Raw genomic sequence first — 57,671 nt, 5'->3', positions numbered from 1 at the left:
ACCGGGTGGGTGGACCTTCTCGCCGTGCTGAAGGGGCGCTGACCGGTCATCGCTGCTTCGGGCAGGAGAAGTGCGGTGACGGGCCGGCGCGCCGCCGCCGCGTGGGTCCGCTCCGGTCAGTAGGAGCCGCTGCCCTGCCAGTAGGACCAGGCCGCGCAGGGGGTTCCATGGGCCTCACTGATGTGCTGCAGACCCCACTCGATCTGCGCCTGGGCGCTGTCGCGGAACCCCGATGGCAGGCTTCCGTGCATCCCTGGCACGAAACCCGGGATACCGACGGCTCCGGTGTCCGGATCGGTGACCGTGTGGTCCCAGTGCGACATCGCTCCCCAGAGGTTGCTCAGGCACTGCCACTCGGTGTCGCGCCAGCTGTAGCCCTCGGCGAGGCTCCGGGCGATGTTCTGGTTGTCGAGCCGGTTGGGGTTGCCCTGTCCCCACTCGTACGCCTCGGGCTCCTCCGGCCGATCGGCCTCCACCCAGGTCTCCCCGCACGAAGGCCCGCGCACGAGGCACACCATCTGCCGCACACCCTCGTTGAAGGTCTTGCTCAGCTCCAGCTGATACACCGCGACCATCACGGCCGCGACGAGGATCAGGACGGCAGCGGTCTCGGTCAGCGCGGCCCCTCGGTCTCCGCCGTGGGAGTCCGAAGGCCACAGCCAACGCCAGATTCTCGGAGGCCCATTGCGTTCCCCCGCACGTCCCGCAGGCCGCGAAGGCGTGGGCCTCCGAGACTCCCCGAAGCGCGTGTATCGGGAGGCGAACAAAACAATCTCCAGTGGTAGTCGGGGGCGATCAGGAGATGGGAATATCTTCGATCGGCTCGAACCCAGGAACTTCTACAGTTATCGTCTGGGCTTCGCTTGCCACAGAATAAGTGGACCAATAAGCGACTTGGCCTCCTGGGTCCAGTCCGGTTTGGATATTATTTGATGTGTTTCCGGAGCAAAGGCACATGCCGTGACTGTCCATCACTGGGTAATACTTTTCTCCAGATTCTGGGCTCGTTATTGTAACGCCAGAGAAGCTGGAGCCAGAGTAGATATAGGTGGATCCGGAAAGCCAGGTCAGGACTTTTCTTTCGCTGCTGTCGTTCTCGATGCTCCAGGTAACGAACAAAAAGGAGCTGCTCTCATCTCTCCGGGCTTCGTGTACGGCAGCAGAAAGGCCGGAGGATCTTGTCTCGCTGCTCTCTGCTGATCCCAGGGTCTCAAGGTTTTCTGTGCCGGAGTGCATCGTTGCGCTGGCGGCAGAGGTTGTCATGAGTGAAACTGAAATCAGCGCTATGCTGATTCCTGGAAGCCGAAAGTTTTTCATTTTGTCTTACTTCTCAAACGTGACACTGACTCTTCGGTTGCGTTCCCGGCCTTCTTCGGTGCTGTTGGTTGCTATGGGGTCACTGGAGCCATGGCCCTTTACTTCGAAATTTATCCCTTCCCGCGTGATGAGCTCTTCGAGCTTTTCCTTGACTGCTTCTGCTCGCTCTTCCGAGAGTGGAATGTTGGTAACATCGCTCCCTGTATTGTCGGCGTGTCCGTCAATGTTAACAGTTGTAGCGGACGCGTCATCTACTTCCAGTGCAACCTGTTCGAGAATTTCCTCGGCCTCGTCGTTTAGATTGGAGCTGTTGGTTTCGAAGAGCACGTCAGAGGATAGAAGGATGCTGACTTCTTCCTCGCTTTCTGTGCGACCGGTGCTGCCCTCGATGTTTTCTGAGATGTTTGTCAGGGGGAGAATCTCGGCTTCGCCGAGGCCAGAGTTCTCTAATTTTTCTGTTGAATCGGTAATGGGGATATCTGGAAGGGGTGGGGTGAGTGGTGTAGTGACGGTCATGGAAGCCGTGTCGCTTTCCGGCTCAGGAAATATGACCCACATCTCCTCGGTTGCGCCAGCTTCCAAGGGCCCTTCGAGGGCGGAGCAAAAACAGGAGCCGTCGGACTGTCGATAGCTCAGATGGCGGGAGCGAGCCTGTGGGTCAAGAAGGGATACGCCAGCAGCTGTATATTTGTCTTCTGCGCTGGCGAGACCATCGTAAAGCGTGAAATTCTCCGCTGAGTTGTTAGTTATTCCAAGTCGAAGCCTAAGGAGATCTCCACCTACCCTTTCCAGGGCATAAATATCTACTTGAAGGTCGCTACCGATCGCTGCCGCGGATGTTGTGCTGCTTGCTATCACCTCAGGATGTTCTCCTGGGGTGATCGGCGTAGACGGGGAATTTCCTGGGGGGTGGGGTGTCTCTATTCCTCCGCTAGATGTCTCTTCTGGAGATATAACGCATCCTGAAGTGAGAATCAATGCGACATGAAGCGGTGTTATTCTTGCCGCTAGTAGCTTCCTTGTTTTCTGTTGCTTTCTTTTGTTTTTTTGTGAACTTCTGCTCTGGTTTCTTGGTGTTTGCTTCATTTTGTTGTGGTCTCTATTTACCCGGGATCGGTGTTAAGAACCGCATCGATGTTTTCGCCGATGGACCCGGAGATGTTGGAGACCAGTCCGAGGCTATAGATGGCCACGGCGATAGCGGCTACCAGAATGACGATGGCGACGTATTCGACGAATCCGGCACCGTCATCGTTCTTCTGCGAGGGCGGGACGATCAGGGCGTTCAGGGTCGCCCACAAATTTTTCATCGGCTTTTTCATGGGGGTCAGCTCCTTGGGGGAGGAGAACGGGGGCGGTCGGCTACTTCTCCGTAGCCCACAGCCATGTATCTCTATGGCCTGGCGGCCTTTGTCAAGCGAGCCAAGGGCCAGGGCCCACCGGCATCGGCAACGCGGCTACAGCACGGGGCTCCTGCGCACACAGTCGCCCCGGGACTCCCACTATCCGGCACGGACCCCGGCCATAGGCCCTGATCTGACCGGAAACGGTCACCCTCCTTCACGATGCCCGTCGAGCCCGACCGCCACACGTTTTCCACAGGCGCTTCCCGTCGCCGGGGAAAGCCCAGGTGGGAGCCCTGTCCCCGGCTCCCCGCCCGCTTCCGGACGTGGAGTCACTCTCGGTCGGAACGCCCGTGAACTCGTATAACGGTCGGTGTTCGACAGGTCACCATCATCCCAGCCGCCCCTCGATAAGTCATCACCAGGCGGGCATTTCGCGATCGGAGCACCCTCTGAACAGGACTGATGCTCCTTCGCGGTAGTCGCCGCGAATCCCGTGGCCCCGAGCTCTTCACCTGTTCCTCCGTGTACAGCTGCCCGGTGTTCACAACTGTCGGAATCGGCTCTCCCGCCGGCGAACGCCCGAAAAGGTGTTCTGGTGTGACTTCAAGGGGCTGGTGTGTCCCATGGGCACGTTCGGCCAGTGGCTCGGGCCGTGCGCGGCCCGCCCCGGCGCCTGTGGCCGGTGGGGTCCCCCACCTCTCCCGCCTCTCCCTCGGCCCGCGACGCGGACAGGCGGACACCGGATCCCCGGGTCTTCGAACCCGGGGCGCGGTCCACGGGTGGCCGGTGCCGGCTCCTCGGCGGCGCTCCGGGACGGGACGCCCCCTGACCGCAGGAGCCCCCGCCCCGTTCGCGCCACAGCCCCCGCCCCGGACGCCGAAGGGCCGGGCACCCCCTACCCGGGGTGCCCGGCCCTCCACCTTCCCCACCCGGGAGGGGCGACCGGCGCCGCCTGCCAACAGCGCCCTTCGGCCGCCACCCTTGCCCGGTGTCCCCCCGGACGGGGACGGGACTCATCCCAGACCGGCGACCTCCGACAGCAGCTCGAAGGAGCGCAGACGGGCCTGCTTGTCGTAGATCATCGACGACACCATCAGCTCGTCCACACCGGTGTCGGTGACGAACAGCTCGAGCTTGCGGCGCACCGTTTCCGGGGAACCCACGAACGAGTAACGAAGCATGTGGTCCAAGCGTTCCCGCTCCCCGGGCCGCCACACGGTGTCCAGCGAGTCCACCGGCGGGCGCAGCAGGCCGCGCGCCCCGCGCACCGTCCCGAGGAAGGCCTGCTGCATGGTGGTGAACAGGCGCGCGGCCTCCGCGTCGGTGTCGGCGACGAACGCGTTCACCCCCGCCATCGCGTACGGGGTCTCCTGCTGGCGCGAGGGCGTGAAGTTCTCCCGGTACGCCTTCAGTGCCTCGTACAGCGCGTCGGGTGCGAAGTGCGAGGCGAACGCGTACGGCAGCCCCAGCTGCGCGGCCAGCTGGGCGCCGAACAGGCTCGACCCGAGGATCCACAGCGGCACCCGCAGGCCCTCGCCGGGGACGGCGCGCACCGGCTGCCCCGGCTCGGCGGGCTCGAAGTAGGACTGGAGCTCCTGCACGTCGTGCGGGAACGCGGAGGCGGCGGTGTGGTCGCGGCGCAGCGCCATCATGGTGCGCGGGTCGGTGCCGGGGGCCCGGCCCAGGCCCAGGTCCACCCGCCCCGGGTAGAGGGACTCCAGGGTTCCGAACTGCTCGGCGATGACCAGCGGGGAGTGGTTGGGCAGCATGACGCCGCCCGCGCCGACCCGGATGGTCGAGGTGCCCTCGGCGATGAAGCCGAGCGAGACGGAGGTGGCGGCGCTGGCGATCGCCTGCATGTTGTGGTGCTCGGACAGCCAGAAGCGGCGGTAGCCGAGCGTTTCGGCGTGCCGGGCCAGGTCGCGGGCGTCGCGCAGGGCCTGTCCCGGGGTGGATCCCTCGGTGATGCTCGCGTGGTCGAGCACGGACAGGGTGATGGGCATACTGGTCCCCCGGGTGTTCGATGATCGTCGAATATCGAAGATACACCCGTCCCACTATGCTGGTGCGGGCAATCGGTGTGAGGAGGTTCGCGTGGCGGCGAGGGAGCAACACCATCCACCGCTCGACGGGGTCGAGCTGGTGACGGTGCTGGCCGCACTGGCCGAACCCACCCGGTTGAAGATCGTGCGGATGCTGGCGGCCAGGGGCGGTGAGCGCGCCTGGAAGGACATCGACCTGCCGATCGCGCAGTCGACGCTGAGCCACCACCTGAAGATCCTGCGCAACGCGGGCCTGGTGCAGAGCCGCACGGAGGGCACCCGCTGCTTCATCTCGCTGCGCGAGGGGGACGTGTCCGAGCGGTTCCCGGGGCTGCTGGAGACGGTGCTCTCCTGCGAGGGGGGCGTGTTCTCCTGCGGGAAGGGCGCCGCGGACGAGGGCGGGAACGCGGTGCCGTCCCCGGGCGGTGGGCGGGCGCTCACATAGCGGGCCGGTGGGGCCGGCCCTCCGGCGGGGACCGAACACGGCGCCGTACGGTGGCCGACGGGGCGTCGGTGCCGGGTTCTCGGTGCCCGGTCCCCGTTTCCGTTCCCCGGAGCCCGGACGCCCGTCCCGATCCGGACCGCCCCGGCTCCGGCCTCTGTCCTGCGCGGGCGAGGAACGAAGGGGCGAGCGGAACCCGGCACTCCCGGGAGTAGGAGTGAACGGGAGCGCGGGGTGCCGCCCGCCTCCGGGGCGGATGGGCCCCGGACACCCACTTTAGAGGAAAGGGCGAAGGCCCGGACGTATTCGAGAAAACATCTGCACCCTCACGAAAAAATGGCAGGTGGTCCCGCTTTCTCCCCCAGAGCGGGCCCACCTGCCATCCCCCGTTGCATTCTGGCATGTGGGGGGCCGGGTTCGGAAAAACGAGTTTCTTTCCTCGGCCCCTGGCCCTGTTCTATACCTTCACTCGAACCCTGTGCAAATGAAGTGTTCGAACGCGTTCGTTCACGGCTCCCGGCGGGTGCCCGGCATGCGAACACGGGGGCGCACCCCTCTCGACGGGGGCGCCCTGACCGGTCGCCTCCCCTTCCCGGAGTCGCTGCTCCGAGTATGCACGAGAACGCGTGACCGCGGTGCCGTTCCGGAGAACACGCCCATGGGGATCGGCGCACCGCCGGGCGGACGGATGCCGCGGCGACGGGATTACCACTGAGGGCGGGGGAGCGGGCTTCGGGTGCGGATGGGATGTTCGTCCGGGGTGAATCGGTACGGAACGCCCGCGTTGTCGGTGGCGCGCACCACACGCTCTCGGAGATGGTTTTCTTTGCCGTTCTTCTGCACTGGAATTCCTGCCGGGCGGGTTCTCCTTTTTGTCGCCCGCTCCACCGTCCAGGGCACCGCCGGTCCGTCGCGGGTCCCGCCCGCGGCGTCCGCCCGCCCACCGCCCCGCCGGCCGCTTGCGGGCATCGGCTGACGGCACCGGCACCCGGCAGCCGAGCCGGGGCCTGTCCGCTCCCGTCCCCATCGGCCGCGACAGGACGGTGCGGCCGGTCTCCCGGCCCGGTCGCCGGGGCACCGAGCCGAGCCGGGGCGGGAACGCGAGCGGGGAGCAGGGGGGAGGGGAGTGTGCGGACCGGGAGCGGGCCGAGAGCCTGCGGCGGACACCGTCCTCCTGAGCGGGGACGGGGCCGCTGCCGCCGCTGACCGCCTTCGTCGGCCGGTGTCGGACCGGCCCGGGGCGCGTGTGCGGGCGCGGGCGGCGGCCCGGCCCGGTGTTCTCCGGGGCGCAGGCCTCGGGTCCCCTTCGGGACAGGGTGGCCTCGGCCACGCTGACCGTTTCCGGTCAGCCATTGCCGCTGGGCCCCCGGGTCCGAAAGAGTGTTGCGGAAAAATGTTCCACCAAGCCGTGTGCCCCCGCCGCCTCCCGGCCTTTGCGAGACCTCCGGCCCCGGCGGGGAGAGGACGACAAGGGGTGCCCCGTGGTCCACATCGGTTCCGAGGTCGGCGGTCACCGCTTGACCCGCCTCCTCGGCGCGGGCGGTTTCGGCACCGTCTACCTGGGCGAGCACCGCGACGGGCACCGGGCCGCCGTCAAGGTCCTGCACCGCCACCACCTCGGCGACCCGCGGGTGCTGGAGCGGTTCGAGCGCGAGGTCCGGTCCGCCCGGAAGGTGCGGCAGTTCTGCACCGCGCGGGTGCTGGACGCCGACCCCGGCGCGAGTCCGCCGTGGATCGCCACCGAGTACGTGGACGGGCCGCCGCTGTCCTCCGTGGTCCGGGAGAGGGGCCGCCGCGCGGAAGGGGATCTGCACCGGCTGGCGGTCTCCACCGCCACCGCGTTGGTGGCGATCCACGAGGCGGGAGTGGTGCACCGCGACTTCAAGCCGGACAACATCATGCTGGGCAGGGACGGGGTCCGGGTCATCGACTTCGGGATCTCCCGGATCCTGAACCCGGAGGACTCCGCTGACCTGGCGAGCTCCATCATGGGCACCCCGCGGTACATGGCCCCCGAGCAGTTGCGGGGCCGGGCGGTGACGCCCGCCATCGACCTGTTCGCCTGGGGAGCGGTCATGGTGTTCGCGGCCACGGGCCGGCCCGCGTTCGGGGCGTCGGAGCCCGCCGCGGTCATGCAGCAGGTCCTGCACGGGCGACCCGACGTGGAGGGGCTCCCGGACGATCTGCTCCCCCTGGTCCGGCGCTGCCTCGAGAAGGACCCCGAGAACCGCCCGACCTCCTGGGACGTGCTGGTGGCGCTGCTGGGCCGCGCGGGCGGGGCGCCCGGGCCGCGGGCCCCGAGGGGAGGGGCCGCCGGAACGCGGGCCACCGGGGCACGGGCCGCCGCGACGGTCACGGCGGGGCTCCCCGACACCGTCGTCCTGACCGGGGAGGAACTCCGGGGGATCCTCGGAGAGGAGGAAGGCGACCCCACCGCCACCACCGTCGTCGTGCCGGTGGAAGAGGTCCGCGAGGCGTGGGAGGCGGTCCGGAGCGCGCACCCGCCCTTCACGTTCGGGGGCGAGGAGTACATCTCCCCGTCCACCCTGGCCGTCGCCTTCCAGGCCAACTGGCGGGACGCCCTCGACCTGCTGGAGGCGCGGGGGAGGCACGGGGAGGAGCGGCTCGCCGCGCTGAAGGAATGGGAGCTGCTGGGCGCCGCCGCACGGCGCAGACTCCAGGAGCCCCTTCCCGGCACGGAGGCCGGGAAGGGGGTCTTCCTCGCCGGGCTGGTGGCCCTGATGGACCCCGGACTGCCGCCGAACTACGACGGCAACAGGTACTCCTGGCACCGGCTGGTGGACGACACGGGGGAACCGGAGGCCTTCCTGGCCAGGCACGAGGAGGCGCTCCGCGCGGGTCTGCTGGACGCCTTCGGCCCGCACCACTGCCGTACACCCGAGGAGCACGGCGACCGTGCCCGCGACGCCGAGGGGAGCGGGCCCGGGTGCGTACGGGGCGCGCCCTGCAGGCGGTACGGGCGGACCGCCGCGTACCTGCGCCTGCTGCTGTCCGCCGCCGACGCCCGGCGCGGGTGGAACGACCTGGTCCGGGACCTTCCCGTCGACGGGCTCCACGTGCCCCTGGACGTTCCCCGCCTGGTCGCCCTCGCCCACCGCGAGGCCGCGTCCCCGGCCTCCGGCTCCGTGGACACGAAGGCACTGGCCACCGACAACCTGGACCTGCTGGGCGAGGACCTGCTGCTCCGCGTGGGCAGGGCCGTCGACGCGGCCCCCGAGCCGGAGAAGTGGGCGGTCGCCACCGTGCTGCGCGAGGCCCGGCCGCAGCTGGCCAGGGCCTTCCAGGCGAGGGCGCCCCTGCAGCTGCGCTCCGAGCGCGCCCGGGTGGCGGGCCGGGCACCCGTCCAGGACGACACGGCCTTCTTCTATGCGGGGATGTTCACCCTGCTGGTCGTCTTCGCCGGGGTCGCGCTCCTCCTGGGGCAGGCAGGGGTGGCCGCGGTCCTGGGAGCGGTCGGTGTCGGGGCCGGTGCGGTGGGCACGGCCACCGCACCGGGGCGCCGTCGGCGCCTGCGGCGGGCCCTGATGGAACAGCAGGCCCGGCGCGATGCGCTGCCGCCGTCCGACGGGGCCGACGCCGAGGAGTACGACGAGAAGGTGCGGACACTGGACCGGGCCCTGGAGGTCCTGATCGAGGGGCGCGGCTGAGCCGCCCGCGCCGGGGAGGGCCGTACCGGCCGGCCGCCGGACGGCCACCGGGCGAACGTGCGACCACCGTGCGGGGGGAGCCGCCCCTGCCGGGGCCGGACCCCGCCGGGAAGGGCGGAGGGGGATCCGGACCGCCGGGACCGGGCCGGTGGACACGGTCGGGGCACACCCTTTTCCCGCATGTTCGGATGATCACCGGAAAAACGTTGCGGAACGGTCGAGAACCCGATTTCGTGCTGGTGTGATCACCCGACCGGCGTGGCCGTGACCGGCCACGGAGCCGGTCGGATCCGGGGTACGGGGGAACGCTGGTGCGCATATCCTTTTTTGTGCGAAGATCGGCAAATAAACTGCCATGAAGTGAACCCCTGATCCTGGACTCGGTTCTCACCGCGGTGCAGGACCCAGGACCCTTCTGCCCTGCCGGCCCCGCGGCGCCGGGGAATGCACGTTCGACATCCACCGAATGCGTGCGCCCCGGGCCCGACGTTCCCGACATCCCGGACTCGGGAGAGTGGAAAGCGAACCCCCCATGGCATCGACCGTCGTCTTACCACCCAATGTCCGGCCCCTCGTCCCGGACGACCCGCCCTGGGTGGGCGCGCACCGGCTGATCGGACGCCTCGGCGACTCCGCGCTGGGCGTCGTCTACGCCGCCCTCACCCCCGAAGGGCACCCGCTGGCCCTCAAGGTCATGGGCGAGGAGTGGGTGTCCGACGCCGACCCCGCCAAGGCCGTCCACCTGCGCCGGGTGCCCGGCTCCTGCACGCTGGGGGTGCTGGACAGCGGTATCCACCGCAACCGCCCCTGGTCCGCGGTCGAGTACCTGCCCGCCCTCGACCTGGCCCGCCACGCCGGGGTGCGCGGCCCCATGGGCGGCGCCGCGCTCCTGGTCCTGGCGGCCGGGACCGCCGAGGCGCTGACGGAGGTGCACGACAGCCGGGTCCCCCACGGCGACGTCAAACCCGGGAACGTGCTGGTCACGGCGACCGGCCCGCGCCTGGTCGACTTCGGGCTCGCCCGCCTGGTCGACGACGGGGACTCGCACACCACCGTCGGCAGCCCCGGCTGGCTGGCTCCCGAACGCTACTCCGGCACCTGCCCCGACGAGGCCTCCGACGTGTTCGCGTGGGCGTGCGCGGTGGTCTTCGCGGGTACCGGCCTGCCGCCGTTCGGCACCGTCGCCACGCAGGCCGAGGCGGCCGCCCGGGCACGCGGCCCCGTCGACCTGTCCGTGCTCAGGCCCGACCTGGCCCGGGTCCTGGAGCGGGCCCTGCACCAGGACCCGGCGCGGCGGCCCCCCGCCGAGGAGGTCTACCTGGAGTGCCTGGCACTGCTGGGGGTCCCCGAGGACACGGTCCGCGAGGAGTGGAGCGACCGCCTCCACGGGTTCGCGCGCACGCACTGGCCGTACGTGGACGTGTCCTGGCACCACCCCGACCGGTGGACGCAGGCGGCCCGCGGACTGGACGAGGAGGCGGCCGCGTCGGGGCGGCGCACCTGGACGCCCGGGACCAGGGTCCGGAACGCCCGGAGGCTGGACAGCACCCGCGATCCCATCACGGGCGAGCTGATCATGGTGCCCGCACCGGACGACGGGCCCGGGGGCGGGTCCGACGCGGGCGACGGATCCGACACGGGTGACGGCGCCGGGCGCGGAGACGGCGGGCGGGGCGGTCGCGCCCGCCGCCGCCGGCGCGGACGACGCGGCGGCGCCGGGCGGGTGCTCGCCGTCGGCGCCGCCTGCTGCTTCGCGCTGGCGGTGGCCGGGGGCGGCGGCTACGTGCTGTTCGACGCCCTGGCCCAGGACGCCGAACCCGTCTCCGAGACTCCCGGAGGCGGACCGGCCGAGCCGCAGGAGAGCACCGCGCCCACCGGTATGGACCTGGTGGCGGCCTCCCTGGACCGGCTCACCGCGGCCGACAGCCTGGAGATGACCATCCTCACCCACGCAGGGAACGGGCAGGGGTACGGTCAGCCGCTGCCCGCGAACACCGCGGTCGCCCCCACCCTGTTCGACCGGGTGCTGTACCGGGCCGAACCCGAGGCGGTGCGCTGGACCAGCACCGTCAGCGGGGCCAGGGCCAGCGACCTGATGCTGGTCGACGGGGAGCTGCTGCACAGCGACAGCACGGCCTGGAACGGTCCCGCCGTGTGGCGTCCGGCGGCCGCCGAGGAACTGGGCGCGTCGGAGGCGGTGTTCGAACTGGACCGGATCCTGGAGCCGCTGGCCCGGGTGGTGGAGACCGGCTCCGTCACCTCGGAGGAGGAGGCGGTTTTCACCGCGCCCGGCCCGATCGAGGACGCCTACGGACACCTGGCGGGGGAGGGTCCGCCCGACGGGGTCGCGGCGGTGCTGGTCGAGGGCACGTTCCGGCCCTCGGAGGCCTCGGCGGAGGAGTCGGTGTTCACGCTGGTGGCGACCGAGGACGGGGAGCCGCTGGCGTTCGCCACCGAGGGCGCGCCCCAGGGCGGGTACGTGCTCAACGGCAGGCCGGTGGCGCAGGCGGTCCCGGTGGCCTTCGCCGAGCCCGTCCCGGCGCCGGAGTACTGGTACACCCGGTACACGTTCGCGGGCCTGGGCGCGGACCTGGACCTGGGGATTCCGGCACCGGAGGAGGTCCAGCGCTAGCGCACCGTCCGCGGGTCGGCGCGTCCGCGGGCATGGAGGACACCGGGGGCCGCCCCGCCGGGGCGGCCCCCGGTCGCGGGAGGGGCCAGGCGGAGGCCGGGACCCGGGCGGGCACCGCACCGGCGCGGACGGCACCGGCGCGGGACCGGTTCCCGCCCGGGCGGGTGTATCCGCTGTCCCGGGCGCCGGGGAAGCGCCTCCTCCGTCAGGGGCGGGGGTGCAGGGAGCTCGGGAGGGCGAACGGCAACCGGGCGCCCCGGGCGCCTCGGACCGCCGTTCCGTCGGAGGCCGGAACGACGGCCCGGGGCGGGGCCGGGGTGCCGGGTCACCGCATGCGGGGCCGGTGGTCAGGAGGTGCGGACCAGGGGTTCGCGCCGCCGCACCAGGCGGCGCATCAGCACCTCGGCGGGACCGCGGCGGCCCGCCCGGCGCAGGGCCTCGGCGAACGCCACCGACACCAGCCAGGTCGCGGTCCCCACGGCGGCCGCTCCCGCGGCGCCCAGGGTCGCACCCAGTCCCAGCCCGTAGGGGGCGAACACCGCGGTGAACACCAGGGACTGCAGGAGGTAGCAGCTCAGTGAGCGCTCGCCCACGGCCGCGACGGCAGTCACCACCGGCCCGGGGGCGTGTGCGACGGGGCGGCGTTCCACGGGGGCCGCGGCGGTGTCCGCGGTGTCGGAGGGGCGGAGCTCCCAGCGGGCGGCGAGCAGGGTGATCAGCGCGGCCCAGCCGACGCCGCCCGCCCAGCCGCCCAGGTCGTGCAGCACCGCCAGCGCACCGTCCAGGCGCGGTCCCACGGCCCACAGCTCCGCCGACACCAGCGCGCTCGGCAGGCCCGACAGCACCCCGAGTCCCAGCCCCCAGGCCGCGGCCGCCCGCAGCAGCGGCCGGTGCGCCCCCGGATCCTCCAGGAACCGGCGGTGACCGGCCCAGACGCCCACCGCGATCATCGGCATGGCCACCAGCAGCATCGTGATCGGCGTGTACAGCGTCCACTCGTGGAACCGCTCGACGGACGCCCCGAGGAAGGTCGGCTCCACCAGGGAGGGCACGGCCGCCGCCCGGTCCGCGCCGTCCCCGCCGTCCGCCGGGATCGCCCACACCGACGCCCCGTGGATCACGGCCGACACCACCGCCAGCACCCCCGCCGTCCACCACAGGGTCACGTCACGCGCCCGCACCAGCCCGACGAACACCAGCAGCGCCAGCCCGTACGCACCCAGGATGTCCACCGGAAGCAGCAGGACGCCGTGGACGAACCCCAGCGCCAGCATCACCCACCCGCGCCGCCGCAGCAGGATGCGCGCCTGCACCCAGCCTCCGCCGGACGCCCGGACCCGGCGCACGATCATCACCGCGCCGTAGCCGAACAGCAGGGCGAACAGCGGGATCGCCCGCCCCGACACCAGGGTGAGCTGGACGAGCGCCACCACCCGGTCGGCGAGGGTGCGGACGGTGTCCGGCCCGGTGAGGAAGAAACCCGCGTTCACCAGCGCGATGAACAGCAGCATGAACCCCCGGGCCAGGTCCGGGGCCAGTGAGCGCCGCCCCCGTCCCGGCCCGTCCGCCCGCGCGGGTCCGACCCGCCCCTGTTCCCGTGCAGCCATCGCTGTCTCCTGTCCCGTCGGGGTTCCGAGGCCTTCGAAACTACGGAGACCGGGCGCCGCGGTCGCTGGGGCGCACCCGCCGATCCCCGGTGGGGCGGGCCCTACCGCGCGGAGCATCCGGCGGTTGACGACGCCCCGCGGGGTCGCGTACGGTTTCGCCCGTGCCACGTGTCCCCGACCACGAGCAGTGGGCCGGTCGGGTCGACGGGCGAGCACACGAACACAGGGAGAGCCGACATGAGCACCCAGCACGCCTGATCCGCGTCCCGGTGCGGCCCTGAGCCGCGCCCGATGCCGACGGCCTCCCGGTCCCCGCACCCCGACCCCGTTCGCGTTCCGGCGCGCCCGCGGACGTCGGCGTGCCCCCCATCCCGAAGCCGTGTCCGCGCTGTCGCGTGCACGGCCCTCTCGGGCGGCCGCCCACCCGCATTCACCTTCCACCGAGAGGAGACCCTTGCCCGACCACCAGAACACCCACGAGGCCCGGGACGCCCGCGGGGCCCACGCCGCTGAGCGGGGCGCCGACGGGGCGGCCGAGCCCGGCGGTCAGGGGCCGCACGCCCGGCCCGAGCCTCACGTCACCGACTTCAACCGCCCCGTGGTCGCGGAGTTCCGCGCCAACGGAGGCCGCGTCGGCGGCATGTTCGAGGGCGGCGACCTGCTGCTGCTCACCACCACCGGGGCGCGCAGCGGCCGTGAGACCACCAGCCCGCTCGGGTACGTCCGTGCCGACGGGCGGCTGTTCGTCATCGCCTCCGCGGGGGGCTCCGACCGCCACCCCGCCTGGTACCACAACGTGCTCGCCCACCCCGTGGTCCGGGTCGAACTGGGTACCGAGGAGTTCACGGCGATCGCCGTCCCCGCCGAGGGGGACGACCGCGACCGCCTGTTCGCCGAAGCGGTCCGGACGGCCCCCGGATACGGCGACTACCAGGCGGGGACCGACCGGATCCTGCCCGTGGTGGTCCTCGAACCGGTGACCGCCGAGGATTCCGGGGAGGAGGCCGAGGAGCCCCCCACCGACCTCGCCGAGGGCCTGGTGCGGGTCCACCGGTGGCTGCGCGGACAGCTGCGCAGGGTGCGCGAGGAGACCGACGTCTACCTCGCGGACCGCGACGAGCGCGCCGCCCGGGAGGGGACCGTCCCCGCGCCCGGGCTCAGCCTCCAGCTGCGCCAGCACTGCCTGGGGTTCTGCGACTCCCTGCGGCTCCACCACGACCGGGAGGAGCACATGTTCCCGGTCCTGGCGGAGCAGCACCCGCACCTGGCCGACACCCTGAAGCTGCTGTCGGAGCAGCACCGCGAGGTCGACCGCATCCGCGGCGGAATCCAGGAACTGCTGACGCAGGTCTCCACCGCCGACCCGGCCGTGTTCCGCGCCGACCTGGAGCGGATGAGCCGGGAACTGGAGGCCCACCTCGACCACGAGGAGGACGCCCTGCTCCCGGTGCTCGCGGAGATCCCCCTGCCGGGCTGACCCCGGCACGGGCGGTCCCACCCGCCCGGACACCGCCGGTCCCGGAGGCCTTCACCGCCTCACGGGGTCGGCGGGGCCCGGGTAGGTAGTGGCGGCGGGGGCACTACGTAGGACCCCCCGGCGGGGTCGAAGTTACGTAGTGGACACGGATGGTCAGGGTCGCCCTCCGTGACGGATCCTGATCCCGGGTGGCCACCCTTCCACATCCCCCGTCCCCCACCATCCCCCCGAAGGGTTCTCCGCACCATGCGCAAGAGCAAGGTAGGCGCGGCCCTCGCGGCCTTCGCCCTGCTACCTGTCATGTTCGCAGCACCGGCCCTCGCGGAGGAGGTCCCGGACTTCCTCGACACCTCCGACACCACCGAGCGCGTCTACATCGTCGTCCTGGACGACGCCGCCACCCCCGAAGAGGTCGCCGAACGCAACGGCGACGACCCCATCGGCGTCTACGAGCACGCCCTCACCGGCTACGCGGCCGAGATGAGCGCGGCCGACGCCGCCGACCTCCTCCGGGACCCGGAGGTGGCCTACGTCCAGGAGGACCAGCCGGTCCACACCTTCGAACAGGACGTGCCCGACGGCATCGCCCGCACCTTCGCCCCCGACAACCCAAGCCTCGCCATCAACGGGCAGGACGACTACGTCCCCGACGTGGCCGTCGCCGTGCTGGACACCGGTGTCGACGGGGCCCACCCCGACCTCAACGTCGTGAAGTCCGTCAACTGCACCAGCGGTACCTGCGTCGCCAACACCGCCACCGACGGGAACGGGCACGGAACCCACGTCGCGGGCAGCATCGGAGCCATCGACAACGGCGAGGGGGTCGTCGGCATGGCCCCCGGGGCGGACATCTGGAACGTCCAGGTGCTCACGGCCGGCGGAAGCGGGAGCCTGGCGGGGATCACCGCCGGAGTGGACTACGTCGCGGCGAACGCCGGGGCCATCGCCGTCGCCAACATGAGCCTGGGCTGCGAGGGGTGCACCGACCAGGCGCTCAGCCAGGCGATCGCCTCGGCCGTCGACGCCGGTGTGGCGTTCGCGGTCGCCGCGGGCAACAGCTCCCGCAACGCGGCGAACTTCTTCCCCGCCAACCACCCCGACGTGCTCACCGTGTCCTCGATGGCGGACTCCGACGGCGCTCCCGGCGGCAGCGGCGGACCCCTCTCCTGCACCCGCGACGCCGACGACACCCTGTCCTACTTCTCCAACTTCGGCCAGGTCGTCGAGATCACCGCCCCCGGCTCCTGCATCCTCTCCACAGCGCCCGGAGGCGGGTACCAGACCATGAGCGGCACCTCCATGGCCTCCCCGCACGCCGCGGGCGGACTGGCGCTGCTGGCCGCCGGCAACGCCAAGCCCGGCGACCGCAACGGGGTCATGGCGATCTACGACACCCTCGTCTCGGCCGGCAACCAGGACTGGAACGACACCTCCGGAGACGGGTACCACGAGCCCCTGCTCGACGTCGGCGACCCCGACATCTTCCCGGCCGACGGCGACGCCGACCCGCCCGGCGGACCGGTCGCCGCGATCACCCACACCTGCGACGACACCACCCTGACCTGCTCCTTCGACGGCTCCGCCTCCACCTCCGACGGTGAGGTCACCGGCTGGGAGTGGGAGTTCGGCGACGGCGCGGGCGACAGCGGCGCCACCGTGGAGCACACCTACGGCGCCGAGGGCGACTACACCGTGACCCTCACGGTCACCGATGACTCCGGGGCGACCGACAGCACCACCGCGACCGTCTCGGTGGGGTCCCCCGGCGGCGGCGAGGGGCCCACGGCCGACTTCAGCGGCGGCTGCTACACCTTCTGGTACATCTGCGAGTTCGACGCCTCCTCCCCCACGGCGGGCGACGCCCCGATCGTGTCCTACGCGTGGGACTTCGGTGACGGGTACACCGGCGGCGGCGCCCGCACCTGGCACTTCTACCCGGGCCCCGGCACCTACGTCGTCACGCTGACCGTCACGGACGCCGACGGCGTGAGCGCCACGGCGAGCAGGACGGTCAGGCTGTAACACCCACCCCATCGCCCATCCCCTGAGCGGCCCCTCCCCGATCCCCCGGGGAGGGGCCGCGTGCGCGGCCGGGGACGGTGGCGGCCGGGGGCGGCGGGTGCGGGCGGCCGGGAGCGGTCAACGGTTTGCCGGGGGGCGTTCCAGGCGCGACGATGTGCGGTATCGGAACAGGACAACGGAGGCATACCCCTCATGACGTCGCACCCCTCGCAGAGCCTCTGCGCGCGCACCGAGCCCCTCACCTCCGATGACCCGCCGGAGGTCGGCGGATACCGGATCGAGGGCAGGGTCGCCGACACCGGCGGAGGTGTCCTGTACGCGGCGCGCCGCAACGGCGGAGAACCGGTGGTGCTCGCCCTGGCGGCGGCTGAGGCCGCTCCCGAGGCGCTTCCCGAGCCCCGGGACGCGGGGGTGTGCGCGGTCGGTGCGGTGGACACGGGTGAGCTCGACGGGCGGCCGTGGGCGGTGCTGCCCGACCAGCCGGGGCCGGACCTGCGCAGGCACGTGGCCGCGCGGGGGGCGCTGCCCGAGTGGGGTGCGGTGATGCTGGCGGCCGCGGTGGCCGAGGCGCTGTCGGTGCTGCACGGGGAGGGGACCGCGCACGGGGAGGTGGGGCCGGACGTGCTGGTGCTCACCGACGCGGGGCCCCGCCTGCTGGACACGGGGCTGGGGCGCCGGGCGGAGGCCCCGGCGGTGCCGGGACTGCGGGGCGTCCCGGGGTGGACGGCTCCGGAGGTGTACGAGGACGGGCTGTCGACGGCGGCGGCGGACGTGTTCGGGTGGGCATGCCTGGTGGTGCTGGCGGCGACGGGGCGGGAGCCGTTCGGCGAGTCGCCCGCGGCCCGTCTGGGCCGCAGGGCGGCGCTGGTGGAGATGGAGCGGCGGGCCCGGCAGGACGCCGTGGACCTGGAGGGGGTGCCGGAGGGCCTGCGCGGGGTGGTCGCGCGGGCGCTGTCGCCCGAGCCGGGGGAGCGGCCCCCGGCGGATGAGGCACTGGCGGCGGCCCTGAGCCACCTGGACGGACGCGACGGGGAGCCCACGGCGGTCCGCCTGCGCGCGGTGCTCCCGGGGAGCGGGGGGAAGGCCGCACGGCGCGGTGGTACAGGAGCCGCCGGGGCCGCCGGGGCCGCCGCAGAAGCCTCTGACGGCGCGGACGCTTCGGACGGCTCGGCGGCGCTGGCCGCGGCGGGCGTCGTGGCCGGTGCGGATGCCCGCCCGGGCGGCGCCGGCGGTTCCGCGGGCGCGGATGACACCACGGTTCTGGAGCCGGGTGCCGTCGTTGACGGCGGCGGTGCGGGTACGGGCGCTTCCGATGCCCCCTCCGGGACGGAGGAGGCGACCGTTCCGGTTGCCGCGGCCGACAGCGGCGGTGCGGGGGGTTCTGGTGGTTCTGAGGGTGCGGACGAGGTGACCGTCCCGGTCACGGGTGCTGCTGTTGATGGCGGTGGCGCGGGCGGCACCGGTGGCCCTGAGGGGGCCGACGAGACGACCGTCCCGGTCGTGGGCGTCGCTTCGGGCGGTGCCGGCGGTTCCGCGGGTGCGGACGACACCACGGTCCTGAACGCGGGTGCCGTGGTCGACCGGGCGGCGGGCACGGGCGGTTCCGGTACCGCTGCGGGCACCGGGGAGACGACGGCCCCGGCTGTTCCCGTGGCCGCCGGCGGGGCGGGCGTTCTCCCGGGCCGCTCCGCCACCCCCGCGGGCGCGGACGACACGACCGTTCCGCGGGTCCCCGATGCCCGGGGCCCGGCCACCGCCGCCGTGCCCGGGGTACCCGCGGCCGGGAGCGCCGCCCCCGCCCCGGGAGGGGGCTCCCCGGGGTTCGGGATCTACACGGACCCGATGACGTTGGAGGGCTCGGCCGTCGCGGGCGCCGCCCCCGCCGCGCCGCCGGTCGCCGGAACGCCACCGGTGCCCGCGCCGGACACGGGGTTCGGCGTACACACCGCGCCGGTCGACGCGACGCCCGCACCCGGGTGGGACGCGCGGGGGGAGGCCGCCGGGACCACCGCCACGATGGTGCGCGACACGTCGACGGGCGACCGGACGGCACTGCTGGTCAACGCGGGCACCGTGGTCGCCCTGCTGATCGGCGTGCTGGTGGTGATGCTGTTCCGGACGGGCGTCCTCTGAGCCTGAGGGGGCGGCCCCGGCGACGCCCGGGGCGGCCGTGTCCGGCTCCGGGCCGGAGCCGGCGTCCGCCTTCCGGGACGAACCGGTGCGCAGCGCCGGGATGCGCACCGGGTACGCGCTCCGGGCCGCGGGCCCGGTGACGGCCACCCGGCCCGCCGTCCCGGCGGAGCCCCGCCGGAGCTAACCGCCGAGAATGGCACCGAGATCGACCTCGGTGCCCAGGAACATCGAGCCGACGATGAGCAGCAGCAGCCCCGGCAGCAGGGTCACCGCGGTGATCATGGTGACACGCGGGTTCAGCCGCTGCGCCTTGCGCCGCATGTACTGGGCGTCGGCGCGGCGCATGTCCTGGCTGATGGTCACCAGCGTGTCGCTGAGCGGCGCGCCCAGCTCCTCGGCCTGCTGGATGGCGGTCACGAACTTGCTCAGCGAGTCGTTGCGGTTGCGGCGGCGCAGCATCTCGAACGCCTCCCGGCGGGAGGTTCCCAGCTCCATCTGGCGCAGCGCCAGCGTGAACTCGTCGGCCAGCACCCCCGGCATCGACTCGGCCACCCGCGCCACCGCCGCCCGGAACGACAACCCCGCGCTGACCGTCACCGCGAGCACGTCCAGGAAGTCCGGCAGCTGGGCCTGCACCCGGTCGGCGCGCTCCTGCGCCTGGACGTACAGGTTCAGGTCGGTCAGCCCCGCGAACGCCAGCACGATGACCCCCAGCAGGGGGTTGCCGGCCAGGAACATCAGCGTCCCCAGGGACCCGTACAGCGCGATCTCGCCGATCTTGCGCCGCAGGTACCGCTCCAGGGTGAGCCCGTCCGGGCGCCCCGCCGCCTCGATGCGCCGGGAGACCGACCGCCGCCGCGACTCGCCCAGCGACTCCAGCACCACTCCCGAGAAAGGCCGCCCCAGCCCCTCGGTGATCCGGTGCAGGACGAACATCCGCTCCTCCTTGGCGGGGGGCGGCGCCGGATCGTCCACCCGCACCCGGGTCTGCGACATCATCAGGAACACCCCGTACACGGCGACCAGGAAGACCAGGGCGGCGGCGGCCGACAGCACGAGGGGCAGGACCCAGGACAGGCTCATCGGAAAAGGCTCCTACAGGTCGAACTTGGTGATGCGGGACACCAGCGCGAAACCGGTGGCGAACAGCGCGGCCACCACCAGCAGCACCCCGACGCCCGCCGGGGAGGTGGTCATGGTGCGCAGGATGCCCGGCTCGATGGCGTTGATCAGGAACAGCGCCCCCACCGACATGAACCCCAGCGCCCACACGGTGCTGGTGGTCTCGCTGAGGATGGTCTGCACCTCGCGCCGGGTCTCCTTGCGGTTCTCCAGGGTGGTGGAGATGTTCCGCAGCGCAGTCACCAGCGAACCCCCGGAGCGGGAGGCCACCAGCAGCGTCGACAGCAGCACCCCCAGCTCCCGGGACGGCATGCGTTCGCGCAGTTCGGCGACGGCCTCCTCGAACGAGGCGCCGAGCTTCATGGACTCGGTCATCCGCCGCAGTTCCTCACCGGCCGGGCCGTCCAGCTCGTCGGCGGCGATCGCCACCGCCGTCGGCAGCGCCAGCCCGGCGGAGGTGGCGTTGCCCAGCACCCGTGCCAGGTCGGGGAGCTGCCCGGTGAACTCCTCGCGGCGCTTGGCCTCGGCCCGGTTCAGGTAGGAGAAGAACAGGAACGCCACCCCCGCCGCGGCCAGCAGCCCGAAGAACGGCGCCAGCACCTGCCACACCACGAGCACCGCCAGCAGCGAGCCGCCGGCCAGGGCGACCACGAACGTGGACACCTTCAGGTCCGTGCCCGACCGGGCGATCCGGCGGGACAGCCGGGCGCCCCACTGGGTGCGGTGCAGGGCCTGCTCCAGCCGGGCCATGGGGGTGGACGCCGCGTACTCGGCCTGGTCCAGGGCGCTGCGCGCGGCGATGAGCCGCCGCTGCTCGGCGCTGCTGACGAACTGCCACAGCGCCGCCAGCGCGATGAGCAGCACCGCGGCCAGCCCGGCGAGGATCGCCGCCGTCTGCCAGTTCACCGCGGCTCCTTTCGTGTCGTGGGGGCCGACCGCGCCCCGGCCGCCGCCTTCACTCGCCCCGCCCCTCGGCGGGCGCCACGCCGAACGTCGCCGGCACGGCCTCGCCCGCGTGGTAGATCCGCTCGGCGATGTGCCGGGGCAGCGGGAAGTGCAGGAACCGCCCCTCCACCGCCCGGTTGGGCCCCAGCGGAAGCGCCTCGAACCGCAGCACCGGATCCAGCCGGAACTCCTCGCGGCGCCTGGACGACACCACGCTGATCTCGTTGACCCGCCGGGACCCGTCCGGCCAGCGGCCCAGGTGCACGATGGCGTCCACGGCGTTGTTGATCTGGTCGCGGATCGCCTCGTAGGGGATCCGGCCGTCGCCCATGGTCGCCAGCGTCTGGATGCGGTGGATGGCGTCGTCGGCGGAGTTGGCGTGCACGGTCACCAGCGACCCGTCGTGGCCGGTGTTCATGGCCTGGAGCATGTCGATGGTCTCCTCGCCGCGGACCTCGCCGACGATGATCCGGTCCGGCCGCATCCGCAGCGCGTTGCGCACCAGGTCGCGGATGGCGACGGCGCCCCGGCCCTCGATGTTGGGCGGGCGCGACTCCAGCCGCACCACGTGCTCCTGCATCAGCTGGAGCTCCGCGGAGTCCTCGATGGTGACGATGCGCTCGGTGGGCGGCACGAACGCCGACAGGGCGTTGAGGAAGGTGGTCTTGCCGGTGCCGGTGCCGCCGGACACCACCAGGTTGAACCGGGAGCGCACCATCGCCGAGAGCAGTACCCCGGTGGCCTGGTCCAGGCTGCCCATCCGCACGAGCTCGTCGATGGGGTAGGGCTTGGGGAACCGCCGGATGGTGAGCACCGGACCGGACAGCGACAGCGGCGGGATGATGACGTTGACCCGCTCACCGCTGGGCAGGCGGGCGTCCACCATGGGCGACGACTCGTCCACCCGGCGGTTGACCAGGGACACGATGCGGTCGATGGTCTGGTACAGCTGCTCCTCGCCGTTGAACGAGGCGTCGACGCGCTGCATGCGCCCGCCGCGTTCGATGAACACGTTGTCGGGCCCGTTCACCATGATCTCGGTGATGCTCTCGTCGGCGAGCAGGGGTTCGAGGACGCCCAGCCCCAGCGCCTCGTCGACCACCCTGCGGATGAGCACCGAGCGCTCCCGGTCCGACAGCACCGGGCCCTCACGGGTGAGGATGTGCCCGACGACCTTCTCCAGCCGCACCCGGCGCTGGGCCAGGGTGAGCCGGGTCAGGTCCTCCAGGTTGATCTCCTCCAGCAGGCGCCGCCGCCAGTGCGTGACGCTGCCGCGGTCGGTGCGCGCCTCGGTGGCGCGGTCCTCCTCCAGCCGGTCCTTCAGGCCCATCCCCGACTCCTTCCCCCGGTTCCTCCGGTTCCCCCGGCCGCCTCGGCGGTCCGGCGCCCCCTCGCGCGCGCTCCCGCCCCGCCCCTGTCACACATTCGGCATGTCCACCCGTCGTGTCACGGTCAGCCCGAACCCGGCGGACGAGAACACCACCGGCAGCGGGTGGGACACCTGCACGTAGAAGCCCTCGTGGTCGTTGGCGCCGCCGGTGACGGTCGCGCCGTCGAGCCAGGACGGCAGCGACTCGCGCGCGGTGGCCTCGGCGCCCTCCAGGCCCTGGATCCCGGCGACCCGGGCCCCGGCGCGGGCGGCCGACTCCAGCCGCTCGGCGGCCACGAACGCCAGGAACGCCTCGATGGCGATGACCGCGGTGAGCAGCAGCACCGGGAACGCCATGGCGAACTCCAGCAGCGGCCCGCCCCGGTCGTCGCGGCGGTTCCGGGCGGTGCGGCGGGAGCGGCCGCGCCGGTCGGGGCGGTGGGATCGGCGCCGGGGGGCGTTCAATGCGACCCCGCCTCTCCCGGAGCGCCCACACCCGAGCGCGGGACGACCTCGGTGACGATCCGCGACTCGGCGCTGACGTCCCAGGGGCCGGCCGCCCCCGGCAGGAAGATCGGCATCGCGAGGGTGACCCGCGCGTGGCGGACCCCGTCGCGTTCGACGACCTCCACGGTCATCACGTCCTCTCCGTCCCAGGGGGCGCGGACCCGCTTGCGGGCCTCCTCGTCGATGCGGGCCGGGTCGTCGGGGGTGACCGAGGCCTGCCGGGCCGCCTCGGCGGCACCGTGCGAGGCGTACATGGAGGTGATGCCGAGCAGCAGCACCTGCCACACCAGGGCCAGCGCCAGCATGAGGAACGGCACCACCGCGGCGAACTCCACGATCACCCCGCCCCGGTCGGAGCCCCCGCCGCGGCCCGGGGGCCGGGCGCCGGGGTGTGCGCGGCGCCGGGGGCCGCTCCGCGTTCCGCGGCGGTCAGGCACCGAACCCACCGCGGCCCCCCGTGTCGTGCGGCGGGCCGCCCGGCACCCCCGGCCGGCCCGGCTCCGGTGAGGCGTGCACGAACCCCGACACGTCGCGGGTGGGCAGGCCGCCGTCCATCCCCGAGCGCATCCCGGACAGGCCGCCCGGCGGGGTGGCCGTCCCGCCCTTGCCGTTGCCGGGCTGGGCGGGCGGGCTCAGCAGGTCCAGTTCGGCGGCCAGCCGGGAGAACGCCTTGCGCAGCCCCTCGTCGGTGACCCGGGTGGGGTCGCCGTTGTTCTCGCCCGGCTCCAGGCCCCGGTAGGAGGCGGGCACCGGTGTGCGCAGCACCTTGGCGCCCAGCAGGTGGCGCAGGAAGTCCGGCTGGATCTCGTTCTTGCGGCTGTGCCGGGTGACCAGCGCGTACACGTCCTGCTGGGAGCGGACCTGGAGGCGTTCCCACATCCCCATCAGCCGCTGGGCGCCGCGCAGCGCGGGCACGTCGGGGGTGACGGTGACGACGGCCCGGTCGGCCAGCTCCACCGCCATGGCGGTGGCCTCGTTCATGGTCGCGCCGCAGTCCACCACCACCAGCTCGTAGCGGGAGCGCAGCGCGGTCAGCACCCGGCGGGCGACCCGGGCGGAGATGTCCTCCCCGCGTTCGCCGTGCTCGGGGGCGAGCAGGACGTGCGGGCCGCGCGTGTCCACGTACAGGGTCTCCGCCAGCATCCCCGGCGTGATCTCGTCGCCGGTTCCGGCCAGGTCGCCGATGGAGCGGCGGTGGCGCAGGTTGAGGAACGCGGGCAGGTCGCCGGTCTGCAGGTCCAGGTCGACCAGGCACACCACCCGCCCGGCGGCGGCCGCCGTGTAGGCCAGGTGCACCGCGCAGGTGGTGGTGCCCACCCCGCCCTTGGCGCCGCTGAGCGCCAGCACCCGCCCCCGTACCCCCGAGGCGGGCAGGTCGAGGGAGGCCGACTCCAGGTGGCGGCGCAGGGTGCGCGACCAGTCGGCGGCCCGGGCGATCCGGTTCTCCAGTTCGGCGAGGCCGGAGTCGGCGGACAGCACGCCGCGCGCGCCCGCCTCCATGGCCCCGGTGAAGGTGTCGGCGTCCATGCTCGACGACACCAGCAGGATCGCCAGCTGCGGGTGCCGGTGGGACAGGTCGCGGATGGCGTCGAAGGCCGGGGCCGGGCCCAGGTCCTGGTGGATGAGGACGACGTCGAGTTCGGGGAACTCGCCGGCGGCGTCGATGAGCGCCGCGGTGGTGGAGCGGGTGGCGACCAGGTCGGCGGAGGCCAGCTCGTCGAAGCGCGCGGCCAGCACCATCTCCGCTTCGGAGGTGGGCATGCCCGCCAGTACGCGGAAGTTCACCGGTCACCCCCCGGAGCGGGGCGGGTGTCCCCGCCGGTCCCGCTGCCCTCGTCGGGCGAGCCCTGGCCGGCCAGTCCGTCCATGTCCTCACTGCAGAACTCGGACTCGCCGGGGGAGCCGCCCCCGGCCGCGCTCACCAGGGCGAGGCGCATCTTGGTGGAGAAGTCCTCGGCGTAGGCCAGGCGCAGTGCCGCCTCCGGATCCAGCCGGAACGTGACCGGGACGACCCCGGCGACGCCGCCGGTGTCGGTCTCCTGGGTGCGCAGCTCGCCGATGTCGAGGACCTCGACCTCGGTGAGCACCCGCACCGCGCAGGCCTGGCCGTGGTCGCGCGGCTGGAAGGTGGCGTAGATGTCGACGAAGGAGCCGCGCTGCACCTTGCCCGCCACCCCGGTCTCGGCGTCGACCATGATCGCGATCTCGCGCTCGCCGGTGGTGAGGGTGGGCTGCGGCTGCACCATGCCCCGCTGCAGGTAGACGCCCGCCTCCAGGTGGGAGGCGGCGACGAGCTCCTGGTCCGCGGGCGTCTCGACCTCGGACAGGTCGGAGAGGAACACCTCGGAGTCGAAGTACATGCTGGGCACCTGCACGGTCTCCACGGAGTCCGGGCCCAGGGGCTGGTAGGCGTCGACGTCGTCGGTCAGGCGCAGCACGGTGGCGAATTCGCCGAGCTGCTCCTCCCGGGCGTCGAGGTAGGTGAACACGGAGAAGAACACGGCGACGGCTCCGAGGGCGGCCACGACCATGAGGAGGACGCCGCGTCGCTGGCGGGGGTTCATGGGAGGTCTGTTTTCCGTTTCCAGGCTCGTTGCGGGCGACCCGTCCGGGCCGGGGCCTACCGGGAGTAGGTCCGGGGGGTTCCGGGGCGCGGCGCGCGTCCCGCGAGCGGCGGGTTCTCGGATCGGTCGGGGTCGTTGGTCGGTGCTTCGTCATGGGGCCCGGGGGAGGGGGCCCCGGGTGGTCCGGGGTCGGTGCGGCGGGGAGCGCCGTGGGGGAACCCGTCGGCCGTGGAGTGCCAGGCGTCCTCGTCGACGGTGATCGGTGGGAGGGCCTCGGCCTCCAGGGGCAGGTGGTGGTCGCCGTACCGCGGGTGGTCGCGGTCGGCGCCCGGTACGGCCGCCCCGCCGGTGAGCATCGCCCCGGCCGCTCCGCCGCGCGCACCGGGGGGCACCCGGCCGCCCTGGGGAGGGGGTCCGCCCTCCCGGACCTCGGGGGCCGTGGGCGGGCGGTGCGGTGTGTCGGCGCTGTGGTGGCCGTTGGCGGCGCGTGCGGCCCAGGCGGCGGCGGTGTCCACGGGCAGGGCTCCGCTGCCGGTGGCGGCCGGGATGCCACCCTGACGGGTCCCGGCGCCCGGGGCCGCGGACGTGTCCGGGTGGGTCCCGGCGGGCGGGGGAGCATCCTCCCCGGTCCCCGTGGGCGGTGTGGGGGAAGGTCCGGGGGCCGTGGGCGGGCGGTGCGGTGCGTCGGCGGTGCGGTGGCCGTTGGCGGCGCGTGCGGCCCAGGCGGCGGCGGTGTCCACGGGCAGGGCTCCGCTGCCGGTGGCGGGCAGGAAGGCGGGCGGCCCCGGGGGCGCGGCCGCGGGGACCGGGCCGGTGCCGTGGGGGGCCGGCCCGGCCCCGTCCTCGGCGGGCACCGCCGGGGTACGGCCTGCGGGGGCGTCCGCGTTCGGGTGCGCGCCGTTGGCCGCCGGTGCGGCCCAGGCGGAGGCGGTGGGCGGACGCTCGACGCGGTTCCGGTCGGCGGAGGCGTCCTCCGCAGGCGCCGCGGGGCGCGGACCGGGCGCGGGAGGTCGGGTCCGGGGCTCCGGCCGGGTCCAGGTCCCGGTGTCGGTGACCTGCGGGGGTTCGTCGGCGGGCGGGGCCATCCGGGTCCGCAGCGGGCTGCGGGCCGAACCCGAGGCGCAGAACGGGCAGGGAGCCGCCGTCATCGGTTCGCCGCACCAGGAGCAGGCCGAGGCCCGCAGCGCTCCGGCCGCGTAGGCGAGCGCCTGCGGGTGGGCGCTCAGGGCCACGAACTCCACGTACTTGGCGGTCCCCCAGTACTCGGGCCCCAGCGGCTGCGCGGGCAGGGTGCGGGTCGCGACGGGCTGGATCGCCTGCGGCAGGTTGTCGTCGAACGTCCCCGTGATGGTCGGGTCCGGCACCGAGCACAGCAGCTGCACCGGCTGCACCGGCCGGAACGGCAGCCGCCGGGCCACCTCCGAGGGCCGCAGCCGCTCCACCCGCTGTACGGGCGCGCAGTACGCCAGGAAGGACACCGTCGGGGCGTACGAACCCATGTGCTGGCGCACCGAGGTGGGGATGGCCTCCAGGCCCGACACGGTTCTGAGCCAGGCTCCCGCGAGCAGGTGGCGGGGCAGCTCGGAGGACAGCGCGGCCACCATCCCCGGCGGCAGGTACGGGGCCAGGTAGGCGAGCTGGTCGGCGACCAGGGACAGGGCCAGGGGCGCCAGGTCCAGCGGGACGCCGGCGATGTCGTCGGTGCACAGGGACCCGCGCGCGAAGTTCACGGCCCGTCGGGCGTCGTCCGCCCGCCAGGACGGGTACAGCGCGACGATCTTGCGGCCCGCGGCGGTCTGCTGGCGGGCGAAGGCGACGAACGCGGCGCTGCGTTCGCCGATGCCGTCGCCGTGCATCGAGAAGCGCTGCGCCCGGACCTCGCCCACGTGGCCCGTGCTGGGGATGTCCGCCAACAGGGCGACGGCCGTCGCCGACCGAGGTAGGGCTGTGGACACTGGGCAAGCTCCATCGGTTCTGCGCGCTGGGGTGGGATATGCCGGATGGCCTTCCGCGTGGAATGCCCCACTCGGTCGCATCGTAACGAATGTGTGCCAGGGCGCGGGAGGTCTCGCGTTTTCTGCGATCGCCGGGGGAAGAGCGGTGATCTCGGCCCTCGAGCCGAACGGTGTTCGGCCCTGGGCCCGTCGGACAGGCCGTGGAGGATGGTTCGTCCGCGCTCTGCTCGCCCCCGCCCGCCGGGGGCGGGGCGTCGGTGACCGCATGTGGCCAGGGTGGGCCCTCGGGTCACGGTGTCGATTATAACTGTCTGGTCTTTTGGATGGATTTGTTCTTCGGAGTGTCCTCTGTCTGGCTTTTCGGTACTCCGTTCCTGGCTGGGCGCTGTTCTGGCGACCCCCCTAGAATGCCCTCCTTTTTCTCCCGTCACCAGGGACCAGGGTCCGGTTGTGGACAACCGCACCCCGGTTTTTCCCGCCCGGCGTGACGTGGGTGGCGTGTGGTGGGGCAGGGGGTGGTGTGAACCCCTCCTCCTGTGCGCGGCCGGGTGTCATGTTGGTCTCTTCCGGGTTCATGTCGGCTCCACCGGGAACGATGAGAGCGGACTTCGCGTCATATCGTGAGAAGTCAAGCGCCCCCAGAGGAGACGAACGATGCGCAAGGAAAACCGCGCCGCGGCGGGCGCCGCCGCCTGGCAGGTCATCCAGAACACGGACAGCGGCATCTCCGTGTGGCAGCGGGCCGGCGCCGTCCCGCGCATGCTGTGGGCCAAGGTCCGCGGCCGCTACCCCGAGATGAGCGGGGCCAAGCTGCTCGGGATGGTCGCCCTGGGGCTCTACATCGTCTCGCCGATCGACTTCATCCCCGAACTGTTCGTGCCGCTGCTCGGCCTCACCGACGACGTCGGCGCCGCCGTGTGGCTCACCACGATGCTCCTGGGCGAGAGCGAGCGCTTCGTCCGCAAGGAGCGCGACGAGCGGGCGCGGCAGGCCTTCTCCCAGGAGAACGCCGGACACCGGGGGGCCCGGGGGCAGGCGGGGCCCGGCCGGGCCGCTCCGGACCAGGGCGTCCCGCCGCAGGCCGGAGCCCCCGGCCAGGACTCCCCGCGAGGGGAGCCGAACACGCGGACCCGGCGCTAGGCGCCGCGACGTACACCGAAGGCGGGCCGCGGCCCGCCTTCGGCGCGTCCGGGGCCGGTCAGGCCGGGGGGACGATGGTGTCGACCATCCGGTCCACCAGGGCGTCGACGTCGTCGTCGCCCAGCACGTCGGGCAGGGTCAGGGATTCCAGGAACAGGCCGGTCATCGCCAGGTAGAGCGTGACCACGGTGGTGCGGTCCCCGGGGAAGCCGCCCTCGAGGTGGAGGCGCACGTTGTCCTCCAGGGTGTCGCGGATGGTGCGGGTGAGCTCCGCGCGGATGCCCGGGTGCCGGTTGGCCTCCAGGCGCAGCTCCAGCAGGGCCAGGTAGCCGTTGCGGTCGGCCCGGATCCGGCGCAGCAGGTCGTGCATGCCCGCGCGGGTCTGCTCCCGGCCGGGCTCGGCGTCGGTGAACGACGCCATGAACTCCTCGGTGGGGGTCAGCCGCACGTGGACGTGGGCGCCCGCCTGCAGCAGCAGCTGGGCGCGGTCGGTGAAGTAGTTGGACGCGGTCCCGGTGGGGACGCCCGCGCGGGCGTCCACGGCGCGGAAGGTCAGTCCCCGCGCACCCTCCTCGGCGAGCACGTCGATGGCTGCGTCCAGGAGGGCGCGGCGGCGTTCGGGGTTCCTGCGGACCATCTCCTACCTCCTCTGTTCTCGGATGGGCAGGGACGCCTCCCCGCCCCGCGGTGCCCGCCGGAAGAGGGAGTTGCCCTGACAACTTTGTCTGTAGTACTTTGGTCGAAGTGGTCAACAGCCTACCCCAAGGAGCCACCATGCATGTGGACCTCATCGGTACCGCCGTCCTGTGCGACGAGCCCCGGGCCGCCGCCGACTGGTTCGTCGAGCACCTCGGCTTCGAACTCGGCGTCGACATCGGCTGGTACGTCAACACCCAGCACCCGCGGCACCGGAACTTCTCACTGGACTTCGTCGCCCGCGACCACGGCTCCTCCCCGGAGGGCCTGCGCGGCCGGTCGGTGGCCGGAGCCCTGGTGGCCTTCCTCGTCCCCGACGTGGAGGCGGAGGAGAAGCGCCTGCGCGAGGCCGGGCTGGAGATCGTCCTGCCCCTGGTCCGGGAGCCGTGGGGGCAGTACCGCTTCCAGGTCGCCGCGCCCCAGGGGCTGTTCGTGGAGATCCTCCAGAGGGTCGAGCCCGACCCCCGGTGGCTGAAGGACAGCGGCCTTCTCCCCGGGTGACCCCGGGGCGGAGGCGTTCATGTCGCGGAAGGCGTCCGTTTCGCGAACAGGAAACCGAAAGGGCATATGATCCCGCCGCACAACAGAAGATCTCGTCCTTGAAAGGACATGAGTGAACACATCCCCCGGCGGGGCCCGGCAGCCCCGTCGTTCACGCAAATAGCCCCTGGTCACCGGTGTCGCGCTGGTGACCGTGGGCCTGGGAGCGGGCCTGGTGTACCTGGACCCCTTCTCGCGGGACCCGGCGGCCGAGCCCCCGGTGGTGGCGGAGACGGAGGCGCCCGCCTACGCGGGTGGCTACGTGCTCGGTTACGTACAGCCACAGGATCACCACTACGGAGATCCGCGGGGGATCAGCGGCAAGCTCGCCGAACTGTGGAGCGAGGAGATCGCGCAGGCCACCTTCGAAGTGGACGCCGCGCGCGATCCCGCGGTCGACTTCGCCGCCCTGCTCGGCGACGTGGAGGGGGTCCGTCCGGACCAGCCGTACCGGGTCCACGTGCTCATGTCCTCGAACGTGCTCCACCGGAGTGCCGTCACCGGGACGCCCGAGGCAGGGCCGGTCGAGGGCATCGAGAACGTGCGGTCCCTGGGCAACGTCCGCCCCTCGGGAGCGCTCCACTTCGTGGTCCCGTCCGACTCCGACATCCGCACCCTGGACGACCTGAGCGGCCGGACCGTCGCTTTGGGGGACGGCGCCCATCCCGAGGACACCGGGTTCGCCGGAACCCTCGTCCTGGAGGCGGTCGGCCTGGCGGGCCGGGTCGCGTTCGTCGAGGACCGCGACACGCCCCTGGGCCGGGGCCTGTTCGAGGAGAACGTGGCGGACGCGTACCTGGTCATGGACGATCTGCCCGCGGGGGAGGTGGACACCATCGACTCCCTCGGATACGAGGTGCGCGTTCTGGACCTCGGACGCGAAGTCGCGGAGAAGGCGGCCGATGGGGTCTCCTTCTACTCCCCGGTCACCATCGACGCGCAGACCTATATCGGCCAGGACGAGGAACTCACCCTGGTGGGCGCGTGGGACACCCTCTACGCCTCTCCCGGGCTGGACGGGGAACTCGCCCACCTGCTGGTGAAGACCATGTACGAGGGGCTGGCCGAGGCGGCGCACGGGGAGTGGGTGCGGGTGGAGAACGCGCTGGCGGGGATCGACCCGGACACCCCGCACGCCGGGGCGCGGCGCTACCACGAGGAGCAGGGCCTGCTCTGACAAGGGCCGCCGGGGCGGCGGCGCCCCGGCGCGCCGCCGCCCCGGATCCTCCCTACGGCTCCAGGTGCCCGGCCAGCGGGCCCAGCACCGCGATCCATTCGCGGACCTGCGAGTCCGCGACCACACCCGCCAGCACGAAGGGGTCCTTCTCGACCAGGGAGCGGACCTCCTCGGCGGACCCGGCGCGGAACAGCAGCAGCGCCCCGGCGGGGTCCTGGGCGCCGAACGGGCCCGAGACCAGGTTGACGCCCTGCTCGGAGAGCCCGTTCAGGTACTCGCGGTGCGCGGGGCGGTGCTCGTCGCGAGCGGCGTCGCTGTCCTCCGCGTAGGTGTAGGTGACGGCGTAGACGGCCATACGGTGTTCCTCCTGGTGACTGCGGTCCGGTACCGCCCCATGATCCCGGACCGGCCGCGGTCCCGCGCACCCGGGGCTGCGATGGCGGAGCGGTGGACGCGCCCGGATCAGCCGGAGCGGTGGGCGGCGTACTCCCAGGTGAGGCGGATCATCTCGGCCCCCTCGCGCAGGAGCGCCGCGGCCAGCGCCAGGGTGAGGGCCACGGCCAGCACGTACACGGCGAGAGCGATGGAGCGGCGCGCCACCCGGTGGCCGCGCGGGGGCGGGCTCACCGCGCACCCCCCGTGGGGGCGGCCACCGGGCCGGACGCCAGCGCGGCGAACGCCCGCCCCTGGGTCCGCAGCAGCCAGGCCGACAGCGCGTGCAGGCTCGGGTCGGCCCGCCCGTCGGGGCCGACCACCGCCGAGGTCAGGAACACCCGCACCGACCCGAAGTCCGCCTCCGCCCGGGCCAGCAGGTTCCCCAGCCCCAGGCGGTGCTCGGCCCACTCCCGGACCGGGACCGCGCCCGGGTCCACGGAGGTGCCCCGCACCAGGTCACCGCGGGTGACCACCACCGCCAGCCGGCCGGCCGGGCCGCGTCCCGGTGCCCGCCGGTACCGCTGGACCTCGTCGCTCACCGCCCCGTAGGCCAGTTCCGGGTCGCGGGTGTGCGAACGCGCCCCGGCCAGTCGGGCGCGTTCGTCGGCGGTCAGGCAGCGCCACACCGCCGGTATTCCCAGCGGGTCCACCACCAGCACGAACGTGGACGCCTCGCACAGGTACGCCAGCTCCTCGGCGGTGGTGGAGCGGTTGAACCGCTCCCCGGCGGCGTCGAACACCTGGAGGACCAGGGAGCGCCGACCCGCGCCCAGCCGCGCCGTCGCCGCGCGCACCTTGCGGCCCGGCGGGGTCGGCCGGGTGCGGTGGTCGGGGGCCAGCACCCGCTCGCCCTCCCGGGAGAGCCGCGCCGCCTCCTCGCCCAGCGGTTCGAGGTAGGAGTCCGACCCGTGCCGGGCCGCCTGTCCCAGGGCCAGGTGCAGCCCGGCCGCCAGCCGGGTCTTGCCCGCCCCCGTGCCGCCGAACAGCGGCAGCAGGAACTCGCGCGCCTCCCCCGGCCGGTGCTCCAGCGGCCGGTCGCAGTACGGGCACAGCGTCTCCAGGTCGGCGGCGCCCAGCAGGATCAGCGTCGGCAGGGTGCGGTCGCAGAGGCAGCGCCGCCGCAGCAGGCCGTGCGCCCCCGGCCGGACCGTGTCGTGCCGCCGCCCGCAGCGGCCGCACAGGTAGGCGGGGTAGGGCAGCCGCCGGTAGCACTCGGGGCACACCATGCGGATCCGGCGCACCACCCGCAGCCCGGTGTCCACCAGCCGCAGCGCCCCCGCCAGGGCCCAGGCGGCCGCCAGGTAGACGCCCACGATCAGGGCGTGGGCGGCGACGTGGGGGAGCAGCAGCGCCCCCCACAGGGCGGACACCCGCCAGGTGTGCCGCACCGCGGCGCACAGGTCCCACCAGGCCGGGCCGCCGTGGTAGCCCCGGTGGGCGGGCTCCTCGCGCCCCTCGGAGCCGGGCCCGGCGGGATGGCCGCCGCCGAACATGATCCGGTGCACCTCGCGCAGGTACAGCCAGGTGAGCACGGACAGTCCGGCCACCGCGGCCAGCGCCCCGGCCCCGACCAGCAGGCTGACCGCCGCCGCCAGGATCCACCAGCGGAACGCCACGGCCGCGGCGCCCGCCGCGACCAGTGCCAGGACGCCGATGAGGACGCCTCCGGGCCGGGCCGCCCCGTCGTCGCGCCCGCGGTCACCGCTCATCCCGGCCACCTCCCCGGGCCCCGAACAGGCGGCGCCGGGACCGGTGCCGCCGTACCCACGTGCCGAACCCGGGAGCCTCCTCCCGCGGCAGCAGCCGCCGCACCCGTGCGGTGTCGCGCCGTCCCCAGCAGGCCAGGGCGGGGAGGAGCACCTCCCGCTCCACGGTCGCCGCCCGCTCCGCGCCGAGCTCGGGACGCACCGCCGCCAGGTACACGCGGGCCGCGGTGCCGGTGTCCGGCGGGTCGTCGCACAGCCGGTGGGCTGCGGTCTCCCGGTAGGCGACGAACACCTGCGCCGGACACTCACGCAGTACCCGCGCCGCCGTCCGGGGCGTCCACCGGTCCAGAAGCAGGGCGGCCACCGCCCGCAGGAACACGTCGGCGGCCGCGGGGTGCGCCCGGGCCAGCAGGGACCACAGCCCGGCGGCGGGATCACCGGGCCGGAGGGCCGGACCGGTACCCGGCCTGTGGCCGTCGCCCTGCACGGGACCGGGCACCGTACCCGAGTCCAGCGCCGGCGACCAGGCGGCCAGGGCCGTGCCCAGCGCCTCACGGTCCCCGAGCACCTGTACCGCCTCCTCCGGGACGACGCCGCACAGCGGGTGCCCGGCCACCTCCTCGGCGAGGGCGTGCCAGGCGGGCTCGGCGCCCACCGGGGGAGCGGCGACCAGGGGCGCGCACAACCACTCCGCCACGTCCGGAGCCGTCAGCACCTCCGGCCCCAGCGCCCGCAGCGTGCGCAGCGCGGCCCGGGGCCCGTGGCCGTGCCCCCACACCTCCGTCAGCAGCGACGCGTCCACGTCGTGCACCGCCGCCCCGGGGGCGCCCGCGGCCCTGCCCGCGGCGCGGATCCCCACCACGCCCGCCAGCAGCCGGGCGGGGTCCTCACGGCGGTCCAGGCCCAGCCGCCGCAGCTCGCACAGCAGCGCACCGCCGTCACGGTCCCCGGTGAACAGCGCGCCCACCGGCCCGGACGCCAGCACGCCCAGCCGGGCCCGGGGCAGGCCGGACAGCCGGACCGCCGCCCCGCGCCGCACCTCCGGGTGACCGGCGAGCAGGGCCGCCACCGCCGGGTCGAGGGCCTCCTGCGGCGGGGCCGCCGCCAACAGCGGGCCCACCACCCCCCGCCCGTACCGCTCCAGCGCCAGCGCGGACGGCACGAGACCGCAGGCGCGGGCCCAGCGCAGCAGCTCCACCGCCCGCTCCGGCGGTGTCCACCCCTGGGCGCCGGACGCCCGGTCACCGGGTTCGGGGAACGGCACCGACAGCAGGTCCGCGATCCGCTCCCGGGCCGCCTCCCGCACCGGTTCGGAACGCATCGGCAGCGCCACCGGCGCCGCCGCCCCCGCCACGATCCCGTCCAGGCAGCGGTGGACCAGCAGCCGGTCCATCCGGCCGATCAGCCCGGGGGAGCCCGTGCGGTGCGCCACCCGCTGCAGGTCGGACAGGACGCGGTCGTCCGCCGGGCCTTCGTCCACCACCCGGCCCGCCAGCGCCGCGGCGTCCGCCGCGGGCAGCCACTCCACCGCCGCCGGGAGCCAGGTGCGCACCGCCCGGAGCTCCACCGCCGGCCCGCCTCCCGCGGGGCCGGTCCCGGCGGTGCCCGTGAGCAGGTCGGCGGCGGCCAGCACCGGGAACCATTCCGCCAGCGACGCCTCCCGGCCGCCCGCGTACCGTTCGGCCGCCCGCCACAGTCCCTCGGCCCCCGCCGTGCCCGCCGCCACCGCCCGGGCGGCCGCCGCCCGGGCCGCGGGCGGCGGCTCGGGCAGCGCGTCCACCGCGCCCACCACGGGGTCCACCACCGTGAACCGGCCCCGCAGCGGCTCCAGGTCGCCTCCCGGCGGCACCCCCAGCACGTGGGCGAACGTCTCCTGCGGGTCGGCGCTGTAGGTCGCGAACGCCATGCCCCGGGCCCGGTCCGGCGGCAGCAGGTGTGCCAGCGCCGCCACCCAGTGCGCCACCGTCGCACTGTCGGCGACCAGCACCACCGGGCGGTCCCCGCCGACCGCGGCGTCCACCGCCGCCAGCAGCCGAACCACCAGCTCCGGCGGGTGGCGGCGCACCCAGGCCCCGGTGCGGTCCCGCCCCAGCGGGCCGCCGGGCACCTCCAGCACCGGCAGGTCCGGGTCGGCCACCGGCGCCGACGTCCAGAACTCGGCGTCCCACAGCTCCGCCGCCAGCGGCCCGCCCGCCCCCACCAGGCTGTGCGCGAAGTAGTTCCCGGGCCGGCCCGACGGGTCCGGCCCGCAGGACACGATCCGGCTCACAACCGGGTATCCGCCCAGGTCGGGGGAGTAGCACAGGTTCACCGGGTGCTCCTCCACCCGTCCGCCGGGCGGCTCGTACACGGTGAACCGCTCCACCTCCCGCAGCACCCGCTGGTCCACACCCGGCGTCGCCGCGTTGAACTGGTAGCCCGCGTACCCCGACAGCCCGTGCTCGCACGAGGTGTAGTAGAGCTGCGCGAAACCCATCGGCCGGGACCTCCGCTCGTCCGGGACGGTGACCGCCACGGTTCAGGACCGCCCCTCGCGGGACGGGACGACACCGAAACCGCCGAGCATCCACAGGAACGGGTCGGCGACCCGGTAGGGCCGCACCCCGCCCTGCAGGCGCTGCTCGGCGTCGGGCGCGTGCCCGAGCGCCGACACCCCGAAGTAGCGGGCGTCGGCGTAGTGGTTGGTGATGTGCGCGTCGATGCGGCCGCCGTCCCAGCGGTGCAGCAGCCGCCGGATCTGGGCGTGCACGTCACGGCTGTCCGACCCGTCGAAGTAGGGGGCGTCCGGCTGGGGGCGGCGCAGCGGCGAGCCCGGGTCGAGCGCGTCGTGGAACACGTCGAGCTTGGTCAGGCATACCGCCATCGGAACGGGGATGAGCCGGGAGGGCGAGTCGGTCCGGCGCAGCAGCAGGTCGGTGACCCGGCTCAGCATGTCCAGCGGCGGGTGCCCGGCGTGTTCGGGCGGCAGCGGCGTGCCGGGGGCGGCCTCGGCACGGGCGCCCCGCATCCGCAGCGGGTCCAGCAGCAGGATGATCCCGTCGGCGTTCTCGAGGTAGCGCAGATTGGTCTCCACGCTCTCCTGGGTGGTGAGGTCCTCCCCCGCGGTGTCGAAGAACGACAGCAGCGTGTGCCGGGGGCGGCGGCCCCACGGGCCGCGCCGGCGGGTCGTGAACCGGAACACCAGGGGCTCGCGGGCCGCCCCGGTGCGGCGGGTGGCGGCCAGCAGGCGGGCCTCGTCGTACAGCGGCGCCTCGTAGTCGGTGTGGAACCGGTGCCGGGTGTGGTCGTCGGAGCCGCCGACCGAGGCCTGGAAGCGCGCGCCGACCCGGTGCATCAGCTCGTGGATGAGCACGGTCATGAACACCGTCTTGCCGGACTCGCGGGCGCCGACCAGGGCTATGAGGCGGCCGGGGATGCGGCCGAAGTTCACCGGCAGCCGGGCGTGGCAGGTGACGCAGACCCGGGTGCCGGTGGGCGCCCCGCAGTCGGGGCACACCGCGCGGGGGCGGCGCCCGTCGTCGGCGAACACCGGCGGCAGGCGCTCGCGGCGGCCCAGGTGGGCACGGACCGCGGCGTCCTCGACGGGGGCGCACTGCCTGCCGCCGGTGCCCGGGCGGCCGCTGCACCGGAACAGGATGAGGCGTTCGGTGAACCGGGTGTAGCAGTAGGGGCACACCAGGCGGTCGCCGCGGACGGGACGCAGCCGGTCGAGCGCGATCACAGGCGGAGCTCCTTCACCGAGGGCTGGCACAGCCGGGTACCGTCCGGGAGGTCGCCCGCCAGGGGCAGGCACACCAGCCAGGCGGGTCCGGCGGGGCGGGGCGGGCGGACCCGCAGGGACAGCCGCTGGCCCGCGGCCAGCCGCCGGGGCGGGAACACGGCCAGCACCCGGCCCTGGTCGACGCGGTCGGGCGGAAAGCCGCCCTCCGCGTAGACGACGGCGATGCGGGGGGAGGTGCAGGAGGTTCCGGCGGCCACGGTGACGAGCCGGTCGCGGCGCAGCAGGCCGGCGGGGGCGACGTGGTAGGCGAGTACGGCCTCGCCCGGGACGGTGAGCACGGCGGGTGGTCCGGGGGTGCCGCCGACGACGGCGCGCACGGTCACCCGGACCGGGCCGGGGCCCATGGGGGCCTCGAACCCGCCCCCGGCCTCGTAGCGGGTGCGCTCGCAGAGGGTTCCGCCACCGTCGGTGTCCCCGGTGTCCCCGGGGTCGGCGGGACGCCAGGACACCGTTGCGGCGGACGCCTCCTCGGGCCAGGTCCAGCCCAGCCGCACCAGGTCGCCGAACCGCCGGGCGTGCAGTCCGGCCACCGCGGGCACGGACAGCACGCGCACCGACGCCCCGACCACGGTCTGGTCACCGCAGGAGGTCACCGCCACCACGTGGTGGGGGCCAGGGCCGAGCACCACCCGCACCTGTTCCCGCTCCGGCCGGGCCGGTGCCGCCGCAGGTGTCCCGGCGGTCCGATCGGCGTGCCGTCCGCTCGGGGGCGCTCCCGCCTCGGGGATCCCGCCTGTCCCGGTGGGCTCGGAGCCTGTACGTGTCATGGATGTGGCCGCTGTCGCCCGGCCGGTGCGCTGCCCGTGGGCGGCCGCCTCGGTCTCGGGGACCGCCGTGGGGGTCGCGGGTTCCGTATGCGTGGCGGGCGCGGCCGCCGGTGCCTGCCCGGCGCGCCGTCCGCTCGGGGGCGCTCCCGTAACAGGGGTCTCACCTGTCCCGGGGGTGGCGGGTTCCGCGCACGTCGCGGATACGGTCGCCGTCGGCCGGTCGGCGTGACGGTCGTCGGCGGCCGTTTCGGTCTCGGGCGTAGCGCCCGCCGCTGGGGGCGCGGGGGCCACGTGTGTCGCGGGTGCGACCGCCGGTGGCCGTCCGGCGCGGTGTTCGCGGACGGGCACCGGCGCTCCCACCGCGTCCGTGCCGGGGGTCGCCTCGGGCACGGCAGCGGACCGGCCGCGGGGGGCGTCCGCCGCGGCCGCGGGAAGGGGGACGCCGTGGGCGGCGAGCTCGGCCGGGGAGACCCGGGTACCCGGCGGCCAGGGCGGCGGGGCGGCCGCCGCCCGAAGCGACACCCGCCCGCGGCGCGGCGGCGTCCACGACGCGGTGAACCCGCCCTCCCCGTCCGGGACCACCAGCAGGTCCTCCACCGGCGGCGGGGGCGGCCCCGGCACCACCCGCCGCACCAGCCCCTCCGAACCGCGGGCCGAGCCGCCCGAGGTCAGGTACACCGCCCGCACCCGGTAGTAGTACTCCACGTCCGGGCGCACGTCCGGGTCGCGGAACCCCATCCCGTCGGTCACCACCCGGACCCCGTCGCCGCCCCGCGGCGGGGCTCCCTCGCCGCGCACCACCTCCACCCGCACCGCCTCCGGCGGCACCCGCCACGAGCCCGTCACCTCGCTCTCCCCGGCGTGCACGGACAGGTCCGCTACCTCCGGGGCGAGCAGCACGGGATCGGTCACCACCGGTTCCGACGCCCCCCGCCCCTCGCGCACCGCCGCCACCGTGTACCGCACCTCCGCGCCCACCGGCAGCCCCGGGTCGATGAACTCCGTCCCGGTCACCTCACCGGCCGGAGCCTGCCGGCCGCCCCGTCCGACCCGGCGCAGCACCCGGTAGCCGATCCGCCCCACCAGGCTCGGACTGGGCCGCCACTCCACCACGGCGCCGCGCCCCTCCACCCGGGCGTGCACCTCGCGGGGCGGCAGCGGCGGTACCTCGCCCAGACGGGCCCGCAGGCCGTCGTCGTCTGCGGCCAGCGCGCAGGCCGCGGCCAGCGCCCGAGCCGCCTCCTCGTCCCGCCCCTCCCGCAGCGCCGCCTCGGCCTGCGCCGACAGCTCCTCCACCCGCGACTCCCGCTCCCGCACCTGGGCGGCCAGCCCGTGGTCGGCGGGCAGGCCGGCCACAGCGGCCCGGGCCTGGCGCAGCTGGTCGTCGGCGAGCAGGTCGCGCACCTCCCGTTCGGCCCGGGCGATCCGCTCCGAGCCCGCCGGGCGGCGGCGCACCGCCGCCGCCAGCAGAGCCGCCTCCGGCTCCGCCAGCCCCCGGCGCACCCACGGCCGGGCCAGCGCCGCCTCGCCCACCTCGGCCGGGCGCGCCCGCAGGTCCTCGGCGACCTCCCACAGCACCACCGCGTCGCGTTCGGCGCGCGAGGAGCAGGAACGCAGCACCCCCAGGACACTCTCCGCCGCGGCCTTGCCCTCCGTCAGCGGCTCCACCTGCACCCGCGCCACCGCCGCGTCCAGCGCCGCGTCGTCCAGCACGCCGCCGTCCGCCAGCCGGAACCCGTCCACCACGGTGAACCCGCCCACCAGCCGCCCCGCCCCGAACACCACCTCCGGGGAGAACACCGCCCCCCGGGTGCGCAGGTTGTCGCGCAGGCTCCGGAAGGTCCGCACCGGCGGCTGCACCGGCAGCTCGGGAAGGCGCTCCACCACCCGTACGCCCCGCTCCCGCAGCAGCCGCTCGGCCTCGGCCTCGGGCAGCCCCACCGAGCCCGCCATCGCCCGCAGCGCCCAGCGGTCGACCAGGGAGGTCGCGAGCCCGTCGACGAGGTCGGACCACTCCGCCAGCGCCCGCCGGGCCGTCTCCTCCCGCACCCGGGAGAAGTGCCCGTGCGTGAGCGCCCCCTCCCGGGCCAGCCGCTCGTGCGCCGCCACCAGGTCCAGCAGCACCCGGCGCAGCGTGCGGCGCCGCGTCTGGAGCCCCCGCCAGTAGGTGCACACCGCCGCCACGTGCGCGGCGAACGCCTCCGGGTCGGCGGCCAGCCTCCGCTCCAGCTCCGGGCCCACCCCGTAGCGGACGAACAGGTCGGCGGGCGGCCCGCCGGTGCGCGCCGCCGCCAGCACCTCGTCCTCGTACCGCCGCCGCTCCCGCACGTCCCAGGGCACCGCTGTCCGTCCCCTCCCCAGAGTTCCGTCCCCTGCCGTCGCCGCGCCCGCACCCGGCGGGCCGCGGCCCGTCACCCCGAGGTGCGGATCGACGCGATGGCGTCCCGGGCCCGGCGCACCTCCTCCTCGCCCATCCCGCCGATGCGGATGTCGAACCGGATCTCGCCGCCGCCGGCCGGGTCCCAGCCGCGCACCGCCAGCATCCCGGTGGCGCCCAGGCTGAACTCGATCCGGAACGGGGTGCCCGCGGGACCCTTGGGCAGTCCGGTGAGCAGGGCGTCCCCGATCCGGACGTTGTGCTCCAGCTCCTCGGAGGCCACCGACCCGGCCTGCTCCCACACGTCGATCTCGACCTGCTCCTGGTTCGGCCACACCGTCGCGAACCCGTCCTCCACCGTGACCGGCAGCGGGGTGTTGGCCCGGATGAGGTGGCTGATGTACTGGCGGGCCAGGCCCGGGTCACGGGCGAACACCGGGTCGGAGCCGTCGGTGGCCTTGACCCCGAAGGCGCGCGGCGACACACCCGTGACGGTCTTGTGAGCCAGCCGCTCCACCTCCTCCCGGGTGATGCCCAGGGCCGCACCCACCTCCTCGGCCCGGCGGGCGCGCTCTGCCGGGTCGCGGCCGGGCTCGTCCATGACGTTCTTGACCTGGCGGACCAGGGCGAACAGGGCCGCGCCCTTGGCCACCGCGAGGTCGGGCTCGTGCAGGTGCGGCTCGAACCCGAAGCGTTCGCGCAGCGAGCGCGCCACCACCGGCATGCGGGTCATCCCGCCCACCAGCAGCACGTCGTCGAACGAGTCCACCCCGCGCTCGCGGGCCGCCTCCAGGGTGCGCGCGGTGATGGTGAGGGTGCGCTCCAGCAGGTCGGAGGTGAGCGCCTCCAGGTCGCCGCGGGTCAGCTCCACGCGCACCGTGGACCCGGCGAAGCGCAGGTTGTGCCGGGCGCGCTCGCGGGCGCTCAGGGAGCGCTTGATCTGCTCGGCCGCGGCGGCCACGTCCTGGAGGAACTGCTCGTCCCCGGCCGGGTCGGGGTGCGGGTGGTGCTCGGTGAACAGCTCCAGCAGCAGGTCGGCGAGCTTGTGGTCCCAGTCGGCCCCGCCCAGCCTGTGGTCGCCGTCGGTGCACACCACGCGCACGTCGTCGTCCTCCACCCGGATGACCGTGGTGTCGAAGGTCCCGCCGCCCAGGTCGTACACCAGCAGGTGGCGCACGCCCGAGGAGGCGTCCAGGCTCTGGTAGTGCAGGGCCGCCGCCACCGGTTCGGGCACCACGTCCAGCACGTTGAGACCGGCGATGAGCCCGGCCCGGCGGGTGGCCTCCTTCTCGTGGACGCCGAAGTAGGCGGGCACGGTGACGACCACGTCCTCGACCTTGTCCCGGGTGTGCTCCCCGGCGGCCCGGGCCAGCTCGCGCAGGATCAGCGCGGAGACCGACTCCGGGTCGTGGACCCGGCCGTGGAACTCGTAGCGGGCGTCGGTGCCCATCTGCCGTTTGACCAGGGAGACGACCATGTCGGGGAAGAGGAGGGCGGTGTTCTTGGCCTCCTCGCCGACCACGACGTTGTGGGCGGACTCGAAGTACACGACGGAGGGGGTGGTGTCGTTGCCCATGGCGTTCCTGGTGACGGTGGCCCGGCCGGTGCCGTCCACGAACGCCGTGCAGGAGTAGGTGGTGCCCAGGTCGATTCCGTAGGTGGTCATGTGCCCTTCCCGGGTGCGCGGGCCCCCGCGGGGGGCACCGGGCCGACATGGCGGAAGAAGCGGGCGTGGACCCGGCGCCGGATCCGCCCGGTGACGGTGTCGCGAAAGCCCGGAGCGGTGACCTCGGCGACGGTGCCGTCCAGCGCCGGGTCGGGATCGGCGACGGCGGCCAGCGGGCGGTGCAGGTCGGCGCGGAAGGGGTCGCCGACACCGGCCTCGACCGGTTCGACGCCGAGCCGCTCCAGGGCCAGCAGGGCGTCGTCGGCGAACCCGGCCAGCAGGTCGGCCAGCCGTCCCTCCCCGCGTTCGCGCAGGCCGCGGGCCTCGCGGGCGAGCTGGTCGTACAGGTGGATGAGGTCGGTGACGACGGGGTCGAAGAGGGTGCGGTCCCGGTCCGCGCGCAGTTCCCGGTTCTCGGCGTGCAGGCGGTCGATGACCGCCTCCCGGTGCCGGGCACGCTCGTCCAGGGCCGCCAGCCGGTCGTCGAGGGAGGCGAGGACCCGTTCCAGGGAGAGGGGGGAGTCGGGGGGTGCCGTGTCGTCGGACGCCGTCATCGGGCCGCCTTTCACCGCCGATTTCCTCAGAGGCGCTGCCGGTTTCCTTTCGCCGAGGATACTCCGGCACCGGCCTCGGAAAAAGGCGAACACGGCGAACGGTCGAGGGTGTGGCGTCCCAGGTCACATTCGTCTCCTTTTGTTCTCTGGAGAACTTTTTCGGAATGCGACCTAAATGCGTGCGGGCGATGCCTTATCGGTTTCCGGAGGCCTTTTCGGTCGCCCCGGGAGTGTCCGGTGTCCCGTGGTGCCGCCCGGTTCCCGTCCCGCCTCCGTGCGGCGGGACGGGAACCGGCCGGGACGGCGGGGTCAGGCCAGGGCCTCGTCGATGCGCTCGCCGAGGGGCTCGGTGAGCAGGGACACGTAGGTGCTGGTGATGTGCCCCGAGTCGCGGTAGACCATCACGTTCCCGATCACCGCCGGGCACTCGCCGTCGGCGCAGAACAGGTCGCTCATGTCCACCAGGGCGGCCTCGCCCGGCAGGTCCCGGACCGCCTCCTCCTGGGGGTCGTCGCGCTCGAACGCCTCCTCCTGGGGGATGGCGCACTCCCGCGGGTCCTCGACGTTGTCGGCCACGCACTCCACCACGTCCCGGCGCTGGCGCGGGGTGTCGCGCAGCGCCACGATCGGCCCCGACGTCGCGCCGACCTCGCCCCACAGCCGGGCCATGCCCTCGGCCACCATCGGGACCCGGTCGTCCTCCCCGCCCTCCACCGGGGCCGCCGTGGTCGAGGAGCTGGTGACCACCAGGTCGGGCTCCAGCGCGGCGAGCTCGCCGACCACCGCCCGGTTCCACTCCAGGCACGACTCGTAGGGCCCCTCGGGCCCCTTGGTGAGGGTGTCGGTGAACGCGCACGAGGACTTGGTGTACAGCACCAGCCGCCAGCCGCGCTCCTCGCCCAGCTCCATCAGGGCGGGCACCCACTGGGCGCTGTGCGAGTCCCCGACCACCGCCACGGTCCGGCCGGCGTCCTCCGGCCCGTACACGCACGGGTCGCCCGGGTCGGTCGCCTCGTGCGAGGCCTGGCAGTCGTCGTCGTACAGCACCGGCAGGTCGTCCTCGGCCTCCACCGGCGACGGGTAGACCGGGTCGCCCGTGGGCGCCTGCCCCAGAGCCACCGGCCCCACGTGCACCGCCGGGTCGAAGTCCACCGACCGGATCCGGTCCACCCGCACGTACAGGGTCGCGCCGACCGCGGCCACCACCAGCACGCCCGACACCGCCGCCACGAGGGCGCCCCGGCCGCCGCGCACCAGGCGGTGGTCGCGCACCGGGTCCTCCACCCACACCTTGGTCGCCCAGGCCAGCAGCAGCGACGCCACGGCCACGGCCGCGGCCAGGCCCCAGCCCAGCTCCTCGCGGCCGGTCACCGCCAGGACCAGCACGATCAGCGGCCAGTGCCACAGGTACAGCGAGTACGACAGGTCGCCCACCCAGCGCGCCGGGGCGGTGCTCAGCGGCGCCGACGCCGACAGCGGCCCCGGAACGTGCTCGGCGGCGATCACCGCCGCGGAACCCAGCACCGGCAGCAGCGCCGCCCAGCCCGGGAACGGGGTCGCCTCGTCGTAGAGCACGGCCGACGCGACGATCGCGGCCAGTCCCGCCCAGCCCAGCGGCAGGCGCACCGACTCGGGCAGGCGGCCGCGCGCCAGGCCGACGGCGAGCAGGCCGCCCACCGCCAGCTCCCACGCCCGCGTCGTCGGCATGAAGTACGCCGACGGCTCCCCGGCCGTCGTGAACACCGACCACAGCAGCGACGCCGCCAGCAGCGACCCCAGCAGGGCCACCAGCGTCCCCGTGCCCGCGCCGCGGCGGCGCAGCGCCGCCCACACGATGAACAGCAGCGGCCACACCAGGTAGAACTGCTCCTCCACCGACAGCGACCAGAAGTGCTGCACCGGGGACGGCGCGACCTCCGCCGCCAGGTAGTCCACCGACTGCCGCGCCAGGTAGAGGTTCTCCACGTACGCGGCCGAGGCGACCAGCTGCCACATGGTGTCGGTCAACCGGGTCACCGGGAGCAGGAAGTACGACGCGATCCCCGTCACCAGCAGCACCGCCGTCGCCGCGGGCAGCAGCCGCCGCACCCGGCGCGCGTAGAACCGGGCCACCGAGACCCGGCCCTGCCCCGAGGCCTCCCGGTACAGCAGTGACGTGATGAGGAACCCGGAGATCACGAAGAACACGTCCACGCCCACGTAGCCGCCCGGCAGCAGCGACGGGTCCAGGTGGTAGACGAGGACGAGCAGGACGGCGACGGCGCGCAGGCCCTGCACCTCCGGGCGGAAACGGCGTTCCACGGTGACGGTTGCGGGAGCGGAGGGCATCGCGGGACTCCCCTGGGAGCGGGATCAGGGTCGGTGCGGGGGATGGCTGCGGGGGATGTGTGTCCGCATTCTGTTATGTCATACCGGCGCCGGGGCCCCCGGGGGCCGACACGCGCCCTCTTGTTCCCGCGATGTCGGCCGGGGCGACACCGCCCCGTGGCCGGATGTTCGCCACACCCCGTCCGGAACGCCGGACGGCGGCGCACGCGCTCCGGATCTCGGGCAGACTGTCCGATACGGAAACGTCCCCGGTCCGCGGCGCGCACGGCCCGAGGGCTCGGTTCCGCGTCCCCACCCCCGGGCCGGCGTCCCGTTCCCCCGCGGCCGTGTGCGAGAGGAGGCCCACCGTGACCCCCGTCATCCGCGCCCGTCTCGTCGCGCTCGCCATCATCGCGGTGCTCGTCCCGGCGGTGCTGTACCCCCTGATCGGCCCGTGGTCCCTGCTGTGGGTCCCTCTGGTCCCGGCGGCGGCCGCCGCCCTCGCCCTGCGCGAACGCCGCCGCATCCCGGCGGCCCCGGACGCGCCCCCCGCCGACACCTCCGGCGGCGTTGCCGCAACGGACGCCGACAGGAGCGCCCGGTCACCGGTCGGCGACGCCTCCGCCCGCCCCCGGGACGGGCGGCGCATCCGCCCGGTCGCCCTGCCCAGCGCCGTCGACGACTACGACCTGCACTTCTCCGCGGTGGTCCACTGGCGCTGGTCCAACACCGTCGACCTGCGGCTGCGCAACCCCATGGGCCCGGCCGTCCTGGCCGTCGTCACCCGCGCCGCCGAACTGGCCCGCGAGACCGACCCCGCCGACGAGGGCATGGCCGAGTGCGAACTGGCCGCCCGGCTGGCGGTGGAGCACGCGGTCATCGGCAGCGGGATCGTGGTGTGGGCCGACGAGGTGTCCCTGCGCCTGTCGGACGGCGACACCGACCGGCTGCGCCGGATGGCCGACCTGCGCAAGGACCGGGTGGTCCGGGAGGCCGCCCGGGTCGCCGAGGACGACCTGGAGCCCCTGCCCGCCGCCCGCCACCGCCGCGCCGCCGCCGACGCCCTCCTGTCCGCGGTCCCGGGCGGGTTCGCCGACGAGGACGACACCGGCGACCTCGCCGACTTCGGCGGTCTCGACGACCCCGCGGGTCCGGGGCCGCTGCCCGCCGGGCCGGGCAGCGACGTCGACGGGGAGGGGTACGAGAGCTACTGGTGGCCGGCCGCGGAGGACGGCGACCGCGACGGTGCCGAGCAGGACGTCCAGGTGGCCATCCTGCGCGGCATGATCGACTCCCTGGCCCCGGGCCCCGAACGCGACGCCTTCGTCCGGGACCAGGTGGCGGTCCTGGAGCGGAGCGGGTTCGAGGAGGTGGCCCGCCGGGTGCGCGCCGGGCACCCGGACTCCCTGGACCCCGGGGAGGCCTGAGCCCGCCGCCCGGGCCGCACCGCGCACACCCGGGGTTCCCGCGGGCGGGCGTGAGCCCGGGGGCACGGGGCGGCCCCGGGAGGCCGATGGGTCCACGGGGGTGTACGCGCCGGTCCCGCGTGGGGGCGGCCGCCGGGGTGCGCGTACCGGCCCCACGCGTTCGCGGGCGTCCGGGGACGTGCGGGAGCCCTGCGCACGGGCGTCCGGGGGCCCGGGGCACGGGCGTGGGCCCGGGGGCATGTGGTGCCCGTGTGCGGGCGGGCGGTCGCCGGAGGCCTCCCCCGGAACGCGGACCGGGTGGGGGTGGTCCCGCACACCGGCGGGTGCCGGGGCGTGCGGGGCCCGGGTACGGGTGGCCGTGAGGTGCGCGCCGGTTCGGCGCACCGGCGGGTGTCCGGGGTGCACGGGGGTCCCGGGGAGGGGGCCGTGCGGAGCGGACGGGGGTCCAGGGCGCCGGAGAGGAGCCCCCACAGGAAAGGGCCCCGGTACGGAAGGACGGTCCGCACCGGGGCCCGGCTCCCCGCGCCGGTCCTCAGTGGATGATCCGCTGGAAGAACACGTACGCGGCCGCGACGGTGCCCAGGCCGACGAGGACGGCGTTGGCGACGTTGCCGTGGGCGAGCCAGGTCAGCGACCCGGCCACGGCCCCGGACAGGACGCCCAGCGTCGTGATGACGGCGACGCGGAGGCTGATCCGGTCGTCGGAGTCGGGTCGCTCGGGAGTTCGGGCAGGCGGCGATTCGGTCATGGTCGCCCCTCTCTGACTGCTCGGGTCGGGCAGAGGTGCGCTCCGTGGTCGGTTCGGGACGCATAACGGTCCTCGGTCCCGACGGGAGCGGTGGGACCGATGGGGCGGGGCCGGTCTCTTGAGGCACGGGAATGCACGGGGGTGTCCTCGACGGTCGGCCGACGCGCTCGCGCGGAACGGTCCTCACCCTTGTCAGACGGTCCGTGACCGGGGAACCTGTGAGAATCCGGACCCTCACCGGTCCGGTGGGGCCGCTTCGCTGCGGATCACCGCGACACCCTTCGCTGGGCAGGCAGAGGTTCGCGGGGTCCGCCGGGGCGGCCCTCCTGCGTGTTCGGGCCGCGCTCGGACGGCCCGGTGTCCCTCCTTTCTGATTTTCGCTTCCGGTGATGTTTACTGACAAATTGATACCCCGCTGACTGCATGCAATCACTCCAGGTGATGCCGATATGTCAGGAAGTGTTATTCAAGGTCGCGGAGCGCAAGGTGGCATGGGAGAACATCGTCCGGTAATGTCTCTGGAGAGGGCGGCTTGCACAAATCAGACATCAGTCACTTTCGTCGTTCGGTTACCAATATCGACGGAATGGGGACCCCGTTCCGGTGAGGGTGTCGATCTTTTCTCGGGAGTGGGTTCCACCGGGTGGCGGAGGAGACGGGCGCCGCGGGCGCGGACCAGGGGCCGGTCGTGCAGCGTGCCCTGCTGGTCGGCGAACTCGTGCGCCTGCGCCGGAAGGGCGGCCGCACACAGCGGCAGGTGGCCGAGCGGCTGGACTGGTCACAGGCCAAGGTCATCCGGATCGAGGGCGGCAAGCAGTCCATCAGCCGCACCGACCTGGAGGCGATGCTCCGGCTGTACGGGCTCGGCGAGGGGGAGCGGGCCGCACGCCTCGTGGAGCTCAACCGGCTCGCCGGCCGTGAGGGCTGGTGGAGCCGGTACCGCGCCGCCGGAGTGCCCGCCGACCACCTGCGCATGGTGGGGTTCGAGGCGGGCGCGGCACTGATCCGGCAGGCGCACAACGCGTTCGTCCCCGACCTGCTCCAGACCCCCGCCTACACCCGGGCGGTCCTCCCGCTGCTGCGCCTCCCCGCCGGAGACGGCGGGTCCGGCGCCGCCGACGGGGACGGCGCACCCCGTGAAGCCGCCGGAGAGGGCGCCGCGGGCACCGCCGCTGCGGTCGCCGACCTGTGCCGCGAACGCCGGGAGCGGCTGGGCGCCGGGGGCCGGGCGCCCCGCAGGGTCCACGTTCTGGACGAGGCCGTGATCCGCCGCCGGGTCGGCGCCGCCACCGACCCCGGCCTGATGGCCGCGCAGCTGCGCCGCCTGGCCGCCGAGGCCGCGCTGGACGGGGTCGACGTCCGGGTGGTCCCCTTCGGGCGGGGCGCGCACCCCGGGATGCGGGGGCCGATGACGCTGCTGTCGTTCGACGGCCCCCTCGACGACGTCCTCTACCTCGAGGGCGCGGGCGGAGCAGACCTCGTCGAGGGCGGGGGCCCGGTCGCCGGGTACGCCTCGGCCTTCGACGACCTCCTCGCCGGGTACGCCCTGGGATCCGGGGAGTCGCTGGCCCTCATCAGGGAGGCCGCCGCCGACATGGGCGGCTGAGACCGCCCGGGGCCGGCAGGACCCGGAGGAGGCCCGGGAAGAGGCGGCATCCCGGGAACCCGCGAGCCGGGCGGGGACGACGGCCGTGAGCGCCGACTTGCCCGGGGCCGCGGCCCTCACCCGATCCGGTGCCTTGGGCGGGGCCCGATGAGACGCGGCCGCCCCGCGGAACGGGACCCGAGCAGAGGACGGGCTCCGGGACGCCCCGGGGGAGTACCGTCGCCCCGGGCCGCCGTCCGCCGGCACCGCTCCTGCCGGGACGCGCCGATCGCCGGGGCCGCCGCCCGGGACGAGCGGACGGGCGCCACACTGGAAGTGGTCCGGGGCGTTCCCGGACGGGTGAGGCGGGGAGGCCCTGTGGGCGGCGTCGGAGAAGAACCGGGCACGGCGGCCGAGGCCGCGGACGGTGTCGGAGCCGGGACCCCGCCGCTGCCGCCGGAACACCCGCCCCCGATGCCCGGCCCCCTCCTGCTGCGCCAGCGCTGGAGCGACGTCGTCTTCCTGCACTGGCCGGTGGACCCCGCCCGGGTGGCCCCGCTGCTGCCCCCGGGGACCCGCCCCGACCTGCTCGACGGGGTCGCCCACGCGGGCCTGGTCGCCTTCCGGATACCCGTCAACTCCGTGGCCGGAGCCGTGCCCGTCGGCGGGTTCGACGAGGTCAACATCCGGGTGTACTCGGTGGACCGGTACGGCCGCCGCGGGGTGGTGTTCCTGAGCATGGACGCGAACGCAGCGCACGCGGTGGCCGCGGCCCGGGCGCTCACCGGGCTCTCCTACATGTGGTCCGACATCTCCCTGGTCCGTGGGGACGGCGGACTGCGGTCCGGCGCCGTCCGGCGCCGCGTCCCCGGCCGGGCCAGCGGCCGCTGGGCGGTCCGGATCGGGGAGCGGTTGGAGCGGCCCGGCCCGCTGGAGCGCTTCCTCACCGCGCGCTGGGGCCTGCACACCCGCCACCTGGGCCGTACCTGGTGGCTGCGCACCCACCACCGGCCCTGGGAGCTGTACCGGGCCGGGTTCCTGCACTACGAGGGCGACCTGCTGGGCGCGGTCGGGCTCAGCCCCCTCACCGAACGGCCGGTCTCGGCCCTGTGGTCGCCCGGCACGGACGCCGGGTTCACGGCGTCACTGGTGTGATCCGGGCCGGGTCAGGCCGCCCGGTCGGGCGGCGGCTCCTCGGGATCCCGGTTCCGGAGGGCACCGCCGGGAGGGCGGGGAGCCCCGCCCCCGGCCGGGCCGCCGGGAGCCCCGAAGCCGGCCGGGAGGTACAGGGAGGGGCCGAGCCCGTGTTCCAGGGCCCGCAGCACGTCCCGGACCTCCTTGAGCAGGCCCTCGGGCACCGTGCCGAGGCGGACGCCCCCGACGGCGAGCCGCTCGGCCTCCTTGAGCGTCCGCCACGCCTCCAGGGTGTCGCCGAGCGCCAGGATCCGGGCCAGGACGATCATCGCCCGCAGCTGCCCCGACCGGTGCCGGAGCCCCCGGTACCCGTCGACCGCCACCCGCACCGACTCCTCCGCCTCCGCCATCCGGCCGGCCCGGTGCAGCAGCTCCGCCGCCATGCGGTGCGCCCGGGCGTGCCACCACCGGTCGCCCAGCCGCTCGAAACCCCTGGCGGCCTCCAGAATCTCCTCCTTGCCGAGCCGGGGGTCGTCCTCCATCCGCACCTGGCCCAGCACCAGGCGGGTGCGCATGACCCCCCACTCGTCGCCGAGCTCGGTGAACATCTGCTCGGCCCGCTCCAGCCGCTCGATCTGGCGGGACCTGCGCCAGCCGTCCCGCAACGGCCTGCGCCGCGGGAAGAGGCGCGGGAGGAACCGGGCGCCGGTCCGGTCCGCCGAGGCGCCCAGGCCGAGCCGCTCCCGCAGCCACCGCTCGTCGGGCATACCGTCGGGGAACAGCCTGGCGACGGCCTCTCGCTGCTTCTGCTCCCAGCGGCGGTCCCAGGCGGTCAGCCGGCGCCGCTCGCGCTCCAGCGCGGGGTCGAGCAGCTGCTCGCACCTCCTGCTCTGCGTGTTGAGCAGGTGGGGCGGCAGCTGGGCCAGGGAGCGCAGGTAGCGCGCGTGGTACCAGTCGCCGTCGCGGGACGCGGAGGTCGTGCGGCGCCCCTCCTCCAGCACGATCCAGGCGTTGAGCGCGAACCCGCGCAGCCGCAGCACCTCGCCCTGCTGCAGCCGCACCCGGGCCCACAGCCCGTCGAAGGACTCCCGCCGGCCCCCGCTCTCCTCCGCCTCCTCGAGCGTGCGCTCGGCCAGGGCGAGTCGGCGGTGCGCCTCCTCCCACAGCCCCTGGAAGCGGTAGACCTCCGCCAGGTTGCACAGGGAGCGCACGAGCCACCAGGTCTCACCGCTGTCCGTGAAGATCCCCACGGCTCGGCGGATCTCGGCCAGACCGTCGTCCAGGTCGCCGCGCCGGTAGAGGTTCACCCCGACCGCCCGGTGCGCACGGGCGCGCCAGCGCGGGTCGGCCGCCCGCGCGGGGAGCCGGTGCGCGGTGTCCGGTCCGGGGGCCTTGGGGGCCGGGCCGCCGGTCTCCGGACCGTGCCGGCGACCGGGGCCGGACAGGCCGTCCGGGCCGACCGGGTCCTCCAGGTCGTACGGGCCGCCGGAGCCGTGCGGGCCGTGCACGGTGTGCGGGCGTTCCGGGCCGGACAGGCCGTGCGAGCCGGACGGGTCCTGCGGGCCCTCCGGGCCGTGGTGGATGTGCGGGCCGCCGGGGTCGCCCGGGCCGCCGGGGTCGCCCGGTGCGGGGACGCCCGGGGCGCCCAGTGCCCCCAGGACCGTCGAGGCGGTCAGCGCCAGCTCGTACCCGGTGTCGTGGTCGCCGTGCCCGCCCGCGACCTCGGCCCGGTCGAGCAGGGCGATCGCGCAGGCCAGGGGGTCGGCGGTCGCCACGGCCAGCTCGGTCGCGTCGGCGGTGGCCTCCCGCATCGCCTGCGAGCGGACCCGTCCGGTCCGGCAGAGCAGGGAGTAGGCACGGCGCAGACGCCATCCGTGCCCCGCGACCTCACGGGGGTCGACGAAGTCCGCGGAGAAGGCGTCCGGCCGGCTCCACCGGAAGCAGACCTCGAAACCGCGGTGCTCGGTCTCCAGCCACTCGAGCGGCTCCTCCGGCAGCCTGGGGAAGGGCGGCGGCTGGAACGCCCCGGGGGGACGCTGCTCCGGTGGGGGGAGCAGGGGCGGCAGCGGCAGCCCCGGGCCCGGCAGCTCCGGACCGAAACCCCAGGTGGGGGCCGCGGTGCGCCGAGCCGCCTCCTCGGCGATCCCGGTGTAGGCCCGCAGCAGCCGGAGCATCGCCCGCTCCAGTTCCGCGGAGGACCAGTCCTCCCACTCCTCCTCCGGCACCCCGAGCAGCTCGGGGTCGCCCCCGGTGAGGATGTCGCGCACGTGCTCGTGCAGCTGGTACCGCTCGAACCCGCCGGCCCGGTACAGGTAGGTCACCAGATGGCGGTGGTCCAGCCACTCCAGCAGGTCGCCCGCCCTCTCCTCGGTCATGTCCATCAGGGCCGCGGCCGCCCAGGGGGCGAACCGCGTCGCCCCCGCGTTCGCCAGCCGGTACAGCAGCAGCCGCTGCTCCCGGGTGCACTGGCGCAGGCCGAACGTCAGGGATCCGACGATGGCCTGGCGGCCGGACACGGTCGGGTGCGCGTTCCGCTCCCGCATGCGCTCCAGCAGTTCACCGGGTCTGGGCCGGGGGCGGGTGCCCTGTGAGCCGACCATCATGCGCAGCGCCATCGGGAGCCCGCCGGAGCTCCTGACCAGTTCCGGCAGGGCCGCCCGGTCCGCGTCGGACAGGGGCCGCGAGCCCGCGGCGGTCAGCCGCCGGAGCAGCTGGAGGCCCTCCTCGTCGGTGAGCGGCCGCAGCCGGAGGGTGCGGATCACGCTCACCGCGCCCTCCGGGTCCCTGCGGCCGGTGATGAGCACCGCGCATCCGGGGCCGGTCGGCAACAGCGGTTCCACCTGCTCGTAGTCCTTGGCGTTGTCGAGGATGAGGAGCAGCCTGCGGTGTTCGGTCGCGGTCTTCCACAGCCGGGAGAGGTCGCCCTGGGAGGCGCCCTGCGGGATGCGCACCCCGATCTCGCGGAGCATGTCGGCGAGGACGTCGGCGGAGGGGCGCGGCTCGCGGGCGTCAGCCGGGGCCGTCCCGTCCGGGCCGTGGCCGTCGGCTCCGGGCCCGGGGCCGTAGAGCTCGAACTCCAGCCGGCCGTCGGGGAAGCGGTCCGCCACCCGGGCGGCGACCTGGAGGACGAACTCGGTCTTGCCGACGCCGCCTTCGCCGGTGACGGCGATGACCAGCGGACCGGCCCGGCGGCGCCGGCGCGGGAGGCGGCCCGGGGCACCGCGTCGGCGCGGGAACCGGGAGAACTCGGCCAGGACCTCCGCCATGGGGCCGGACCGCCCGGTGAAATCGTCGACCGGTGCGGGCAGGCTGCGGCGCAGCACGGGTTCCCGGGGCGCTTCGCGCGGGGGCGGACGCATCTCGAGCAGGGCCTGGGCGGAGGCCGCCACACCGCTGCCGAGCATGGACAGCGCCACCACCCACCACGCGCCTCCCGGGACCAGGCCGGGGAAGCCCTGCAGGGCCGTGCCCAGACCCAGGGCCAGCAGCGCCCCGACACCCAGGCCGGCCCCGACCGGTCGCCAGCGGCGGGGGAGGCGGCCGCCACCGCCGCTCGGGGGGCCTTCGCCGTCCACGTCCGACCCTCCTCGCCGAAGACACCGGATCCCTTCGCCTGCCGGGGATCGCGGGGTCCGGGCGGCCGCCGGGGAACCGATCCTGCAGTGGCCGCGGGGCCGGTGTCCAGAGCGGGTGGGGGTGCGCGAACGGTGTTCACCCACCTGTTCCCGAACGGTCACCGGGGGCGCGCCGGGGCTCCGGCGCGAACGCTCCGAAGCCCCGGAGAAAGGGAGCGGGCCGCGCGGTCGCCCCGCCGCCCGGCGCGGCCCCGCCTCAGGCGGCGGCCGCCGGGTCCTCCTCGACCGGGGGCGGGGCCGGGGCGCCCGCCGCGGGCCCGGCCGCGCACGCCGCGTCCGGATATTCCAGACGTTCCCGTGCCGGGCCCTGCGCCCGGTACGGGTCCGGCGCGGAGTCCTCCAACGGGGCGCCGGGTTCGGGCACGGCGGGCCCGTGCGGGGTGTCCTCCAGCGGCGGCCGGGGGCGCGGCGGGGCGGGCGGCGTGTCCAGGAGCCGGAGCCGGTCGAGCTCGCGCTCCACCCGTTCGATGCGCTCGGCCAGGGCCCGTGCCGAGGGCAGGCCGCAGGTCGCCTCCAGGGTGCGGTCCCGCTCGCGGACGCGGAAGGAGACCGCCCGGGAGGCCTCGATGAGGCGCTCCTCGGTGACGTCGCGCTCCCGCAGTGCGGCGGCCAGTGCCGACCGCAGCTCCCGGGCCCGGGCCGTCGCCCTGGCGAGCCGGGCGGCCCGGCGCGCCGTGAACAGGCCGAAGGGTGCGTGCACCGGGTGGAGTCCCCTCTCCGCCCGCTCCAGTGCCCTGCGGGCCCGGCGCGCCTCCGCCTCCCGGTGCGCCATCTCCGCGGAGAGCCGGTCCTCCCGGAAACGGGCGCGGTCCACGGCGACCTGCGTCCGGCCGAGGCGTTCATGGACGGCGACCTGCTCCCGCGCCACCGCCAGGAGCGCGGTCAGCTCGCCGATCCGGGCGCGCACCCCGGCGCCGAGGCGCTCGGCGATCACCTCCGGCGGGAACAGGGGCCCGAAGCGCTCGTGGAGGGAGGCCACCTCGGTCCGCCCGTCCCGGGTGCCCGGGGCGGGGACGGCGGCCTCGCGCAGCAGCAGGTCCCCGGGGTGGGGCCCCAGGTCGGCGGTCGTGGTGACGTGCACCTTCCCACCGAGCGTGGGGACGGCCTCGGCCGGGTGCCACGGTCCGCGGGAGCCGGGCGGCAGGACGAAGAACCCGGCGGAGCCGGGGGAGGTCCGCCAGCGGTGACAGGTGAACACGTACTCGTGAGGACCGTCGCCGCCGTCACGGACCCGCCGCCCGCCCCGGAGCGGGAGTTCCTCCTCGTTCGTCGCGCGGGCCGCGAGAGCCCTCCGGATCTCGCGGTCGAGGGAGGCGACGAACTCGGCGGAGGCGGCCGGTGAGGGGAGGGCGCTCACGGAAGTCACATGACCCTTTCAGAGGGAGAGAGTCGTTCGTACGGGGGACCCGACGGTATGGAGTATGCCCGAGGGGCACGACATTCTGTAAGGGTACGGGCACGGAAAGTTCGAAACCGCCGGTCAGGAGGCCTGTCCGGAACCGGTCGCCCGCTTTCGGTGATCCGGGGACGACGAATGGCGAATGTAAAGCCGCAGGTCAGAGCGCAGGGGCGGAAGGGGCCCGGGGGACTCGGGGCGGCCGGAGCGGTGCCCGCGTCCTCAGAAGATTCTCGGTTTTCTCGTGCCCGTCCACCGGAAGCAGGCCACCCGGTTCCTTTGTGCGGGGGAACCTCACGGATGTGTGGTTCGCCGTGTTTCGCGGTGTTCTTCCGGCGACGGAGCCACCGGAGGCCGCCGCGGCGTGCCCGGCCGGCGCGCCGGTGGCGGTGAGGACCCGCCGGCGGTCAGGGTCCCGGTCGGCGCGCCCGAGCCCTCCGCCCGTCGTCGCCGACGGGCCCCGCATGCGGACGAGGTGCCGATGGCGCCCACCGCTGCCTCCGGGGGAGGGGCGGGCGCAGGGCCGCCGCATGCGTGCCGGGCCGGAGCATCCTGGGCCCGCCCTCCCGGCCGTCCTGACCTGGGGATCCGTTTTCCGGGGGAGGGCGGAGGGTAGGAGCGGTCAGACCTACAAAGCTCACAAATGCCACAAAAGGGATATGCGGACCGGGGAGGGGCGGAGGCGATGGACCGGAGTGCTCAGGGGAGCGGAAGCAGCGGCCGAACCGGCGGGGGTGCGAAGAAGGGTGCGCCGTCCGACCGCGCCACGGGCGGAGGCGCCGACCGTGCCGAGGAGGCCCGGGAGACCGGGCCCGTCCGCGACATCGAGGACACGGACGTGTTCCTCGACGTCCCGGTCGTGAAGGTCGACGAGATCGAGCTGGAGGTGGAGAACCTCCTGGCCTCCGTCTCCCTCCAGGCGGAGGTGCTGGACCTGCTCAAGCTGAAGGTGGGCGCGGACGTCGGGCTCGGCCGCGTCCACCTCACCATCAAGGGCGTCGAGGCCCAGGCCCTGCTCAAGGTCCGCCTCGACAACGTCCGCGACATCATCACGCGCGTCCTGGAGACCATCGACGCCAACCCGCAGATCCTGGAGCACGTGACCCGGAGCGTGGGGTCCTCCCTGGAGCAGGTGGCGGGCGGCACGGGGGAGGCCGTGGGCGCCGTGGGCCGGGGGGCCGGGAGTGCGGTGGAGGACGTCGGCCAGGGGGCCGGGAGTGCCGTGGAGGACGTGGGCCGGGGGGCCGGGAGTGCCGTGGAGGACGTCGGCCAGGGCGCCGGTGGCGCCGTCCGTGACGTGGGGAGCGGCGCCGGGAAGGCGGTGGAAGGCGTGGGCGACGACACGGGGGAGACCCTGAAGGAGGCGGGCCGGGCCGCCGGGAGCGCGGTCAAGGGCGGTGGCGACGGCGGGAACGCCAAGGGCACCGAGGACGCCAAGGAGACCAAGGACACCAAGGACACCAAGGGCGGCGGCCGCAGGAGCGGCGGGAGCGGCTCCGGCGGGAGGTCCGCCAAGGGCAGGGGCGGAAAGTGAGCGGCGAGGGCGGCGGGGCCGTCCCCGACCCCGACGTGGAGATCACCGCCCGGGTGTCGGCCGACGAGCTGACCTTCCACGAGGTGCCCGACGTCGTGTCGCACACCCGCGCCGAGCCGGCCGGCGAGGGCACCTCCGGCAGCGAGCGCTCGGGCGTCCCGCACGGCGTCCGGGCGGGAACGGTCCACCGCGACATCCGCGTGGACTACCGCCTCGCGAGCCGTCTCACCGAAGCCCCGGAGGGTGAGGAGCCCGACCGCTGAGGCGTGTTCCCCGGGTGTCCTCCGAGTCGGATCCGACGCGGGGCCGGGCGGTCGGAAGGGCCGCTGTGGAATGTGCGAGGGAGAGGCTGCGGGCAGGGGGTGCGGTCGGAACCGGATCCGTGCTAGCTTATTTGCATGCACATGCATTCATCTGTCTCCACGGCTTCGCCCGAAGGCGGCGTGAGCGCCGCCTGGTCCAGGGTGGCGGCCTTCGCGTCCGCGGTCGACGCGGACCTGGACAAGTGGCTCGCGGGCACCTACCGGATCGGGCTCACGGAGTTCCGCGCCCTGTCCCTCCTGACCCGGGAGCAGGCCAAGGAGCTGCGGGTCAACGACCTGGCCCAGCGGGTCGGCCTGAGCCAGAGCTCGGCGACGCGCCTGGTGAGCCGGATGGAGGCGAAGGGGGTGGCGCGCCGCGACGTCTGCGAGGACGACGGGCGCGGCGTCTACGCGGTCATCACCGAGCAGGGCGAGGCGCTGCTCGCCGAGGTCCGGGCCCCCTACGAGGACCGGGTGCGCGGACTCCTCGACGGAGCGGGTGCGCACTTCCCGCATCTGGCCGTGGAGCCCCTCGCCCGCGCCCTCCGCGAGATCGGGACTCTGGTCGCCCCCTGACGGGGGGCGTTCGCGGGGCGCCCCGGCGGTCCCGCACTGCACCCAAGAAGCTGCATGTACATGCATCTAAATACTCCGGCCCGCCCCGCGCGGTCCGGAACCGTTCGAACTTCTCCACCGAAGGAACCGAGAGGAACACCGTCATGAGCTGGCTCTATCTGGGCGTCGCCGTCGTCTTCGAGGTCGCCGTGGGCATCTTCGCGAGCAAGGCGCAGGGCTTCACCAAGGCAGGGTGGACCGCTGCCACCCTCGCCAGCGGCGCGACCGCGACCTTCTTCCTCAGCCTCGCCCTGCTCACCTTCGACGTCGGGGTCGGCTACGCGATCTGGACCAGTGTCGCCGGGGTCGGAATCGTCGTCATCGGGGCGCTCTTCCTCGGCCAGCGACTGGACCTGCGCAAGGCCCTGGGCATCGCCGTCGTCATCGGCGGCGTCGTCGGGCTCCAGCTCAGCGGTGCCGCGTGACCGGCGGACCGCGGGAACACACGATCCACCCCCACCACCCTGCAAGGAGAACGGAAATGAACACGGCGACCACCGGTCCCACCACCCCCGCCGACGTGAGCACCGAGAAGAAGGCGGGCCCCTGGCTGATGCTCCTGCTGGCCGGAGTGTTCGAGATCGGCTACGCGCTGAGTGTGGCCGGCAGCGAGGGATTCACCGTCCTGGGGTGGTCGGCCTCCGCCCTCGTCTTCTTCCTGCTGACCCTGTTCTTCCTCAGCGTCTCCCTCAAGGCGATCGACGTCGGCATCGGATACGCCGTCTGGGCCGGCATCGGCGCCGTCGGCGCCGCGCTCCTGGGACCGGTCTTCTTCGACGAGGTACTGACCCCGGTCCGTGCCTTCTGGCTGGCGGTCATCATCGGCGGTGTCGTCTGGCTCAAGCTCTCCGACAGCGTGAAGGTCCGGCGCGCCCCGGCGACGACGGGCTGAGGTCCGCCCGGTCTGCTCCTCTTCCGGCGTGCGCGCCCCCGCACGCCCCCGCACGCCGGGGAAGGAGCGGGCGCGTCCGAGCACCCGCCGGGCGCCCCCCGGGAACGCG

44 protein-coding genes are annotated in these 57,671 nt (G+C 74.4%); 17 read left to right on the top strand and 27 right to left on the bottom strand.

The window, feature by feature from the left end:
* Positions 1-116: 116 nt before the first annotated feature.
* The 5 genes from ACSUPR_RS09360 to ACSUPR_RS09340 all read right to left on the bottom strand — a co-directional run bounded on the left by ACSUPR_RS09360 (position 117) and on the right by ACSUPR_RS09340 (position 4,666).
* A complete protein-coding gene (locus tag ACSUPR_RS09360; RefSeq protein WP_436890758.1) occupies positions 117-575 on the bottom strand; it encodes a hypothetical protein in 459 nt (152 codons plus the stop codon).
* A 220-nt stretch (positions 576-795) separates the two neighbouring features.
* Positions 796-1,263 carry a hypothetical protein gene (locus ACSUPR_RS09355; protein WP_436890757.1) on the bottom strand — a complete coding sequence of 156 codons (468 nt, stop codon included), beginning with the start codon at positions 1,261-1,263 and terminating at the stop codon, positions 796-798.
* A 60-nt stretch (positions 1,264-1,323) separates the two neighbouring features.
* Positions 1,324-2,403 (bottom strand): OmpA family protein, encoded by a 1,080-nt coding sequence (locus ACSUPR_RS09350; RefSeq protein ID WP_436890756.1) that lies wholly within the window; start codon positions 2,401-2,403, stop codon positions 1,324-1,326.
* 17 nt (positions 2,404-2,420) lie between these two features.
* Positions 2,421-2,639 (bottom strand): hypothetical protein, encoded by a 219-nt coding sequence (locus ACSUPR_RS09345; protein ID WP_436890755.1) that lies wholly within the window; start codon positions 2,637-2,639, stop codon positions 2,421-2,423.
* A 1,037-nt stretch (positions 2,640-3,676) separates the two neighbouring features.
* Complete coding sequence (locus ACSUPR_RS09340) at positions 3,677-4,666, bottom strand: LLM class flavin-dependent oxidoreductase (protein WP_436890754.1); 990 nt, start codon at positions 4,664-4,666, stop codon at positions 3,677-3,679.
* A 91-nt stretch (positions 4,667-4,757) separates the two neighbouring features.
* On the opposite strand from ACSUPR_RS09340, the gene ACSUPR_RS09335 reads away from it, so the two are divergent.
* The 3 genes from ACSUPR_RS09335 to ACSUPR_RS09325 all read left to right on the top strand — a co-directional run bounded on the left by ACSUPR_RS09335 (position 4,758) and on the right by ACSUPR_RS09325 (position 11,447).
* A complete protein-coding gene (locus tag ACSUPR_RS09335) occupies positions 4,758-5,150 on the top strand; it encodes an ArsR/SmtB family transcription factor (protein ID WP_436890753.1) in 393 nt (130 codons plus the stop codon).
* A 1,478-nt stretch (positions 5,151-6,628) separates the two neighbouring features.
* Positions 6,629-8,815 (top strand): protein kinase domain-containing protein, encoded by a 2,187-nt coding sequence (locus ACSUPR_RS09330; RefSeq protein ID WP_436890752.1) that lies wholly within the window; start codon positions 6,629-6,631, stop codon positions 8,813-8,815.
* Between the two features lie 532 nt (positions 8,816-9,347).
* The gene (locus ACSUPR_RS09325) at positions 9,348-11,447 is read left to right on the top strand and encodes a serine/threonine-protein kinase (protein ID WP_436890751.1); all 2,100 of its coding nucleotides are present in this window, start codon (positions 9,348-9,350) and stop codon (positions 11,445-11,447) included.
* A 347-nt stretch (positions 11,448-11,794) separates the two neighbouring features.
* Here ACSUPR_RS09325 and ACSUPR_RS09320 read toward each other — a convergent pair whose 3' ends face one another.
* Positions 11,795-13,054 (bottom strand): DUF418 domain-containing protein, encoded by a 1,260-nt coding sequence (locus ACSUPR_RS09320; protein WP_436890750.1) that lies wholly within the window; start codon positions 13,052-13,054, stop codon positions 11,795-11,797.
* 454 nt (positions 13,055-13,508) lie between these two features.
* On the opposite strand from ACSUPR_RS09320, the gene ACSUPR_RS09315 reads away from it, so the two are divergent.
* The 3 genes from ACSUPR_RS09315 (at position 13,509) to ACSUPR_RS09305 (ending at position 18,686) form a co-directional block, all read left to right on the top strand.
* A complete protein-coding gene (locus ACSUPR_RS09315; RefSeq protein WP_436890749.1) occupies positions 13,509-14,531 on the top strand; it encodes a nitroreductase/quinone reductase family protein in 1,023 nt (340 codons plus the stop codon).
* Between the two features lie 300 nt (positions 14,532-14,831).
* Positions 14,832-16,553 (top strand): S8 family serine peptidase, encoded by a 1,722-nt coding sequence (locus ACSUPR_RS09310; RefSeq protein WP_436890748.1) that lies wholly within the window; start codon positions 14,832-14,834, stop codon positions 16,551-16,553.
* Positions 16,554-16,745: 192 nt separating this feature from the next.
* Positions 16,746-18,686, top strand: a complete 1,941-nt coding sequence (locus tag ACSUPR_RS09305) for a protein kinase domain-containing protein (protein ID WP_436890747.1) — start codon at positions 16,746-16,748, stop codon at positions 18,684-18,686.
* A 180-nt stretch (positions 18,687-18,866) separates the two neighbouring features.
* Here ACSUPR_RS09305 and ACSUPR_RS09300 read toward each other — a convergent pair whose 3' ends face one another.
* From ACSUPR_RS09300 to ACSUPR_RS09265, 8 genes are all read right to left on the bottom strand, one after another.
* Positions 18,867-19,769, bottom strand: coding sequence for a type II secretion system F family protein (locus tag ACSUPR_RS09300; RefSeq protein ID WP_436890746.1), 903 nt, complete (start codon positions 19,767-19,769; stop codon positions 18,867-18,869).
* A 12-nt stretch (positions 19,770-19,781) separates the two neighbouring features.
* Positions 19,782-20,714, bottom strand: a complete 933-nt coding sequence (locus tag ACSUPR_RS09295) for a type II secretion system F family protein (RefSeq protein ID WP_436890745.1) — start codon at positions 20,712-20,714, stop codon at positions 19,782-19,784.
* Between the two features lie 49 nt (positions 20,715-20,763).
* Complete coding sequence (locus ACSUPR_RS09290) at positions 20,764-22,083, bottom strand: CpaF family protein (protein WP_436890744.1); 1,320 nt, start codon at positions 22,081-22,083, stop codon at positions 20,764-20,766.
* Positions 22,084-22,170: 87 nt separating this feature from the next.
* Positions 22,171-22,587 (bottom strand): TadE/TadG family type IV pilus assembly protein, encoded by a 417-nt coding sequence (locus ACSUPR_RS09285; RefSeq protein ID WP_436890743.1) that lies wholly within the window; start codon positions 22,585-22,587, stop codon positions 22,171-22,173.
* A complete protein-coding gene (locus tag ACSUPR_RS09280) occupies positions 22,584-22,964 on the bottom strand; it encodes a pilus assembly protein (protein WP_436890742.1) in 381 nt (126 codons plus the stop codon). Before ACSUPR_RS09280 ends, ACSUPR_RS09285 begins: the two co-directional genes overlap by 4 nt.
* Positions 22,965-23,058: 94 nt before the next feature.
* Complete coding sequence (locus tag ACSUPR_RS09275) at positions 23,059-24,414, bottom strand: AAA family ATPase (RefSeq protein WP_436890741.1); 1,356 nt, start codon at positions 24,412-24,414, stop codon at positions 23,059-23,061.
* Entirely contained in the window at positions 24,411-25,193 is a 783-nt protein-coding gene (gene cpaB / locus ACSUPR_RS09270) for a Flp pilus assembly protein CpaB (protein WP_436890740.1), read from the bottom strand. Before cpaB ends, ACSUPR_RS09275 begins: the two co-directional genes overlap by 4 nt.
* Before the next feature lie 56 nt (positions 25,194-25,249).
* Positions 25,250-27,148 (bottom strand): hypothetical protein, encoded by a 1,899-nt coding sequence (locus tag ACSUPR_RS09265; protein WP_436890739.1) that lies wholly within the window; start codon positions 27,146-27,148, stop codon positions 25,250-25,252.
* Positions 27,149-27,802: 654 nt separating this feature from the next.
* On the opposite strand from ACSUPR_RS09265, the gene ACSUPR_RS09260 reads away from it, so the two are divergent.
* Entirely contained in the window at positions 27,803-28,288 is a 486-nt protein-coding gene (locus ACSUPR_RS09260; protein WP_436890738.1) for a YkvA family protein, read from the top strand.
* Between the two features lie 58 nt (positions 28,289-28,346).
* On the opposite strand, the gene ACSUPR_RS09255 is transcribed toward ACSUPR_RS09260, so the two are convergent.
* Positions 28,347-28,925, bottom strand: coding sequence for a TetR/AcrR family transcriptional regulator (locus ACSUPR_RS09255; RefSeq protein WP_436890737.1), 579 nt, complete (start codon positions 28,923-28,925; stop codon positions 28,347-28,349).
* A gap of 137 nt (positions 28,926-29,062) precedes the next feature.
* Here ACSUPR_RS09255 and ACSUPR_RS09250 point away from each other — a divergent pair, with 137 nt between their 5' ends.
* Both ACSUPR_RS09250 and ACSUPR_RS09245 read left to right on the top strand, forming a co-directional pair.
* Positions 29,063-29,485, top strand: a complete 423-nt coding sequence (locus ACSUPR_RS09250; RefSeq protein ID WP_436890736.1) for a VOC family protein — start codon at positions 29,063-29,065, stop codon at positions 29,483-29,485.
* A 187-nt stretch (positions 29,486-29,672) separates the two neighbouring features.
* Positions 29,673-30,701 carry a TAXI family TRAP transporter solute-binding subunit gene (locus ACSUPR_RS09245; protein WP_436890735.1) on the top strand — a complete coding sequence of 343 codons (1,029 nt, stop codon included), beginning with the start codon at positions 29,673-29,675 and terminating at the stop codon, positions 30,699-30,701.
* A gap of 52 nt (positions 30,702-30,753) precedes the next feature.
* Here ACSUPR_RS09245 and ACSUPR_RS09240 read toward each other — a convergent pair whose 3' ends face one another.
* The 9 genes from ACSUPR_RS09240 to ACSUPR_RS09200 form a co-directional block, all read right to left on the bottom strand.
* Positions 30,754-31,056 carry a YciI family protein gene (locus tag ACSUPR_RS09240; protein ID WP_436890734.1) on the bottom strand — a complete coding sequence of 101 codons (303 nt, stop codon included), beginning with the start codon at positions 31,054-31,056 and terminating at the stop codon, positions 30,754-30,756.
* A 107-nt stretch (positions 31,057-31,163) separates the two neighbouring features.
* Positions 31,164-31,328: a hypothetical protein gene (locus tag ACSUPR_RS09235; protein ID WP_436890733.1), complete on the bottom strand. Its 165-nt coding sequence runs from the start codon at positions 31,326-31,328 to the stop codon at positions 31,164-31,166.
* Positions 31,325-32,845 carry a TRAFAC clade GTPase domain-containing protein gene (locus ACSUPR_RS09230; protein ID WP_436890732.1) on the bottom strand — a complete coding sequence of 507 codons (1,521 nt, stop codon included), beginning with the start codon at positions 32,843-32,845 and terminating at the stop codon, positions 31,325-31,327. Before ACSUPR_RS09230 ends, ACSUPR_RS09235 begins: the two co-directional genes overlap by 4 nt.
* Positions 32,835-35,318: a GTPase-associated protein 1-related protein gene (locus tag ACSUPR_RS09225; RefSeq protein ID WP_436890731.1), complete on the bottom strand. Its 2,484-nt coding sequence runs from the start codon at positions 35,316-35,318 to the stop codon at positions 32,835-32,837. The genes ACSUPR_RS09230 and ACSUPR_RS09225 overlap by 11 nt, the downstream gene beginning before the upstream one ends.
* A gap of 42 nt (positions 35,319-35,360) precedes the next feature.
* Positions 35,361-36,563 carry a TRAFAC clade GTPase domain-containing protein gene (locus ACSUPR_RS09220; RefSeq protein ID WP_436890730.1) on the bottom strand — a complete coding sequence of 401 codons (1,203 nt, stop codon included), beginning with the start codon at positions 36,561-36,563 and terminating at the stop codon, positions 35,361-35,363.
* Positions 36,560-39,730 (bottom strand): hypothetical protein, encoded by a 3,171-nt coding sequence (locus ACSUPR_RS09215; protein ID WP_436890729.1) that lies wholly within the window; start codon positions 39,728-39,730, stop codon positions 36,560-36,562. Before ACSUPR_RS09215 ends, ACSUPR_RS09220 begins: the two co-directional genes overlap by 4 nt.
* A gap of 71 nt (positions 39,731-39,801) precedes the next feature.
* Positions 39,802-41,433 carry an Hsp70 family protein gene (locus ACSUPR_RS09210; protein WP_436890728.1) on the bottom strand — a complete coding sequence of 544 codons (1,632 nt, stop codon included), beginning with the start codon at positions 41,431-41,433 and terminating at the stop codon, positions 39,802-39,804.
* Entirely contained in the window at positions 41,430-41,987 is a 558-nt protein-coding gene (locus tag ACSUPR_RS09205; RefSeq protein ID WP_436890727.1) for a nucleotide exchange factor GrpE, read from the bottom strand. The genes ACSUPR_RS09210 and ACSUPR_RS09205 overlap by 4 nt, the downstream gene beginning before the upstream one ends.
* Positions 41,988-42,296: 309 nt before the next feature.
* Positions 42,297-44,315, bottom strand: coding sequence for an acyltransferase family protein (locus tag ACSUPR_RS09200; RefSeq protein WP_436890726.1), 2,019 nt, complete (start codon positions 44,313-44,315; stop codon positions 42,297-42,299).
* 347 nt (positions 44,316-44,662) lie between these two features.
* Here ACSUPR_RS09200 and ACSUPR_RS09195 point away from each other — a divergent pair, with 347 nt between their 5' ends.
* Positions 44,663-45,721: a hypothetical protein gene (locus ACSUPR_RS09195; protein ID WP_436890725.1), complete on the top strand. Its 1,059-nt coding sequence runs from the start codon at positions 44,663-44,665 to the stop codon at positions 45,719-45,721.
* A 532-nt stretch (positions 45,722-46,253) separates the two neighbouring features.
* Here the strand turns inward: ACSUPR_RS09195 and ACSUPR_RS09190 are convergent.
* Positions 46,254-46,469 carry a hypothetical protein gene (locus tag ACSUPR_RS09190; RefSeq protein WP_436890724.1) on the bottom strand — a complete coding sequence of 72 codons (216 nt, stop codon included), beginning with the start codon at positions 46,467-46,469 and terminating at the stop codon, positions 46,254-46,256.
* 643 nt (positions 46,470-47,112) lie between these two features.
* On the opposite strand from ACSUPR_RS09190, the gene ACSUPR_RS09185 reads away from it, so the two are divergent.
* On the top strand, positions 47,113-48,075 hold the full coding sequence (locus ACSUPR_RS09185; protein ID WP_436890723.1) for a helix-turn-helix domain-containing protein: 963 nt from the start codon (positions 47,113-47,115) through the stop codon (positions 48,073-48,075).
* A gap of 357 nt (positions 48,076-48,432) precedes the next feature.
* The gene (locus tag ACSUPR_RS09180) at positions 48,433-49,209 is read left to right on the top strand and encodes a YqjF family protein (RefSeq protein ID WP_436890722.1); all 777 of its coding nucleotides are present in this window, start codon (positions 48,433-48,435) and stop codon (positions 49,207-49,209) included.
* Positions 49,210-49,220: 11 nt separating this feature from the next.
* Here ACSUPR_RS09180 and ACSUPR_RS09175 read toward each other — a convergent pair whose 3' ends face one another.
* Together ACSUPR_RS09175 and ACSUPR_RS09170 are read right to left on the bottom strand one after the other, a co-directional pair.
* A complete protein-coding gene (locus ACSUPR_RS09175) occupies positions 49,221-52,763 on the bottom strand; it encodes an AAA family ATPase (RefSeq protein ID WP_436890721.1) in 3,543 nt (1,180 codons plus the stop codon).
* 256 nt (positions 52,764-53,019) lie between these two features.
* Positions 53,020-54,180, bottom strand: coding sequence for a hypothetical protein (locus ACSUPR_RS09170; protein WP_436890720.1), 1,161 nt, complete (start codon positions 54,178-54,180; stop codon positions 53,020-53,022).
* Between the two features lie 724 nt (positions 54,181-54,904).
* Here ACSUPR_RS09170 and ACSUPR_RS09165 point away from each other — a divergent pair.
* The 5 genes from ACSUPR_RS09165 to ACSUPR_RS09145 all read left to right on the top strand — a co-directional run bounded on the left by ACSUPR_RS09165 (position 54,905) and on the right by ACSUPR_RS09145 (position 57,562).
* Positions 54,905-55,753, top strand: coding sequence for a hypothetical protein (locus tag ACSUPR_RS09165; RefSeq protein WP_436890719.1), 849 nt, complete (start codon positions 54,905-54,907; stop codon positions 55,751-55,753).
* Positions 55,750-56,016 carry a hypothetical protein gene (locus ACSUPR_RS09160; RefSeq protein ID WP_436890718.1) on the top strand — a complete coding sequence of 89 codons (267 nt, stop codon included), beginning with the start codon at positions 55,750-55,752 and terminating at the stop codon, positions 56,014-56,016. The genes ACSUPR_RS09165 and ACSUPR_RS09160 overlap by 4 nt, the downstream gene beginning before the upstream one ends.
* A 180-nt stretch (positions 56,017-56,196) precedes the next feature.
* Complete coding sequence (locus ACSUPR_RS09155) at positions 56,197-56,631, top strand: MarR family winged helix-turn-helix transcriptional regulator (protein WP_436890717.1); 435 nt, start codon at positions 56,197-56,199, stop codon at positions 56,629-56,631.
* A gap of 143 nt (positions 56,632-56,774) precedes the next feature.
* On the top strand, positions 56,775-57,095 hold the full coding sequence (locus ACSUPR_RS09150; RefSeq protein ID WP_436890716.1) for a DMT family transporter: 321 nt from the start codon (positions 56,775-56,777) through the stop codon (positions 57,093-57,095).
* Positions 57,096-57,151: 56 nt separating this feature from the next.
* Positions 57,152-57,562 carry a DMT family transporter gene (locus ACSUPR_RS09145; protein WP_436890715.1) on the top strand — a complete coding sequence of 137 codons (411 nt, stop codon included), beginning with the start codon at positions 57,152-57,154 and terminating at the stop codon, positions 57,560-57,562.
* The last annotated feature ends 109 nt before the right edge of the window (positions 57,563-57,671 follow it).

This window comes from Nocardiopsis dassonvillei (assembly GCF_964273065.1).
Classification (GTDB): Bacteria; Actinomycetota; Actinomycetes; order Streptosporangiales; family Streptosporangiaceae; genus Nocardiopsis; species Nocardiopsis dassonvillei_B.
The sequence above is the reverse complement of the archived record's forward strand: the minus strand, read 5'-3'. Positions and strand labels throughout refer to the sequence as shown.

What these genes read in the sequence shown, in the direction of transcription:
- ACSUPR_RS09290 (WP_436890744.1), bottom strand. Translation starts at nt 22,083, where the DNA reads ATGGGCCTGAAGGACCGGCTGGAGGAGGACCGCGCCACCGAGGCGCGC.
- ACSUPR_RS09145 (WP_436890715.1), top strand. Translation starts at nt 57,152, where the DNA reads ATGAACACGGCGACCACCGGTCCCACCACCCCCGCCGACGTGAGCACC.
- ACSUPR_RS09165 (WP_436890719.1), top strand. Translation starts at nt 54,905, where the DNA reads ATGGACCGGAGTGCTCAGGGGAGCGGAAGCAGCGGCCGAACCGGCGGG.
- ACSUPR_RS09325 (WP_436890751.1), top strand. Translation starts at nt 9,348, where the DNA reads ATGGCATCGACCGTCGTCTTACCACCCAATGTCCGGCCCCTCGTCCCG.
- ACSUPR_RS09310 (WP_436890748.1), top strand. Translation starts at nt 14,832, where the DNA reads ATGTTCGCAGCACCGGCCCTCGCGGAGGAGGTCCCGGACTTCCTCGAC.
- cpaB (WP_436890740.1), bottom strand. Translation starts at nt 25,193, where the DNA reads ATGAACCCCCGCCAGCGACGCGGCGTCCTCCTCATGGTCGTGGCCGCC.
- ACSUPR_RS09200 (WP_436890726.1), bottom strand. Translation starts at nt 44,315, where the DNA reads ATGCCCTCCGCTCCCGCAACCGTCACCGTGGAACGCCGTTTCCGCCCG.
- ACSUPR_RS09210 (WP_436890728.1), bottom strand. Translation starts at nt 41,433, where the DNA reads ATGACCACCTACGGAATCGACCTGGGCACCACCTACTCCTGCACGGCG.
- ACSUPR_RS09300 (WP_436890746.1), bottom strand. Translation starts at nt 19,769, where the DNA reads ATGAGCCTGTCCTGGGTCCTGCCCCTCGTGCTGTCGGCCGCCGCCGCC.
- ACSUPR_RS09320 (WP_436890750.1), bottom strand. Translation starts at nt 13,054, where the DNA reads ATGGCTGCACGGGAACAGGGGCGGGTCGGACCCGCGCGGGCGGACGGG.
- ACSUPR_RS09350 (WP_436890756.1), bottom strand. Translation starts at nt 2,403, where the DNA reads ATGAAGCAAACACCAAGAAACCAGAGCAGAAGTTCACAAAAAAACAAA.
- ACSUPR_RS09250 (WP_436890736.1), top strand. Translation starts at nt 29,063, where the DNA reads ATGCATGTGGACCTCATCGGTACCGCCGTCCTGTGCGACGAGCCCCGG.
- ACSUPR_RS09255 (WP_436890737.1), bottom strand. Translation starts at nt 28,925, where the DNA reads ATGGTCCGCAGGAACCCCGAACGCCGCCGCGCCCTCCTGGACGCAGCC.
- ACSUPR_RS09260 (WP_436890738.1), top strand. Translation starts at nt 27,803, where the DNA reads ATGCGCAAGGAAAACCGCGCCGCGGCGGGCGCCGCCGCCTGGCAGGTC.
- ACSUPR_RS09355 (WP_436890757.1), bottom strand. Translation starts at nt 1,263, where the DNA reads ATGACAACCTCTGCCGCCAGCGCAACGATGCACTCCGGCACAGAAAAC.
- ACSUPR_RS09205 (WP_436890727.1), bottom strand. Translation starts at nt 41,987, where the DNA reads ATGACGGCGTCCGACGACACGGCACCCCCCGACTCCCCCCTCTCCCTG.
- ACSUPR_RS09360 (WP_436890758.1), bottom strand. Translation starts at nt 575, where the DNA reads ATGGTCGCGGTGTATCAGCTGGAGCTGAGCAAGACCTTCAACGAGGGT.
- ACSUPR_RS09150 (WP_436890716.1), top strand. Translation starts at nt 56,775, where the DNA reads ATGAGCTGGCTCTATCTGGGCGTCGCCGTCGTCTTCGAGGTCGCCGTG.
- ACSUPR_RS09345 (WP_436890755.1), bottom strand. Translation starts at nt 2,639, where the DNA reads ATGAAAAAGCCGATGAAAAATTTGTGGGCGACCCTGAACGCCCTGATC.
- ACSUPR_RS09230 (WP_436890732.1), bottom strand. Translation starts at nt 32,845, where the DNA reads ATGAGCGGTGACCGCGGGCGCGACGACGGGGCGGCCCGGCCCGGAGGC.
- ACSUPR_RS09240 (WP_436890734.1), bottom strand. Translation starts at nt 31,056, where the DNA reads ATGGCCGTCTACGCCGTCACCTACACCTACGCGGAGGACAGCGACGCC.
- ACSUPR_RS09305 (WP_436890747.1), top strand. Translation starts at nt 16,746, where the DNA reads ATGACGTCGCACCCCTCGCAGAGCCTCTGCGCGCGCACCGAGCCCCTC.
- ACSUPR_RS09340 (WP_436890754.1), bottom strand. Translation starts at nt 4,666, where the DNA reads ATGCCCATCACCCTGTCCGTGCTCGACCACGCGAGCATCACCGAGGGA.
- ACSUPR_RS09190 (WP_436890724.1), bottom strand. Translation starts at nt 46,469, where the DNA reads ATGACCGAATCGCCGCCTGCCCGAACTCCCGAGCGACCCGACTCCGAC.
- ACSUPR_RS09225 (WP_436890731.1), bottom strand. Translation starts at nt 35,318, where the DNA reads ATGGGTTTCGCGCAGCTCTACTACACCTCGTGCGAGCACGGGCTGTCG.